The sequence below is a fragment of the Streptomyces gobiensis genome (assembly GCF_021216675.1).
In the GTDB taxonomy this organism is placed as follows: domain Bacteria; phylum Actinomycetota; class Actinomycetes; order Streptomycetales; family Streptomycetaceae; genus Streptomyces; species Streptomyces gobiensis.
On sequence record NZ_CP086120.1, the window covers coordinates 56,229 to 113,662 of the forward strand.

At 70.6% G+C, this 57,434-nt stretch carries 51 protein-coding genes, 2 pseudogenes and 1 riboswitch (2 of these 54 cut by a window edge); of the genes and pseudogenes, 17 read left to right on the forward strand and 36 right to left on the reverse strand.

Going from position 1 to position 57,434, the window contains the following annotated elements:
- On the reverse strand, positions 1-1,031 hold the 5' portion of the coding sequence (locus test1122_RS00290) for an SCO1417 family PLP biosynthesis transcription factor (RefSeq protein ID WP_232267122.1). It extends 472 nt beyond the left edge of the window; the window shows 1,031 of its 1,503 coding nt (coding positions 1-1,031); it begins with the start codon at positions 1,029-1,031; its stop codon lies off the left edge, out of view.
- A 114-nt stretch (positions 1,032-1,145) separates the two neighbouring features.
- On the opposite strand from test1122_RS00290, the pseudogene test1122_RS00295 reads away from it, so the two are divergent.
- The 3 genes and pseudogenes from test1122_RS00295 to test1122_RS00305 form a co-directional block, all read left to right on the forward strand.
- A pseudogene (locus test1122_RS00295) lies at positions 1,146-1,250 on the forward strand (glycerophosphodiester phosphodiesterase); the annotation flags it as partial.
- Between the two features lie 34 nt (positions 1,251-1,284).
- A pseudogene (locus tag test1122_RS00300) lies at positions 1,285-2,636 on the forward strand (MFS transporter).
- Between the two features lie 255 nt (positions 2,637-2,891).
- Positions 2,892-3,266 carry an RNA polymerase-binding protein RbpA gene (locus test1122_RS00305; protein ID WP_232267123.1) on the forward strand — a complete coding sequence of 125 codons (375 nt, stop codon included), beginning with the start codon at positions 2,892-2,894 and terminating at the stop codon, positions 3,264-3,266.
- A 118-nt stretch (positions 3,267-3,384) separates the two neighbouring features.
- Here the strand turns inward: test1122_RS00305 and fxsA are convergent, their stop codons facing one another.
- The 5 genes from fxsA to test1122_RS00330 form a co-directional block, all read right to left on the reverse strand.
- Positions 3,385-3,957 carry an FxsA family membrane protein gene (gene fxsA, locus test1122_RS00310; protein ID WP_232267124.1) on the reverse strand — a complete coding sequence of 191 codons (573 nt, stop codon included), beginning with the start codon at positions 3,955-3,957 and terminating at the stop codon, positions 3,385-3,387.
- A 3-nt stretch (positions 3,958-3,960) separates the two neighbouring features.
- Positions 3,961-4,728, reverse strand: a complete 768-nt coding sequence (locus tag test1122_RS00315; protein ID WP_232267125.1) for a polyprenol monophosphomannose synthase — start codon at positions 4,726-4,728, stop codon at positions 3,961-3,963.
- Positions 4,725-6,464: an apolipoprotein N-acyltransferase gene (lnt, locus tag test1122_RS00320; RefSeq protein ID WP_232267126.1), complete on the reverse strand. Its 1,740-nt coding sequence runs from the start codon at positions 6,462-6,464 to the stop codon at positions 4,725-4,727. The genes test1122_RS00315 and lnt overlap by 4 nt, the downstream gene beginning before the upstream one ends.
- Positions 6,465-7,009: 545 nt before the next feature.
- A complete protein-coding gene (locus test1122_RS00325; RefSeq protein ID WP_232267127.1) occupies positions 7,010-8,638 on the reverse strand; it encodes an amidohydrolase in 1,629 nt (542 codons plus the stop codon).
- Positions 8,639-8,682: 44 nt separating this feature from the next.
- Positions 8,683-9,123: an Lrp/AsnC family transcriptional regulator gene (locus test1122_RS00330; protein ID WP_232267128.1), complete on the reverse strand. Its 441-nt coding sequence runs from the start codon at positions 9,121-9,123 to the stop codon at positions 8,683-8,685.
- Positions 9,124-9,323: 200 nt separating this feature from the next.
- On the opposite strand from test1122_RS00330, the gene test1122_RS00335 reads away from it, so the two are divergent.
- The gene (locus tag test1122_RS00335) at positions 9,324-9,737 is read left to right on the forward strand and encodes a hypothetical protein (RefSeq protein ID WP_232267129.1); all 414 of its coding nucleotides are present in this window, start codon (positions 9,324-9,326) and stop codon (positions 9,735-9,737) included.
- 56 nt (positions 9,738-9,793) lie between these two features.
- Here test1122_RS00335 and test1122_RS00340 read toward each other — a convergent pair whose 3' ends face one another.
- Positions 9,794-10,885 (reverse strand): phosphotransferase family protein, encoded by a 1,092-nt coding sequence (locus test1122_RS00340; RefSeq protein ID WP_232267130.1) that lies wholly within the window; start codon positions 10,883-10,885, stop codon positions 9,794-9,796.
- Positions 10,882-12,048 (reverse strand): Rv3169 family protein, encoded by a 1,167-nt coding sequence (locus test1122_RS00345; protein WP_232267131.1) that lies wholly within the window; start codon positions 12,046-12,048, stop codon positions 10,882-10,884. The genes test1122_RS00340 and test1122_RS00345 overlap by 4 nt, the downstream gene beginning before the upstream one ends.
- 267 nt (positions 12,049-12,315) lie before the next feature.
- Here test1122_RS00345 and test1122_RS00350 point away from each other — a divergent pair, with 267 nt between their 5' ends.
- Both test1122_RS00350 and test1122_RS00355 read left to right on the forward strand, forming a co-directional pair.
- The gene (locus test1122_RS00350; RefSeq protein WP_232267132.1) at positions 12,316-13,020 is read left to right on the forward strand and encodes a DUF4142 domain-containing protein; all 705 of its coding nucleotides are present in this window, start codon (positions 12,316-12,318) and stop codon (positions 13,018-13,020) included.
- Positions 13,021-13,230: 210 nt separating this feature from the next.
- Positions 13,231-14,433 (forward strand): DUF1996 domain-containing protein, encoded by a 1,203-nt coding sequence (locus test1122_RS00355; RefSeq protein WP_338423496.1) that lies wholly within the window; start codon positions 13,231-13,233, stop codon positions 14,431-14,433.
- Positions 14,434-14,526: 93 nt separating this feature from the next.
- Here test1122_RS00355 and test1122_RS00360 read toward each other — a convergent pair whose 3' ends face one another.
- On the reverse strand, positions 14,527-15,396 hold the full coding sequence (locus test1122_RS00360; RefSeq protein WP_338423497.1) for a PucR family transcriptional regulator: 870 nt from the start codon (positions 15,394-15,396) through the stop codon (positions 14,527-14,529).
- Positions 15,397-16,093: 697 nt separating this feature from the next.
- Here test1122_RS00360 and test1122_RS00365 point away from each other — a divergent pair.
- From test1122_RS00365 to test1122_RS00375, 3 genes are all read left to right on the forward strand, one after another.
- Positions 16,094-16,765 carry a hypothetical protein gene (locus test1122_RS00365; protein WP_232267135.1) on the forward strand — a complete coding sequence of 224 codons (672 nt, stop codon included), beginning with the start codon at positions 16,094-16,096 and terminating at the stop codon, positions 16,763-16,765.
- Positions 16,762-18,288, forward strand: coding sequence for an NADH-quinone oxidoreductase subunit NuoF family protein (locus test1122_RS00370; RefSeq protein WP_232267136.1), 1,527 nt, complete (start codon positions 16,762-16,764; stop codon positions 18,286-18,288). Before test1122_RS00365 ends, test1122_RS00370 begins: the two co-directional genes overlap by 4 nt.
- A 176-nt stretch (positions 18,289-18,464) precedes the next feature.
- Positions 18,465-19,475 (forward strand): SCO0930 family lipoprotein, encoded by a 1,011-nt coding sequence (locus test1122_RS00375; RefSeq protein ID WP_232267137.1) that lies wholly within the window; start codon positions 18,465-18,467, stop codon positions 19,473-19,475.
- A gap of 96 nt (positions 19,476-19,571) precedes the next feature.
- Here test1122_RS00375 and test1122_RS00380 read toward each other — a convergent pair whose 3' ends face one another.
- Both test1122_RS00380 and test1122_RS00385 read right to left on the reverse strand, forming a co-directional pair.
- The gene (locus test1122_RS00380) at positions 19,572-20,744 is read right to left on the reverse strand and encodes an acyl-CoA dehydrogenase family protein (RefSeq protein WP_232267138.1); all 1,173 of its coding nucleotides are present in this window, start codon (positions 20,742-20,744) and stop codon (positions 19,572-19,574) included.
- Positions 20,745-21,028: 284 nt separating this feature from the next.
- A complete protein-coding gene (locus tag test1122_RS00385) occupies positions 21,029-21,685 on the reverse strand; it encodes a TetR/AcrR family transcriptional regulator (protein ID WP_232267139.1) in 657 nt (218 codons plus the stop codon).
- 144 nt (positions 21,686-21,829) lie between these two features.
- Here test1122_RS00385 and test1122_RS00390 point away from each other — a divergent pair, with 144 nt between their 5' ends.
- From test1122_RS00390 to test1122_RS00400, 3 genes are all read left to right on the forward strand, one after another.
- Positions 21,830-22,450, forward strand: a complete 621-nt coding sequence (locus tag test1122_RS00390) for a DUF6230 family protein (RefSeq protein ID WP_232267140.1) — start codon at positions 21,830-21,832, stop codon at positions 22,448-22,450.
- Positions 22,441-23,508, forward strand: a complete 1,068-nt coding sequence (locus test1122_RS00395; RefSeq protein WP_232267141.1) for a DUF6114 domain-containing protein — start codon at positions 22,441-22,443, stop codon at positions 23,506-23,508. The genes test1122_RS00390 and test1122_RS00395 overlap by 10 nt, the downstream gene beginning before the upstream one ends.
- A gap of 248 nt (positions 23,509-23,756) precedes the next feature.
- Positions 23,757-24,167, forward strand: a complete 411-nt coding sequence (locus test1122_RS00400; RefSeq protein ID WP_338423498.1) for a YciI family protein — start codon at positions 23,757-23,759, stop codon at positions 24,165-24,167.
- 27 nt (positions 24,168-24,194) lie between these two features.
- Here test1122_RS00400 and test1122_RS00405 read toward each other — a convergent pair whose 3' ends face one another.
- Positions 24,195-25,586: a peptidase C39 family protein gene (locus test1122_RS00405; protein ID WP_232267143.1), complete on the reverse strand. Its 1,392-nt coding sequence runs from the start codon at positions 25,584-25,586 to the stop codon at positions 24,195-24,197.
- Between the two features lie 181 nt (positions 25,587-25,767).
- Between test1122_RS00405 and test1122_RS00410 the strand changes: the two genes are divergently transcribed.
- Together test1122_RS00410 and test1122_RS00415 are read left to right on the forward strand one after the other, a co-directional pair.
- Complete coding sequence (locus tag test1122_RS00410) at positions 25,768-26,400, forward strand: uridine kinase family protein (protein ID WP_232267144.1); 633 nt, start codon at positions 25,768-25,770, stop codon at positions 26,398-26,400.
- 434 nt (positions 26,401-26,834) lie between these two features.
- Positions 26,835-28,763, forward strand: coding sequence for an AAA family ATPase (locus tag test1122_RS00415; RefSeq protein WP_232267145.1), 1,929 nt, complete (start codon positions 26,835-26,837; stop codon positions 28,761-28,763).
- Between the two features lie 6 nt (positions 28,764-28,769).
- Here test1122_RS00415 and test1122_RS00420 read toward each other — a convergent pair whose 3' ends face one another.
- The 10 genes from test1122_RS00420 to ribD all read right to left on the reverse strand — a co-directional run bounded on the left by test1122_RS00420 (position 28,770) and on the right by ribD (position 37,322).
- Positions 28,770-29,825: a hemolysin family protein gene (locus tag test1122_RS00420; protein WP_232267146.1), complete on the reverse strand. Its 1,056-nt coding sequence runs from the start codon at positions 29,823-29,825 to the stop codon at positions 28,770-28,772.
- Positions 29,822-31,144, reverse strand: a complete 1,323-nt coding sequence (locus test1122_RS00425) for a hemolysin family protein (RefSeq protein ID WP_232267147.1) — start codon at positions 31,142-31,144, stop codon at positions 29,822-29,824. Before test1122_RS00425 ends, test1122_RS00420 begins: the two co-directional genes overlap by 4 nt.
- A gap of 174 nt (positions 31,145-31,318) precedes the next feature.
- Positions 31,319-31,777, reverse strand: a complete 459-nt coding sequence (locus test1122_RS00430; protein WP_232271685.1) for a PH domain-containing protein — start codon at positions 31,775-31,777, stop codon at positions 31,319-31,321.
- A gap of 41 nt (positions 31,778-31,818) precedes the next feature.
- A complete protein-coding gene (hisG, locus tag test1122_RS00435) occupies positions 31,819-32,667 on the reverse strand; it encodes an ATP phosphoribosyltransferase (RefSeq protein WP_232267148.1) in 849 nt (282 codons plus the stop codon).
- 51 nt (positions 32,668-32,718) lie between these two features.
- A complete protein-coding gene (locus tag test1122_RS00440) occupies positions 32,719-32,991 on the reverse strand; it encodes a phosphoribosyl-ATP diphosphatase (protein ID WP_232267149.1) in 273 nt (90 codons plus the stop codon).
- Positions 32,992-33,025: 34 nt separating this feature from the next.
- Entirely contained in the window at positions 33,026-33,511 is a 486-nt protein-coding gene (gene ribH / locus test1122_RS00445) for a 6,7-dimethyl-8-ribityllumazine synthase (protein ID WP_232267150.1), read from the reverse strand.
- Positions 33,512-33,586: 75 nt separating this feature from the next.
- A complete protein-coding gene (locus tag test1122_RS00450) occupies positions 33,587-34,882 on the reverse strand; it encodes a bifunctional 3,4-dihydroxy-2-butanone-4-phosphate synthase/GTP cyclohydrolase II (protein ID WP_232267151.1) in 1,296 nt (431 codons plus the stop codon).
- Positions 34,879-35,574 (reverse strand): nicotinamide mononucleotide transporter family protein, encoded by a 696-nt coding sequence (locus test1122_RS00455; RefSeq protein ID WP_232267152.1) that lies wholly within the window; start codon positions 35,572-35,574, stop codon positions 34,879-34,881. Before test1122_RS00455 ends, test1122_RS00450 begins: the two co-directional genes overlap by 4 nt.
- On the reverse strand, positions 35,571-36,197 hold the full coding sequence (locus test1122_RS00460; protein WP_232267153.1) for a riboflavin synthase: 627 nt from the start codon (positions 36,195-36,197) through the stop codon (positions 35,571-35,573). The genes test1122_RS00455 and test1122_RS00460 overlap by 4 nt, the downstream gene beginning before the upstream one ends.
- Positions 36,198-37,322, reverse strand: coding sequence for a bifunctional diaminohydroxyphosphoribosylaminopyrimidine deaminase/5-amino-6-(5-phosphoribosylamino)uracil reductase RibD (ribD, locus tag test1122_RS00465; protein WP_422396893.1), 1,125 nt, complete (start codon positions 37,320-37,322; stop codon positions 36,198-36,200). It lies immediately after the preceding gene.
- Positions 37,323-37,462: 140 nt separating this feature from the next.
- Positions 37,463-37,593, reverse strand: a riboswitch (FMN riboswitch).
- A gap of 141 nt (positions 37,594-37,734) precedes the next feature.
- Between ribD and test1122_RS00470 the strand changes: the two genes are divergently transcribed.
- Positions 37,735-38,946, forward strand: a complete 1,212-nt coding sequence (locus test1122_RS00470; protein ID WP_232267154.1) for an MFS transporter — start codon at positions 37,735-37,737, stop codon at positions 38,944-38,946.
- Positions 38,933-39,631 (forward strand): DUF5995 family protein, encoded by a 699-nt coding sequence (locus tag test1122_RS00475; RefSeq protein WP_232267155.1) that lies wholly within the window; start codon positions 38,933-38,935, stop codon positions 39,629-39,631. The genes test1122_RS00470 and test1122_RS00475 overlap by 14 nt, the downstream gene beginning before the upstream one ends.
- Before the next feature lie 78 nt (positions 39,632-39,709).
- Here the strand turns inward: test1122_RS00475 and test1122_RS00480 are convergent, their stop codons facing one another.
- The 11 genes from test1122_RS00480 to fmt form a co-directional block, all read right to left on the reverse strand.
- Complete coding sequence (locus test1122_RS00480; protein ID WP_232267156.1) at positions 39,710-41,416, reverse strand: flavin monoamine oxidase family protein; 1,707 nt, start codon at positions 41,414-41,416, stop codon at positions 39,710-39,712.
- On the reverse strand, positions 41,413-42,234 hold the full coding sequence (locus test1122_RS00485) for a carbon-nitrogen hydrolase family protein (RefSeq protein ID WP_232267157.1): 822 nt from the start codon (positions 42,232-42,234) through the stop codon (positions 41,413-41,415). Before test1122_RS00485 ends, test1122_RS00480 begins: the two co-directional genes overlap by 4 nt.
- A gap of 430 nt (positions 42,235-42,664) precedes the next feature.
- Entirely contained in the window at positions 42,665-43,120 is a 456-nt protein-coding gene (locus tag test1122_RS00490; protein ID WP_232267158.1) for an Lrp/AsnC family transcriptional regulator, read from the reverse strand.
- A 10-nt stretch (positions 43,121-43,130) separates the two neighbouring features.
- Complete coding sequence (locus tag test1122_RS00495) at positions 43,131-44,603, reverse strand: amino acid permease (RefSeq protein WP_422396894.1); 1,473 nt, start codon at positions 44,601-44,603, stop codon at positions 43,131-43,133.
- Between the two features lie 394 nt (positions 44,604-44,997).
- Positions 44,998-46,437, reverse strand: coding sequence for a GuaB1 family IMP dehydrogenase-related protein (locus tag test1122_RS00500; protein WP_232267159.1), 1,440 nt, complete (start codon positions 46,435-46,437; stop codon positions 44,998-45,000).
- Between the two features lie 140 nt (positions 46,438-46,577).
- Positions 46,578-47,813, reverse strand: coding sequence for a cation:proton antiporter (locus test1122_RS00505; RefSeq protein ID WP_232267160.1), 1,236 nt, complete (start codon positions 47,811-47,813; stop codon positions 46,578-46,580).
- 11 nt (positions 47,814-47,824) lie between these two features.
- Positions 47,825-48,304: a cation:proton antiporter regulatory subunit gene (locus test1122_RS00510; RefSeq protein WP_232267161.1), complete on the reverse strand. Its 480-nt coding sequence runs from the start codon at positions 48,302-48,304 to the stop codon at positions 47,825-47,827.
- 108 nt (positions 48,305-48,412) lie between these two features.
- A complete protein-coding gene (locus tag test1122_RS00515; RefSeq protein ID WP_232271688.1) occupies positions 48,413-49,420 on the reverse strand; it encodes a sugar-binding transcriptional regulator in 1,008 nt (335 codons plus the stop codon).
- A gap of 181 nt (positions 49,421-49,601) precedes the next feature.
- Positions 49,602-50,285, reverse strand: coding sequence for a ribulose-phosphate 3-epimerase (gene rpe / locus test1122_RS00520; RefSeq protein WP_232267162.1), 684 nt, complete (start codon positions 50,283-50,285; stop codon positions 49,602-49,604).
- A gap of 33 nt (positions 50,286-50,318) precedes the next feature.
- Complete coding sequence (locus test1122_RS00525) at positions 50,319-51,755, reverse strand: RsmB/NOP family class I SAM-dependent RNA methyltransferase (protein ID WP_232267163.1); 1,437 nt, start codon at positions 51,753-51,755, stop codon at positions 50,319-50,321.
- A 60-nt stretch (positions 51,756-51,815) separates the two neighbouring features.
- The gene (fmt, locus tag test1122_RS00530) at positions 51,816-52,748 is read right to left on the reverse strand and encodes a methionyl-tRNA formyltransferase (RefSeq protein ID WP_232267164.1); all 933 of its coding nucleotides are present in this window, start codon (positions 52,746-52,748) and stop codon (positions 51,816-51,818) included.
- 225 nt (positions 52,749-52,973) lie between these two features.
- Between fmt and test1122_RS00535 the strand changes: the two genes are divergently transcribed.
- On the forward strand, positions 52,974-53,513 hold the full coding sequence (locus tag test1122_RS00535) for a hypothetical protein (protein WP_232267165.1): 540 nt from the start codon (positions 52,974-52,976) through the stop codon (positions 53,511-53,513).
- Positions 53,514-53,531: 18 nt separating this feature from the next.
- Here test1122_RS00535 and test1122_RS00540 read toward each other — a convergent pair whose 3' ends face one another.
- From test1122_RS00540 to coaBC, 3 genes are all read right to left on the reverse strand, one after another.
- Positions 53,532-55,673 (reverse strand): primosomal protein N', encoded by a 2,142-nt coding sequence (locus test1122_RS00540; RefSeq protein WP_232267166.1) that lies wholly within the window; start codon positions 55,671-55,673, stop codon positions 53,532-53,534.
- A gap of 155 nt (positions 55,674-55,828) precedes the next feature.
- On the reverse strand, positions 55,829-57,052 hold the full coding sequence (gene metK, locus test1122_RS00545; RefSeq protein ID WP_232267167.1) for a methionine adenosyltransferase: 1,224 nt from the start codon (positions 57,050-57,052) through the stop codon (positions 55,829-55,831).
- Positions 57,053-57,305: 253 nt separating this feature from the next.
- Positions 57,306-57,434, reverse strand: partial view of a bifunctional phosphopantothenoylcysteine decarboxylase/phosphopantothenate--cysteine ligase CoaBC gene (gene coaBC / locus test1122_RS00550; protein ID WP_232267168.1) — the final stretch only. The gene runs 1,110 nt beyond the window's last position; 129 of the gene's 1,239 nt are visible here — the last part of the coding sequence; its start codon lies off the right edge, out of view; its stop codon occupies positions 57,306-57,308.

Here is a 57,434-nt window from a genome sequence, read left to right on the forward strand (position 1 = left end):
GCGCGTACCCAGCCAATGCGCAGGCCTGCCCAGAGTGCCTTGCTGGCGGAACCGACGGTGATAACGGTGGAGCCGCCGGGGTCGAAGGCCGCTACGGGGCGGGGCGGTTCGGCGGCGAGTGCGGGGTCGAGGGCGAGGTCGGCCATGGACTCATCGACGACCAGGGCGGCACCGGCGGCCCGGGCGGCGGCCACCAGGTCGCGGCGCTGGTCCTCGGTGGCCAGGGCCCCGGTGGGGTTGTGGAAGTCGGCGACGACATAGGCCATACGGGGGGCGGCGGCACGGAGTGTCTGGCGCCAGGCGGGCAGGTCCCACCCGGCCAGGCCATCGGCCATGGCGACAGGGACGAGGCGGGCGCCGGCATCGCGCATGAGCTGAAGGATGTTGGCGTATGAGGGGTGATCGACCGCGATGCGTTCGCCGCGCGGGGCCATGAGACGGCAGATGGCGGCGGCAGCGCCCATGGCACCGGTGGTGACCATGATCTGTTCGGGCATGGTGGGGACGCCGCGGGCGGTGTAGCGGTCGGCGAGGGCCTGACGGAGGGCGGGAAGGCCGGCCGGGTAGTCGCCGTGGGTGTGGGCGTATGGGGGGAGGTCGGCCAGCGCTCCCTGAAAGGCCCGGGTGAGCCAGGGTTCGGGGGCGGGCAGGGCGGCGCAGCCGAGGTCGATCATGGTGCCGGTGGCCTCCGGCGGGAGGGGTTCAAGGCCACGGGTGGGCAGCGGATTTCCGGCTGGGACGGAGGTCCAGCTGCCCGCGCCACGGCGGGATTCCAGAAAGCCGTCGGTGCGCAGGGCCTCGTAGGCGGCGGCGACCGTGGTGCGGCTCACGGCGAGGGCGGCGGCGAGTTCACGCTCGGCGGGGAGGCGGGCGGCGACGGGGATACGGCCTTCGAGTACGAGGAGGCGGACACCGTCGGCGAGGGCACGGTAGGCCGGGACCCGGCGGCCACCGTTGCCGTCAGCGGTGCGCTGCGAGCCAATGAGCCGGGCGAGCTGCGGGGCACCTACCGCTGAGGTCCACTGGGTCATTTCCGGTCCACCTTCCGGGATTGGCCATGAAATTGGCCTGTGTAGCTCCAGGATGTCATGGGTCGGGCCGCTTCTGCCAGGCAGGTCACTGCCGCCCGGAGGCGACCGGCCACGGACCAGATGCGTGCGCTGCTGGATCTCGGAGTGGATGGCATCATGACCGATCACATCGAGACACTGCGTGAGGTGCTGGTCGAGCGCGGGGCCTGGCTGGCCTGACCGCCGCATCTGAACGGGGACACAGGGGGCGTGTGTGGGTGCGGAGGTCCTGAGCGAGGCCGCCGATGGAGCGGCCGGGCGCAGATATGAGCAGCGCGGATGGTACTGCTACGAGTGGGCCATCTCGGTCTTCTCCACGAGCGTCATCACCGTGTTTCTGGGCCCGTATCTGACGGAAGTCGCCAAGGCCGCCGCGGATGCGGACGGCTATGTGCACCCGCTGGGGATTCCGGTACGGGACGGGGCGTACTTCGCGTATGTGGTCTCGGCCTCGGTGCTGCTGTCCGTGCTGGTGATGCCCCTGGCCGGAGCGATCGCGGACCGTACGGGGCGCAAGAAACCGATTCTGGGCGGCTTCGCCTATCTGGGGGCGGGCGCGACGGCGGGTCTGTTCTTCCTGGACGGGGAGCGTTATCTGCTCGGTGGCGTGCTGCTGATCGTGGCCAATGTCGCCTACGCGGCGTCGGTGGTCGTCTATAACGCCTTTCTGTCGCAGATCGCGGTGTCCGAGGAGCGGGACGCGGTGTCGTCGACAGGACAGGCCTTCGGCTATGCGGCGGGGGCTTTGGTACTGGTCGCCAACCTGGCGCTGTTCTTGGGACACGAGGGGCTGGGGGTCTCGGAGGGGACGGCGGTACGGATCTGTCTGGCGTCGGCCGGGCTGTGGTGGGGGATCTTCACGATCACGCCGCTGCGGCGGCTGCGGGAGCGGCCCGGTGAGTTGCACGGCGCCCGGGTCTCGCTGGGCGGGGGCTGGCGGCAGCTGATGGGCACCCTGCGCGAGCTGCGGCGGTATCCGCTGACGCTGCTGTTCCTGCTGGCGTATCTGCTCTACAACGACGGTGTGCAGACGGTGATCGCGATGGCGTCGGTCTTCGGCTCGCAGGAGCTGGGAATGGACCAGACGTCGCTGATCAGCGCGATCTTGCTGGTGCAGGTGGTAGCCGTGGGCGGTGCGATGCTGCTGGGTCGGCTGGCGGACACTATGGCGCCAAGCAGACCATCCTGGGGTCCCTGGTGGCCTGGACCGTGACGGTGGGGGCGGCGTATTTCCTGCCCGCCGGGGAGCCGCTGTGGTTCTTCGCGTTGGCGGCCGCGATCGGCATGGTGCTGGGCGGTACCCAGGCGCTGTCGCGGTCGCTGTTCTCGCAGCTGGTGCCGAGCGGGAAGGAGGCGGAGTACTTCTCGCTGTATGAGGTGAGCGATCGCGGGACGAGTTGGCTGGGAGCGCTGCTGTTCGGTGTGACGTACCAGCTGACGGGTAGCTATCGGGACGCGATCATCTCGCTGGTGGTGTTCTTCGGGCTGGGTTTCGCGGTGCTGCTGAGGGTGCCTGTGCGGCAGGCCGCGGAGGCGGTGGGCAACACTGTGCGGGGGCGGATTTAGGGCCTGGGCCGTGAGCCCGGTAGTGTACGCCTTCGGCCCGCCGGATGGACCGTTACTGCACGCCAAAGATACGCGAACGCTGGGTGACATCTCCTAATAGATGTGACAAAGCGGGCACCGGGGGGTACAACAAGGGGCGGCACGACGGGCGACGCATGTCCCATTACGGGAATCTTCACCGCCGACCGGACGTTGACCGGATGACGACGACAGCGACACCTGTCCTGTGGGCGACAAGCCCGGGAGGCACGATTCATGAGTGAGCGAGCTCTACGCGGCACGCGACTCGTGGTGACCAGCTACGAGACCGACCGCGGCATCGACCTGGCCCCGCGCCAGGCGGTGGAGTACGCATGCCAGAACGGACATCGGTTTGAGATGCCGTTCTCGGTGGAGGCAGAGATTCCGCCGGAGTGGGAGTGCAAGGTATGCGGCTCCCAGGCCCTGCTGGTGGATGGCGAGGGCCCCGAAGAGAAGAAGGGCAAGCCCGCGCGTACGCACTGGGACATGCTCATGGAGCGGCGCACCCGCGAAGAGCTTGAGGAAGTGCTGGCCGAACGGCTGGCGGTCCTTCGCTCGGGTGCCATGAACATCGCCGTGCATCCGCGGGACAACCGCAAGTCCGCATAAGCGGCATTGCTGGCGTGAGGGCTTGGAACGCATCTGGCGTTCCAAGCCCTCACGCTATTTCTCTTTTTCTCTTTATTTCTTCCTGTTTCTCTGTCTTTTTGTCTCTCTTCTCGTCCGTCTAATCCTTTTCGCCCTTTTTATCCTTATCGCGGATGACCTCGCCCGGCACGACCTTGCCATCGGGCCGGTGGATACGGATCTGCTCCGTCATCCCCTGGCCGAAATAACGGTCGGTGACACGGCGCAGCAGCGCCGCGCTGGGCGGGAAGAGACACAGCAGCCCCACCGCGTCGGAGACCAGTCCGGGAAGCATGAGCAGCAGCCCGCCGAGCATCGCCAGGGCATTGCCGCCGCCGCTGTCACGGGATCTCCGGGAGCTGCGGGCGGCCTCGTGCGGCGTGCCGTGCTGAAGGCTCTCAGCGAGATTGCGCCAGGCTCGGCGGCCGGCCCGCTTGATGGCGATGGCGCCGAGCACAAAGCCGGCGATGATCAGGGCGAAGACGGCCAGTCCGCCCGCCGTGTCGGCCACCACGGTGAGGAGCCAGATCTCCAGCACCGCCCAGGCGGCCACGCCCAGCGGCACCAGGGTGCGGGTGAGGGAGCGGCGTGGAGGCGGCGGCGTGGCGTCGGGGCCGCCGGAGCCGGACTGCCGCGGCGGGGGCTCGTAGGGGTACGGTTCGCCGGTCGTCATGGCTCAAGTGTGCCTGCGTCCCAGCGCTCTGCTGAAGCGGGACCCCACTCCCCAGGCGGTGACCCGCCACAGTGCCTCGGCGACGATGTCGCGGCTCATCTTGCTGTCGCCGCGCTCACGCTCGACGAAGGTGATGGGCACCTCGACGACGTGGTGGCCGGCGCGGACGGCGCGATTGGCGAGGTCGACTTGGAAGCAGTACCCCTGGGAGGCCACCTGGTCCATGCCCAGGCTCTCCAGGGTCTCCTTGCGGAAGGCGCGGAAGCCGCCGGTCACATCGCGGATCGGGATGCCGAGCAGCAGGCGGGAGTAGGTGCTGCCGCCGCGGGAGAGGAGCTCGCGGGACTTGGGCCAGTTCACGACCCGGCCGCCGGGCACCCAGCGGGAACCGAGGACGAGGTCGGCGCCCTTGAGCGCGGTGAGCAGCCTGGGAAGCTCCTCGGGCTGGTGGGAGCCGTCGGCGTCCATCTCGACCAGGACGCCGTAGCCGTGCTCGATGCCCCAGCGGAAGCCGGCGAGGTAGGCGGCGCCGAGCCCCTCTTTGCCCTGACGGTGCAGGACCCGGACATGATCGTCGATGGCGGCCAGTTCATCGGCGATCTTGCCGGTGCCGTCCGGGCTGTTGTCGTCGGCGACGAGGATGTACGCGTCCGGTACGGCGGAGCGCACCCGGGAGACGATCGGCTGGATGTTGTCGGCCTCGTTATAGGTCGGAATGATCACGAGGACCTTGCCGAGCGGGCCGTAGCGTCGCTGTCCGGCGTCTTTCACTGCTGCTGCCTCTTCTCGTCCGAACGTCCTCGTCGGCCGACGATGCGGACCGCGGCACAGGACAGAACGCCCACCATAGCGAGCGCCCACTCCGGGGCCGGGCCGACGCGGTCGGCGAGGGTGATGTCATCGCGCAGTGGAAGACGCGCGGTGAGTACGTCCTGGGTGAATTCCTCGGTGCGCTGCTGGATGGTGCCGTCGGGTGCGACGATCGCGCTGATGCCGCTGGGGGCGGCGGTGACGATGGCGCGGCCGTGTTCCATGGCCCGCAGCCGGGACATGGCGAGCTGCTGTTCGGGCTGTCCGGTACGGCCGTAGGTGGCGTTGTTGGTCTGGATGACCAGGGCGCGGGCGCCCGACTTCACGGTGTCGCGGACGATCTCGTCGTAGGCGACCTCAAAACAGATGACGTCACCGAGGCGGGCGGGGCCGACCTGGAGGACGCCGGTGGTCTCGCCGGGCCAGAAATCGCGGGGGACGCGGTCCAGGCGGGTGATGACCTTGCTGAGCTGTTCCCGGAAGGGGACGTACTCACCGAAGGGCACCGGGTGCTGCTTGGTGTAGGCGGCGCCGGGGCCGGTCCTGGGGTCCCAGACGATGCCCTGGTTCTCGACGTAGCCCTCCTGGGTGGGGTGGTCGACGAGGGCGCCGACGAGGACGGGGACGCCGATGGCCTGGACGGCCTTCTCGATGGCTGCGTTCGCCTCGGGCCAGCGGTGCGGGTCGAGGTCGGAGGAGTTCTCCGGCCAGATGACGAGGTCGGGCTGTCTGGCCTGGCCCGCCTTGATGTCCTCGGCGAGCTTCAGGGTCGGCTCGACATGGTTGTTGAGGATCATCATGGGGCGGCCGAGGAAGTCCATGCCGGGCTGCTGGACGTTGCCCTGGACGACGGCGATCTCGACGGTGTCGTCAGCCGTGGTGGGGATGGGGACGGCGTATCCGGCGCCGGTGACGGCCGCGGCGAGGGCGGCGGTACCGATGGCCGGGAGCGCGGCCCGCAGGCCCGTACGGGGGGCGTGGCGGAGCCGCCGGACGGTGAGGAAGAGGGCGGCCAGCAGGGTGCCGGTGAGGGCGACCGCGAAGGTGACCAGCGGGGCACCGCCCAGGGCGGCCAGCGGGGTGAAGGGCGAGCCGGTGTTGGCGAAGGCGAGGCGGCCCCAGGGGAAGCCGCCGAACGGGACCCGGTCCCGGGCCCATTCCTCGGCGACCCACAGGCAGGCTCCCCACAGTGGCCACAGCGGCAGCCGGGAGACGGCGGCCAGGCCCGCGCCGAGGGGCACCAGGAAGAGGGCCTGGAGAAAGGAGAGGCCGATGACCGCGTCCCAGCCGATGACATGGAGCCACTTGAGCAGTCCGGTGAAGAAGGCCAGCCCGAGGACGAAGCCGGTCCAGGCGCCCTGACGGGCGGACCGGCCACGGGTGAGAAGGCTGAGCGCCGCGACAGCCAGCAGGGACAGCGGCCACAGGTCATAGGGCGGGAAGGCGGCGGCGAGAGCCAGTCCCCCGGCGGCCGCCAGCGCGGTACGCGGGGCTTCCCGGCGGATGAGCCGCAGCGCGCGGGAGGCCCGGCCGGGGCGTGCCGCCGGGGAGCCGGAGTCCGGGGCGCCGCCCGCCGGTGGCGGGGCATCAGCAGCGCCCGTGTCCCGGCTCGGAGCGTGTGTGGCCCCGCTTTCCGGTGCTTCGGCGGCCGGTCCGCCGGAGTCGGCTTCGGCGGCGGTGTGGGGGACCGATGGCACGGTCGCGGCCTTCCTGCAGGTCGTGAGGTCGTAATGCGACCGTACAACGCGAATGGCCGATCGCGGGCCATGGGTGGCTGAAGCAGTGGGCCGGATCTCACTGTGGGCGCGGCCGCTTGGCGGGTGCGCGAGCGGGGAGGGCCGCTGCGGATCGGGGCCCGGCGCCCTTCGGGCCGACCTGGGACCCGCTGGCTGCGGGTCGACCGAGAGCCGTTGTCTACTGAGCATCCGGACCCCTACCCGGGTCACACCTGCCGACCAGCCGAAACCTTCCGCCCCCGTGCCGCGAGCGCTGGACCTGGCTCCCAGTGGTGGTGTGCCGGTGCGACGCACCACCCATGGCCCAGCGGCGTTCGACGATTGCGCGGAGATTCCCCGGTCGGCGTCCTGTGGTGGACCCGGCCGAACCTACCCGTCTCCGCGGGCTTTCTGTCAACACCCGTTCGACCTGGGGTTTTTCGCCAAATCACCAGGTCAGTGCGGAGTGCGCGCAGGCAGGGCGACAGGCCGAGCTCTCATTTTTCGGCGGTATGGCGGCATGGAGATCACTCGTTCGGCCGTGCGTAGACCGTGTGTCCGGACACCACCGTCCGCAGACAGACGGGGAGTTGGCCGCCCGGGGTGAGATCAGGCAGGCCAGGCGTGCCGGAACGCGGGTCGGTGGACCAGTTCGCGACGCGGGTGTCCGGGGCCTGGACGAGCAGCTCTCCGGTGCGCCACAGCGCGTAGTCGGCCGGGGCTCCGGGCACCAGCACTCCCGCGTCGTCCCGGCCGATGGCCCGCCAGCCGCCCCGGGTGTGGGCGGTGAAGGCGGCCCGGGCGGAGATCCGGTGCTCGGAAGTGCGGTGGAAGGCGGCGGCCCGGATGGTGCCCCAGGGGTCGAGGGGGGTGACGGGGCTGTCGGAGCCGAAGGCCAGGGGGACGCCGGCGCGCAGGAGCGCCGCGTACGGGTTGAGGGTGCGGGCGCGCTCAACGCCCAGGCGCTGGGCGTACATGCCGCTCTCACCGCCCCAGGCGGCGTCGAAGGCGGGCTGGACGGAGGCGGTGAGGGCCAGTTCGGCGAAGGCGGCGATGGTGGTGTCCGTGAGCATCTCGGCGTGCTCGACCCGGTGCCGCAGGGCGCGGACGCGGTCGGGGCCGACCCGGTCGGCGGCGGCTCGTACGCCGTCGGCGACGGCGGTGAGGGCGGCGTCGCCGATGGCGTGGAAACCGGCCTGGAGGCCGGCCTCGGTGCAGGCGGCGGCATGGGCGGCGACGGCTTCGGTGTCCATATGTGCGGTGCCGGTGTGGTCGGCGTCGGCGTAGGGGGTGTGCAGATGGGCCGTATGGGAGCCGAGGGAGCCGTCGGCGAAGAGGTCACCCGCGGCTCCGATGGCGCCGAGCTCACGGATACGGTCCGCGCCCTTTGCAGACGTGATCGCTTCGGCCCAGTAGCCGAAGACCCGCGGGCCGCGCTCCGCCGCGGCGAGCCGGAGCAGTCCGGTGAAGTCGTCCTCGCTGGAGATACCGGGGCCGGCGCACTCGTGCAGGGAGCCGATGCCGAGTTCGGCGGCGCGGCGCAGCGCGGCACGCTGGGCCTCGGTGCGCTGGGCGGGGGTGACGGTGGCGTGGGCGGCGGCGCGCACGGCGTGGTGGGCGTCGCCGGTCAGCGGCCCGTCGGGGGCGTAGCCGGGGCGGGAACGGATACCGGGGACGAGGTCGAGCAGGGCGGTGGTGGCCAGTGCCGAATGCACATCGACGCGGGTGAGATAGAGCGGGCGGCCGCCGGCGGCCGCATCGAGCTCCGTACGGGAGGGAGGGCGCTGTTCGGGCCAGGCGGTGGCGTCCCAGCCGTGGCCGAGCAGGACACGGTCGGCCGGGCGGGTGCTGGCGTGGGCGCGGATACGGGCGAGCGCGTCCGGAAGCGTGGCGGCGCCGGTGAGGTCAAGGCCGGTCAGCGCGAGGCCGGTCGCGGTGGTGTGCACGTGTGCGTCTGTGAAGGCTGGGGTGACCAGGGCGCCGTTGAGGTCGATGGTCTCGTCCACGCCGTCGGCGAAGGAGTCGGCCGCGCCCTCGGAGCCGATCCAGGCGATGCTGCCGCCCTCGACGACCATGGCGGTGGCGAAGGGGTCGGCGGGGCTGTGAACCTCGCCGCCGCGGAGCAGGACGGTGCGGGGGGCGGTGCTGTCGCTCATGGGTGACAGTCTCCCGCCTGTGCGCGGGAGAGCGCCGCGCGGGGTCAGACGCGGGGCGGGCGGGCCTCGTAGGGGGTGGAGAGGACCACGGTGGTGCGGGTGGAGACGCCGGAGAGGGAGCGGATACGGGCGAGCAGGTGCTCAAGCTCGATGGGGGTGGCGACGCGCACCTTGAGGATGTAGTTCTCGTCTCCGGCGACGCTGTGGCAGGCCTCGATCTCGGGAACCTCGGCGAGCCGGTCGGCGATGTCGTCGGGGGCGCTGGGGTCAAAGGGCTTCACCGAGATGAAAGCGGTGAGCGGCAGGCCGACGGATTCGGGGTCGACGATGGCCGCATAGCCCTTGATGACGCCACGCTGCTCCAGACGGCGAACGCGCTGGTGCACCGCCGAGGTGGACAGGCCGGTGGCCTTGCCCAGGTCGGTGTAGCTCATCCGCCCGTCCTTGACGAGCAATTCCACGATCTGTCTGTCCAGCTCCTCCACAGCAGATCAACTTACTGTGCCCAGCGCACTCCGGCACAGTGAGCGGCGTCGTGGTGACCGATCCTGGACAGTTGTGTGACGAAAGCCACACCGATGCCCCCGTGTCCTCGGGGATGCGGTGATTATGCGCGTGGCACGCCGGGAAGTGCTTGCTGTGGCCGAGGCCTCCGCGCCCGGCCGCTCCACCCGAGGGGGATGACATGCGCACTGTGAAGTCGCTTCGTACCGGTGTCCCGGAACATGCCGAAGATGCCGTGGAAGCCATCGAGGCGTACGAGACCTTGGAGATTTTCCGGGTGAACTGCCCGGACTGCGCCCAGCCGATCGCGCTGCTGGCGGATGAGAAAGTGCTGCCGGAGCACGCGCTGTGCCCGACACCGTGGGACCCGTTCGGGCTGCGGGTGTGCCAGGGCTCGGGGCGTGCGGTGGATGACGCCGAGCCCGAGGGGGCCTCACGGGAACCGCAGGAGCACGGTGCGGCAGCGCTGTTGACGCTGCCCGAGGGGCTGGACTGGCGGACGCAGCCGTTCTCCCACGCGGGCGGCCCCGGGACCCGGCCGATGCGGGCGCCGCGGCAGGCCCAGCGCTTAAGGCGGGCCCGGGCAGGGCGGTAGCCGCCCGGAGAGCGGGGTGTGCTGCTCCGGACCGGCGGGCGGTGCGCCGCTCACCCTCACCAGTAGCGGCCGTCCAGCATGGCCTCCAGGGCGGGCCGGTTCATGATCAGGTCATCCGGGTCTGCCGGCGGTTCGGCTTCGCCGAAGCGGATCTGCCGGTAGGCGATGCGGAGCATGACGATGGCATGCCGCAGGGCCGCGTAGAGCGTATAGAAGTCCATGTCGCGCGGGATGTGGCCGGTGAGTCCGGCATAGCGGCGCTCGACGGTCCCGCGGCGCAGGAAGTCCGGGAGCCCCCGCTGGCCGGTGGACTCGGTCAGGTCCTGGAAGAAGCGGTGCAGATAGATGGTCCAGGCCAGGTCGAGCTCGCGTGGGCCGAGTGCGGCCATCTCCCAGTCGAGTACGGCGGCGGGTTCGAAGCCGTTGTAGACGATGTTGCCGATACGGGCGTCGCCCCAGCTGAGGACGGCCGGGCCCGCGTCGGTGGGCCAGTGGTCCGCCAGCCAGCCGAAGGCGCGCTCGATGAGCGGTGAGCGGGGGCGGTCGGCAACGACCCAGGCGTAGTAGGCGCGCTGCGCCGCCATATGACGGCGCAGCGGGGTGCCGGGACCGGGCAAGGCGAGGAAGTCCGCTTGAGCGGCGGGAGCCTGGTCGTGGAGGCGGGCGAGGACGGAGACGGTGGCGGCCTCCAGCCGGTCACGCTCGGCGTCGGTGGCTGAGTGGAGCCAGTTGCCCTCGTAGGTGTAGGGCATGACATCGGGCGGGACACGCCCTTCGGCGCGGGACATGACGAAGAAGGGGGCACCGAGCGGGGCTTCGTTCTCCTCAAGCCACAGCGTCCGGGGCACGGGGATGTCGGTGTGGTCGGCGACCAGGCGCAGGGTGCGGTACTGGCGGGCCATGTCGTAGCGGGGGAAGACGGTGTACGCGGCCGGGTCGGCGGCCAGCCGCAGGGCGCAGGCGGCTGCGGGGGCGTCAGGGTGGTCCAGGCCGAAGAGCACCGTCTCACTGGACATGCCGTTGCTTTCGGGAACGCGGGGGTCGGTGGCACGGGCGCCGGGGAGCCTGCTGTCCAGCCATCGGTTGAGGCGCTGGGTGAGCTCCTCGGGGTCGCGGGTGGTGGTGCGGGGCCGGGGCGCGGTGCTCATGGCCGGTCCTCGCCCTCGGCCGGTGGCGCCGCCGGGCCCGTATCGGCGTATCCGGTGAAGCCGCTGGGGTCGTGGCGGCCGAAGCTGCCGTGCTCGAAGATGCCGTGGCCCACTTGGCCGTCGAGGGTGAAGCGGGCGGCGTGGTCGGTGACACCGAAGGCGGCTCGCGCCAGCTGGGGCCGGGCGGCGGGACCGGTGAGGTGGTAGCTGCGGCGGTCGGTCCAGCCGCGGCCCCGCCAGGTGCCGTGCTGCCAGTCTTCGGCGGGCGGGTATCCGGCGCCGATGGCCAGTGGCGAGGAGGTGAGAAGTTCGGCGGTGAGCTCAAGGGGTTTACGGCTGGGATCAGTCAGATGGATGACGGCGTGCTCGGCGTGCCGGGTGCCGGGGCGGTAGCGGACATCCGCCTGGGGCCAGCCGAGCTGGGTGTCGGGGTGGCCGTCGCGGATGAGCACGGCATCGTTCAGGGTGCGATAGCCGTCCGCGTCCTCCTGGATGATGACCATGATGAACCGGTCGTCAAAGCGGGCAGGGCACCAGATCCAGTGGAATCCCTCAGGGCGCGTCTCCTCGGCGGCGCGACCGCCGTCCTCACCGGGGATGGGACGTACGCCCCAGCTGCGGTCACGGGTGCCGGTCCACTCCCCCGGCGTCACGGGGAGGTCGGCGCCATCGGCCCGTATCACCCCCGTACAGGTGCCCGCCTGGACAAAGCGGCGGCCCTCCACGATGAGCCGGTCGCCGCGGCGCTGGGTGTGATGGGGCTCCCAGACGGCGGGGAATTCCGCCTGCCAGGTGAGATCGCAGGAGAAGGAGCCGGGGTCGTCCGGATCGGGGTCGCACTGGATCCGCAGCCGGCGCAGTGGCTGGTCGACGGTGATGCGCAGGGGGCCTACGGCGAGGTTCATCCGGTCCTCACCGAGGGCGTCGGAGGCGCGCACGGCGAGCAGGCGGTCGCCCAGGCGCAAGGTGGCGTAGGCGTCGATGACACCGGTGTTGGGGTAGACGCCGAGTCCGGTGATCAGGAGGGCCCGTCCGGTGTGGTCGAGGACGTGGAAGATGCACCGGTCGTAGACGTTGCGGTCGCTGGTGACGGTGTGACGCATGGACAGCGGCGCTTGGTGTATGGGGTATTCGTCCAGTGGAACGGGGCGGTCGACGGCCACGGTGCGCCTCCTGGGCAGCGGGTGGAGCGTACGGCGCCGCCCGGGGGCGCGGTCCCGGTGGCGGTGCTGACCGTACGTCAGGAGGGCTGCGGTAGCCAGAGCCGGGCGCTCGTCATTGACCCCGCAGTGGCCGCACAGTGACCGGCCCCGCACCGTAGCAGTGGTGCCGGGTGGTGAACCGGTCTTTGTCCATGGGTGATGAACCTTCAGCAAAGCGTCCACCGGGGGCGTTAGCGTCCCGAGGCACATCACACCGAGGAGAACGACATGCGGTCCGTCATCAGCAGGGCCATGGCCTCCGGGCGCGGGCTCGGCACCGTACTCGTCGTCAGCGCCCTCGCGGCCACCCTGACGGCGCTGCTCTTGCCTGTACATATGTTTGACGGCGGCAACTCCGTGGCGAATTCCCAGGGCTGGGATGACGACGGCAAGGGGACGGTGAATACGCCGCACGGGCCGCTCACCCCGCTCGACCGGGACTTCGTCCGCAAGGTACGGCTCGCCGGGACATGGGAGCTGCCCGCCGGGCGTCAGGCCCAGGAGCGCAGCAGCCGGGAGGAGGTCCGGCGCGCGGGGGACCACCTCATCGAGGGGCACACCGAGCTCGATGAGCGGGCCATCGAGGTGGGTCGGACCCTCGGTATCGCGCTGCCCAACCAGCCCACCGAAGAACAGCAGGGATGGCTCTCCCAGATGAACGCCGCCCAAGGGGATGAGTACGACCGGCTGTTCGCCAATCTGCTGCGGCGCGCACACGGGAAGGTGTTCAGCCTGGTGGCGCTGGTGCGGGCACAGACCCGTAACTCGATGGTGCGGTCTTTGGCCAGCCGGGCCAATGCCGTCGTCCTGGACCACATCACCGTGCTTGAGGACACCGGGCTCGTCGACTTCCAGTCGATGGCTGGGGACGCTCCGCCCTCCCCGCCGGGCACCGCCACCCCGCGGCCGCTGTCCTCCGCGCGGAACGAATGAAGGGCGGAACGCATGAAGGGGCGTCAGCTCATGAGACGACAGGGTCGCACACACAAACGTTCCCGCACCGCACGTACGGTAATGGCGCTCAGCGCGGCGCTGATACTGGGCGGCGGAGCCGCGTTCGTCTCCGCGAACGTCTCTTCCGGAAGTGTGCCTTGGCACCGCGGAGGTGACGAGCCAGCGGCAGGAACGATCGCGTGCCCGGATGTGGGCAACTGGCTGAAGGAGGTCCCGGAGGGTTCCAGGACTGAGGTCGCCAGGGAGCTGACGCGGCTGGACAGCCAGGTGGCCACGGCGTACGAGGTGCTCAGCGCACGCACGGCCGACCGGCGTACCGTACTCGGCTGGCTGAAGCAGCGACGCGGCGAGACCATCGGCCGGATCGCGGACAGCATCGGCCGGTGGTCCGAGCGCCCGGCCGGTCTGGCGTCGATGAGTGCCTGCGATGTGAGGGAGGTCCAGGACGGTGTCGCCGCGCCGGCTGAGGACGATGGGCAGGCTGGGGGTGATGGGCGGCAGCAGGTGGGTGGTCCGGCTGCCGAGGACTTCGTCGATATCACTCAGGTGCGGCCCAATGTCTCCCGGCCTCAGAACCGGCGGGGTGCCTCAACCGGCACGTTCATCACCGAGTGCGGCAAGAACGAGAACGGCGTCTTCAACTCCGACAACCTCATCGCCGCCCCCGGCGTCAGCAACGGCGCCCACCACGTCCACGACTACGTCGGCAACCAGGACAGCAACGCCTTCGCCAGCGACCGCGACCTCGCCCGCGCCAACACCTCCTGCGCCAACCAAGAAGACCAGTCCTCCTACTACTGGCCCGTCCTGCGCCTGCAAAACGGCCAGAACGAACGCGACGCCAACCAGGCCGGCGGCGGCAAGGACGGCAACATCGGCCCCATCCAGACCCCCGCCACCGTCGACCTCACCTTCGAAGGCAACCCCCGCTCCAAAGTCGTCGCCATGCCCCGCTTCCTGCGCATCATCACCGGCGACGCCAAAGCCTTCACAGGCGGAACCGACAACGCCAACGCCTCCTGGAGCTGCACCGGATTCGAAGACCGCCAACTCACCGACAAATACCCCATCTGCCCCCAAGGCAGCCAGCTCGTACGCACCTTCCGCTTCCAAAGCTGCTGGGACGGCCAGAACACCGACAGCGCCAACCACCGCACCCACGTCGACTTCGCCAACGACGACGGCTCCTGCGACAACGGCTTCCAGCCCATCCCCCAGATGATCCAGCGCATCACCTACGACCTGCCCCCCGGACCCGGATTCGCCGTCGACTCCTTCCCCGAGCAGCTCCACAAACCCATCACCGACCACAGCGACTTCATCAACGTCATGTCCGAACGCCTCATGCAAAAGGCAGTCAACTGCATCAACCAAGGCCGCACCTGCCGTTGAGCGAGCAGGAGACGGCAGCGGGACGGCCCGGACCGAAGCCCGGTCCGGGCCATCCCGCCGTGCCGACGCCGTGCCGACACTGGCGCTCTGAGGTCAGAGACCGTTCACGCGGGCTTCCCTGGCGACGCCCAGCGGGCTGACAGCCGCTGTGACGGTCCGGGTCCTGCGGCACGCCCTGGTCTGGCGACGCCGCGCCTGGGCCAGCAACCGCCTGCCGCGCAGGGTCATCTCCAGCTCAAACCGGGTGCGTGGATCCCTTAACGCGGAGCCGAAGAGCTTCTCGATCTGCCGCAGCCGGTACCGGACGGTCTGCGGATGCACCTGCAGGGTCCGGGCCGCCTCCGGGGCTCCCCCGCCCTCCAGCCAGGCCAGCAAGGTCACTTCGAGCCGTTCGCTCTGTCGCGGTGTCAGCTCATCCAGCGGCTTCAGCCAACGGGAGGACAGCGCCCGGGTGAGGGACTCATCCTGCAGCAGCAGAAGCATCGTGAGGTGGTCGTCAACGAAGACCACCTGGGTGTCGAGGCCGCTGATCGCGGGGGTGAGAGCGAGCAGGCGGCGCGCCCAACGCAGTGAGGAGACGGTGTCACTGAGCGGTACGGGGTGGCCTATCGCGGCGGTCCGGCCGCGCAGAACACCTTCCAGGGTGCCACGGGTGTCGTCACCCTGTTCCGGGACGATCAGGCAGGTCTCGCCATCGGCCAGGCTGACCAGGGTGTCTCCGAGCGCGGCCGCCAGCTGGGCGGCCTCGCCCGGTGAGCCGAGAACGACGGCCCGCACCGTCTCGGGCAGCGGCCACCGGGCGGCGCGGGCGAGTTCGGCCAGGGAGAGCTCGGGGGCACCGGGGTCACCGGTGAGGGCCGCGAAGAGGTGCCGGCGTGCGCGGTCAATGGGGACCGCGGCGGCAACGGGCGATTTCGGGTTCTCCTCGCGCTCCGTTGCCCGCTGGTAGCCGAGTGCTTTCAACAGGGCTTGTTCTACGGCACACTTCGCATCTTCGCGCTTGATTTCTACCGGAGCATGAGAAAACTCCGGAATGCCACGCTGCAGGGACTCAACCACTTGGTCGACGATCGTGGGGAGTTCCTTTCTGAGAACGCGCGTCCACTCACCTCGGGGGCGCGGCCAGATGCGGTTCAGCAGTTCAGACATCTTTACCTCGTTCCTGCCGGGGGTGGGCCTGCCCGACATGCGGAGGACAGGCCCGTGGAGGTTTGCGTCCCTCGCCAGCCCCTGAGTAGCACGGGAGTTGAGGGTCCTCCAGCGCCCTCCCGGATGGAGGGCGCCTCTGCCCGAGTCGCATGAGGGGCGCGACTCGGACCGCCTGGAGGGGCATCATCCGCAGCTGTGGAGCGCGTCGGCGATGCCAGTACAGGAATTTGTCACAGCACGATAAATCTTATGAAGATCTTGCGAAGTTCAGCGATGCTTCTGCACCCCGACCACCGCTCTTTGGTCGCGCAAAGTGGAGACGGCGACACCGGTCGTTACCGGTCACACCGATACCAGAGCTTTGCGAATTTCGACCGATGCCGAGCGCTTGACCGGTGTTCGGCAACTGCCCGATCGGGAGGCTTTGTTGTCTCTGTCATCTCCACCCTCGCCACCAGCACCATCACCTTCGCCGCCCCCGGTGATCAACCACTCGCGCAGAACGCGGCGGGTGCGGATCTCCAGGCGGCGCGCCGGAATCCACCTCTTCGGCGGCCGCCCCATCGGGGTACGTCACGGCCTGGGTCTGACGGTCTTGCTGGCCCTGCTGGTCGCGGGTGGTGCGGGGGTCTTCCAGCGGACATGGGAGTTCCTTGACTTCGGCGCCGGTGTGCTGGCGCTCGTTTCGCTCACCGCCACCGTGCTGTGGGGACTGGCCGCGACCGACCGGCTGCTGCTGGACTCCAGTCACCGGCTGCTCGCCCAGGGCGTGCACCGTGGGCTGGCCGTCGCGGGCCTCGGGTTCCTCGCACTGCATATCTGCGTGAAGGTCGCCGAGAGCCAGGCGAGCGCGGCGGCGATCGTCATGCCGTTCGCTGACCCGGCGCGACCGGTCCTGATCGGTCTGGGCACCGTGGGTGCGTATCTTTTTCTGGCGGTGGCGCTGACCGGTGCGGTCCGCAGCGTCTTCGCTACCTCCGGGCGGTCCCGCTGGTGGCGCGCCCTGCATATGTGCGCGTATCCCGCCTGGGCGGTCTCGCTGGTGCACGGTCTGAAGGCGGGCCGGGCGGCGAGTGGTTGGGTGACCGCCGCGTACATCCTGTGCCTGCTCGGGGTCGCCGCCGCGCTCATGACGCGGGTCGCCGTCCGGCGCCGCAGCTCCTCCGGGGGCATGCGCGGGTGAACGCCAAGCAGGCCAGGAACGACGCGGTCCCCACCCTCGCTTCCGTCGGCCCCCCGCGGCTGCTGGCGGGGCTGGACAAGGCGGTGCGGCTGGACCGGGTCACGCATCTGACCGTCCACGGTTCGCTGCCGATGCCGCGCGCCGAGGAGCTGGTGGAGCTCGCCCAGAACATCGACCTGCGCGGACGCGGCGGGGCGGGCTTCCCGTTCGCCCGGAAGCTGCAGTCCGTGATCGATTCCGCCCGCCGCCGGGACGGGCGTACAGCTGTGGTCGTCAACGGCAGTGAGGGCGAGCCAAGCTGTCTCAAGGACACCGCGCTGCTGCTGAACGTCCCGCATCTGGTGCTGGACGGAGCCGTGCTGTCCGCCGTTGCACTGGGCGCCGAAGAGGTACGCGTGGGGGTGACCCGCGTCGATGTCGAGCGCTCGGTACGGGCCGCCATTGAGGAACGCGGCCCCGGCCTGCCGCGTATCCAGGTGACACGGCTGCCCGAACGCTTTGTCACCGGCGAGAGCACGGCGATGACCAACGGATTGAACCAGGGCAACGCGCTGCCCTCGGGCCGCAAGATCCGCACCAGCGACAGCGGGCTGGGCGGCCTGCCCACGCTGTTCTCCAACACCGAGACCTACGCTCAGCTCGCCGTCGCCGCCCGGCTGGGGGCCCTGGACTACCGTGCGACCGGTCTGCCCAGTGAGCCCGGCACGGTCCTGCTGACCGTCTCCGGAGCCCGGGTGATCGAGACACCGACCGGGGTGCCGCTGCCGTACATCCTCCAGCTGTGCGGCTCCGACGCCGGGCAGGGTGTGCTGACCGGCGGCTACCACGGTGGCTGGCTGACGCCGCAGGCCGCCTCGTCGGCTCTCGTCTCCCGGGAGTCCCTGGCCGCCGCCGGTTCCGGGCTGGGGGCGGGCGCGGTACTTCCGCTGCCCGGCACCACCTGCCCGGTCGGCGAGACGGTACGGGTCGCCCGCTGGATGGCCCGGGAGTCAGCCGGCCAGTGCGGACCCTGCGTGCTGGGGCTGCCCGCGCTCGCCGACGCTCTGGAACGGGCCGCCCGTGGCGGCGGCCGGTCGGCGCTCGACACCATCCGGATGCGCATCAACACCGTGACCGGGCGCGGCGCCTGCAGCCACCCCGACGGCACCTCCCGCTTTGTGGAAGGGGCGCTGAACGCGTTCCCCGAGCACTTCATGGAGCACGCCCTCGGCCAGGACTGCGGGCTGCCGGTCACCGGGGCACTCCCCGTGCCCGTGGAGCCAGCCGCCCAGCTCGCGCTGCCCCCGGGCCCGGGCTCGGGCGGCGACAAGGACTCCGAGCGGCTGGTCGTGGACTGGACGCTGTGCCAGGGGCACGGGCTGTGCGCCGACATCGTCCCCCATGTGATCCAGCTCGGCCCGGACGGCTACCCCGAGCGGGCCGTGGCACATGTGCCCGGACGGCTGCGGCAGCAGGCGCTCCGCGCGGTGCGCCGCTGCCCGGCCTTGGCCCTGCGGATCCAGGAGTCCGCTTCTCGCTCCTGAACGACCGGTGCACGACCCGGGCCTGACCGGGCCTGACCGCTCGGTCGTGCACACCTCGTCGTGCTCCGTCGTTACCGTGTAACAACTCCCGATGGGTTGAACGCCACTGCTCCGACCTCCGTATTTCAGCGACAACGGCGGAAGAACCGCCGTAGATGGCGAATGAAGGAGCGGTCATGAAAAATCGGCGTCATACGGCGGCGGCCAGTGCGGTTGTTGTCGCGGCGGCCATGGTGCTGACAGCGGCCTGCGGCGGTAGCGACTCGTCCGAGCAGAAGAGCGACGTGCAGCCCGCGGGCGACAGTTCATCGCTGGCCCCCGGTTACGGCTCGGATGGCGCCGACAACGCACAGCCCAGCGAGGATCAGCAGGGCGAGGCGGCCGGGACACTGGCGCTGCGCGATGTACCGGAGCTGGGTCAAGTGGTCACCGACAGCTCGGGGCTGACGCTCTACCGCTTCGACAAGGACAGCGCTGAGCCGCCCAAGTCCAACTGCGAAGGCGACTGCGCCACAGCATGGCCCGCCGTACCGGCGGACGACGCCAAGGCCGCCGCTGGAGTTGACTCGGAGCTGCTGGGCGAGGTGGAGCGGTCGGACGGCACCTCACAGCTCACGCTCGGCGGCTGGCCGGTGTACCGCTACGCCAAGGACAACGCGGCCGGGGACACCAACGGGCATGGGGTGGGCGGCACCTGGCACGCGCTGGCCGCCGATGGGGGCAAGGCCGAGAAGGGGAAGGCGGAAGGCGGCAAGGGACAGGACAAGGGCAACGGCAAGGGTGAGGGCGGGAGCGCGCCCGCCGGGAACGGCGCTGAGCTCTCGGCCGTCGAGGATCCGGAGCTCGGCTCGATCGTGACCGACGCACAGGGCAGGACGCTCTACCGTTTCGACAAGGACTCCGCCTGGCCGATGAAGTCCAACTGCACCGGCGCGTGCCTGGAGACCTGGAAGCCCGCCAAGATGGTCGACAAGAACTCGGTCAGCGGAGTGGCTGCGAAGGATGTCATCGAGTTCAACCGGCCCGACGGCACCAAGCAGCTGACCATCGACTGCTGGCCGCTCTACTGGTACACCGGCGACGAGGAGCCCGGCGACACCAACGGGCATGGTGTGGGCGGCACCTGGCACGCCGTCACGCCCGAGGGCAAGAAGGCCAGGAAGGCCGCCAGCGCTGCCGGATCCTGATGGCACGCGATCTCGCGCGCGGAGGCGCGGGCGGTGGAGAGTCTCAGACAGTGCCGCGACGGGCGGTGGCGTGCGGGCCACCGCCCGTCCGGGCTGTCAGCGTGATTCCGGGCCCGCGAGCTGGCGGGCGATGACGACCCGCTGAATCTGGTTGGTGCCTTCGACGATCTGGAGCATTTTGGCCTCGCGCATATAGCGCTCGGTGGGGAAGTCGGCGGTGTAGCCGTATCCACCCAGCAGCTGGACCGCGTCGGTGGTGACGCGCATGGCGGCGTCGGTACAGAAGAGCTTGGCCATGGCCGCCTGCTGCCCGAACGGCTGTCCGGCGTCCCGTCGCCGGGCGGCGGCGAGGTAGAGGGCCCGGCCGGCCTCGATCTGGGTGGCCATATCGGCGAGCATGAAGCGCAGCCCCTGGAAGTCGGCGATGGGGCGGCCGAACTGCTCGCGGCCCGCGGTGTAGGCGAGTGCCTCGTCTAGGGCGGCCTGGGCGATACCGATACCGCAGGCGGCGATGCCCAGGCGCCCGGAGTCGAGGGCCGCGAGTGCGACGGCGAAGCCCTGGCCCTCGTCCCCGATACGGCGGGAGTCGGGGACCCGTACACCGTCAAAGTGGAGTTGGGCGGTGGGCGAGCCCTTCATGCCCATCTTGCGTTCGGGCGGGGCGGCGGTCAGCCCATCGGCGTCGCCGGGGACGAGAAAGGCGGTGATACCGCGGGCGCCCTGGCCTCCGGTGCGGGCGAGGACGGTATAGAAGTCGGCGATGCCGCCATGGGTGATCCAGGCCTTGGTGCCCTCGATGACCCAGTGATCGCCGTCCCGGGTGGCCCGGGTGCGCATGGAGGCGGCATCGGAGCCGGAGGCCGGTTCGGAGAGACAGTACGCGCCGAGGAGGCCACCGCCGAGCATGCCGGGAAGGTGCTCGGCCTGCTGCTCCTTGGAGCCGAACGCGGCCAGGGCATGACAGGCCAGGGTGTGGACGCTGACGCCGAGGCCCACGGTGAGGCGGGCGGCGGCGAGTTCTTCGAGTACCTGGAGATAGACCTCGTAGGGCTGGTCACCGCCGCCGTACTCCTCGGGGTAGGGCAGGGCGAGCAGTCCGGATTCAGACAGCAGGGAGAAGATCTCACGCGGGAAGCGTCCGGCTTCCTCCTCCTCGGCCGCGGTCGGCTTGATCTCGCCCTGGACCACTTCACGTACGAGAGCCAGGAGATCTCTGGCTTCCTCCGTGGGCAGCTGGCGGTCCACCGGCTGGGGGCCGTAGTCGGGCATCGCGGCGCTCTCCTCCCTTGTCGGGCGCTGCGGCGACGAGCGCTCGGGGTGTGGCGGCGCCGCCGGGATGTACTGACCCAGCCGATGCTGCCTCCTCGGGTCTCGAGGGCGGCTGACCAGCGGCTGTGGCGGATTGAGTATGCCTGATCGGCCGCTCCCCGTCACGGGCCAATGGCTGTGACGTGGACTGGAGAGAAATCGGTTCGACCCCTTGAGGCACTGGTCTAGTCCTCCTGGTGTTTCCCCGTGCGCTGGGACGGCTTCCGCAGAGACCGCAGCACGCCTCAGCTGTCTTCGGGGACGGGCGCGGGGCAGCTCGGCTCGAAGTCCCCGATGGCCCGCAGGGTGTCGCGGAGCATACGCACCAACAGCTCACGGACCGTGTCGCGGTCCAGCTCCTGGTGCTCGAGCCAGTCGAGGGTGACGCCCTCGACGCAGGACAGCCAGCCGACCAGGGCCAGCCGGGCGATCAACGGGATATCAGAGCGCCCCCACGCCCCTTCGGCGATCGCGGTCAGCAGCTGCTCGCGCACATGGTCGCGGATGGCGAGCACCTCTGCGTCAAAGCCGACGCCGCCGGTGACGATCGTGCGGTAGGCGGCCTGATGGTGCTGGGCGTAACGCAGATATCCGTCGATGGTGCGGTGCACCCGCTCACGGCGGGGCAGATCGCTGCCCCCAGCGGCGCGGATGACCAGTTCGGCGACGGAGGCCTCGACGATGGCGAGGTAGTAGCCGCGTTTGCTCTTGAAGTAGTAGTAAATCAGCCCCTTCGCGACACCCGCGTGCCGGGCGATGTCATCCATGGACAGTGCGTCATAGGACGTATCGGCGAACAGCCTCCGGCCGATCGCGATGAGTTCGGCGCGGCGCGCCTGGGAGCGCTCGGTATCCCGCGCGGCATGGACAGGACGTGCGCCGCGCTGTTGACTATTATTCAAAATCGGCCCTAGTCTCCAACTGCCGTGGGATTTCCGCAGTATGGCAGACACCCGCCAGCCGCGAATCCGCTCATTCCGCACCTCCTGCACAGCCACGCCGCCGTACCCGCGGCTGCCTGCACCGCTGCTACCGGGGAGGAACCAGTGAGCAAGAGCAAGCGACGACACCGACTGCCCGAGGGCAGAACTGCCTGGAAGAAGTCCGCGGCCGTGGCCGTGCCCGCGATCCTGGCCGTGGGAGTGATGGCCTCCGCGATGGCCGAGGGGGCGCTCGCCGCCTCCTTCGCGGTGTCCGGCACCAGCTTCCAGGTGTCCTCCGGTGAGCTGAGCAGCAAGGGCCTGGCCTCCTTTGTCGAGGTCGACCGCTCCGTCGACGGCAAGGAGCATCCGGTCGCGCTGCTCGGTATCGGCGATGCCAAGCTGTCCGACATCTGCCAGGCCGCACCGGTCAAGACCCCGCTCGGCACCGTGGTGATCAAGCTGACAGCCGGTGGGGACGCGGGCAAGGTCACCGCGAGCAATCTCATCATCGATGGTGAGGACCTGGTCGGTGACGCGACCTTCGGCACCGCCCAGATCGGCCGCGACGCGTCCACACTGAACCAGGTACCCGGAGTCAAGGGCCCGCCCGGGAAGTTCGGCCTCCAGGCCGGTGACATCACAGTGACGGAGGTGAGGTCGAACGCCTGGTCGGCCACGGGTGGGAACTTCCGGCTCCGGGGTCTGAAGCTCGATGTCAGCCTGGACGGCGACAAGTGCTTCTGACCGGCCGTGGTCCGGCCCGGCGCGGCCCTGGCGGGTGGCTGGATGAGCGGCTGCCGCAACCTGAGCTGCGCCGGGAGCTGCGCCACTGGCGGCGGACCCGGCCGTTCTGGGGCGGACTCCTGCTGATTCTCGCCGGGGCCGAACTCATCGTCATCCCGCTGGCGCCGATGAAGGTGATGCTCAGTCTGGGGCTGGGCGGAATCGCGGCGATCGGCATCGGGCTCGCGCTCATCCTCGCCGGGGTCTTTCTGTGGATGGCGCCACAAACCCGACACTATGTCAGCCTCCACGCGCTGATCCTGTCGGTGCTGGCGTTCGGCGCGACGAATCTGGGCGGCTTCCTCATCGGGATGCTGCTGGGCATCGCGGGCAGCGCGCTGGGCTTCGGCTGGACTCCACTGAGTGAGGAGGACAGCGAGGAGGGCGGTGAGGAGGACGACGAGGAGGACAAGCCAGCGGCGGTGGAGGAGGTAGCGGAGAAGGTGGCGGAGGAGCCGCCGTCCACGCCCGGCGGGCGAACCGGCCACCGGACGCTCGCCGCCGCGCTGCCCGTTGTGCTGCTGGCGGCCGCCACGCTGCCCAGCGGCCCCGGGGGACGTACCGCACGGCCTCCGGCCACGGACATCCCCGCTGCCAGCACACCGCCGGTGGTGAGCACCACGCTCTTCGCACCAGAGGGCTTCACCCTGGCCGGGGTGCGGAAGATCCCCACCGCCGACGGGCCGCTCAAGGTGATGGTCCTCCGGATGCGGGCTGCCTCGCTGACCGACTACCGGCTCACCACCCGCAGCGGCGGACCGGAGCTGAAGCTCGGGGCCGACAGCCTGGCTCTGAGCGGCCGGGTGACGCTCTATCTGACCCGGATCCGTGGGTGTCTGGAAGGCATCCTGTGTCTCACCTTCACCCCCGATGAACTGCCTGTCCCACCGGTCATACCGCCCTTCGTCTTTATGACGGATGTACGGGCCGAGCAGGCACTGGTCACCTCGGACCGTATCGTCGCCGACGGCCTGCGTCTGCGCGCCACCGACCGGCGCACCCAGCGGGAGCCGTCGTGATCCAGCTCCAGGCCGCCCTCTGGGCATCCCGTCCCGGCACTGGGCACGCGTGACGGCACATGCTGCCCGCTGTCAGACCTGGCTGGGAAACTCCCCGTATGTGCTGGGCGTGTACGGAGGGAGGCCGACTGGATGCCCCGGGAAACTCTCCTCACCGGATGCCGTGGGCCGAGCCGTCCGCTGCTGTCCCGGTGAGAGGCGCCCGAGCGGGCCGCCGGACAACGTGAGGAGTGAGAACAGTGAAGTACATGATCATGCTTCATGGCACACAGGCCGCTTACGACGCCATGAAGGGCATCGCGTCGAGGGAGAACCCCGCCTGGACTGAGGCGGATCTGAAGGCGATGTTCGACCACATGGGCGCGCTGAACAACGAGCTCACCGAAGCGGGGGAGCTCGTGGACGGACAGGGCCTTTCCGAGCCCCGACAGGCCAGGCTGGTCACCGCGGACACGGACGGCACACCGGTGGTCTCGGACACCCCGTACGGGGAGACCGGGGAGGTGCTGGCCGGCTACTGGGTGGTGGACGTCGAGAGTATCGACCGGGCGACCGAGATCGCCGCTCGCGCTTACCGGTGCCCGGTCCCGGAGGGTACCTATAACCCCCCGGTCGTCGTACAGCCGATCCCCGAGAGCGGCGCCGGTTTCGAGATGTGAGCTGGCGACGGATCCGTCGGCCCGTGCTCAGCAGATGCCGAGCGATCGCAGCGCGCGGTACTGACGGGGTGATGGCCTGGCGGGCCAGAAGATGTAGCAGACCCCGCCCGTACCGCTTCTGACCTTGCCCTCGGCGTCGTAGCGCTTGGTCCGCAGCCAGATATTTTCCCACTGCCTGCGCTGATAGACGCGGCGGACGGCGTCGTTGTCGTCAGCGGCTGGGTCGTTGGCGATGATGTCGCCGTCCTCGGTGAAGCCGATGACGGTCATCAGATGGCCCGCGGTGCCGTAACCCGCGCCGTCGAGTTCGGAGGCGAGGAAGGACTGGGAGGTGATGAGGGGGATACCGGCACGGATGAGGCGTTCGGCGTCGTGGAGGGAGTTCAGGCGGGTGACGATGCCCTGCATATCGGTGTAGGTGGCGCAGTAGGCGGTGTTGAAAGGCCAGTTGCCGCAGCCCTCGTACTGGTAGTCGTAGGTGTAGCGGGCGGCATGGCAGACCTGGGGGTCGTCATAGCCGGGGTTGACCCAGGCGAGGTCTTCGGGAGTCGGCCTGCGACCCCAGTACTCGATAATCATCTGGGATGAGGTGGGACTGCACCAGGCCTCGCCACCGTTGTCGTACTCCGGGTAGCGGCCGATGTGGACGTCCTGGGAGTAGCGCGGTACGTCCAGTTCGACGCCGGTGGCCTCGCCGGGCTCGCTGGCCGGGACCTCGAAGCGGTCGGGGACATCGGAGCTCATGGCGCCCAGTCGCCATACCTTGGGGGTGGCACCGCTGCCGGGGGCACGCAGCAGGGTGACACGCAGCCGGTAGCGGGTGAGCCGCAGGCCGCTGTCGGTGTCCTTGATGGAGAAGGTGTCGGTCCAGATGGTGCTCTTGCCGTCGCTCTGGTCATCGACGGAGGTACGGCGGGGTACGTCGTCGCCGTCACCGGCGGTCCAGATGCCAAGGGTGTACCAGGGCGTGTCCGTACGGTCGGTGTAGGTGCCGTGGAGTTCGACGCGCAGCCAGGTGCCGGGCGGGGTGTGGGCGTTCCAGGAGGCGACCAGTTCGCTTGCCGGAGCGGCCAGTCGGCACACCGGCGAGGTCCAGGTGGCGTACTCCCAGGTGACCCTCTTGGTGCCGCCGTGCGGGTCCCGGTAGTCGACGGTGCCCTGCGGGGCGGCGATGACGACGCCGGGGCGTTCACCGCCCTCGGCCCGGGTGCCCCGGGCGGCTCCGGACTGCCAGTCGTCCAGGGTGGTCCAGGCGTGGTAGGCCACGGTTGTCCCTCTCGGGGGTGCGCCCCTGCCCTGGCCCGGGCGCGGGGCTGCTGTGGAGCGGTCGGCGGCTGCCGCTGGGAGGGCGGTGGCGCCCGCCGCTGCGGCGAGGGTGGCGGCCAGGACGGCGCGCCGCGTGGTCGGTGAGCTGGTCATGGCAGTAGTCCCCAGTCGAGTCCGTCGGTCAGGCGGCAGGTGCACGACAGCTCTTCAACTATCGCCGCAGTGGGCGTCCCAGGCCAGTGACCCGGCCCATGACGCGTCGGCCAATATGGGCAGGGAGCGTTGGCATGGCCTGCGCGGCGGCGTGTGGCCGCTGCGCCGTAGGCTGGGGCCGATGAACGGCCACTCCCCCACCGCGTCGTGCGCACTGACCGGGCTCGCCGCCCGGCTGCGTACCATGCCTCCGTCCTGCGGGCCGGTGCGGCTGATCGCGGTCGATGGGCACGCGGGCTCCGGCAAGAGCACCCTCGCCGGCCGGTTGGCGCGGGCGTTGGGCGGTGCCCCGGTGCTGAGTCTGGACGATCTGGCCAGCCATGACGCACTGTTCGGCTGGACAGGGCGGCTCACCGGGCAGGTACTGGAGCCGCTGTCGCGCGGGGCAGCGGCCCGCTACGCCGTCTACGACTGGACGCGCCGGGCCTTCACGGGGGAGCGTGAGGTGCCGGCCGCGCCGATAGTGATCGTCGAGGGGGTAGGGGCGGGGCGCCGCGCGGTACGGCCGTATCTGACCGCGGTGCTGTGGATGGAGCTGCCGCCGGAGGTCTCCTGGGCGCGGGGGCGCCACCGGGACGGTCCGGGGCTGGCGGAGTTCTGGGACGGCTGGACGCGGGCCGAGCGCGAGCACTTCGCCGGGGATCCTACGCGTCCGTACGCGGATCTTCTGGTACGGCAGTCACCGGAGGGGTATGAGCTGCTGGCGGGGCCAGTGAGGCACCGACCAGGCAGCCCGTCGCCTGACTCTCGGTGATGTACCGAGCAGCCCGCTCAATGGCGTACCGGGGCGGCTTGACCCGGGTGCCAAGGAGCGATTACGTTCTCAATGAGCGGTCTGTACTGGCTGCCCCATAAGCGCGAAGCCCCCGGTTGTTCCCCCGTGATCGGGGGCTTCGTTCTGCGCTGACAGTCCTCTGCGAACGTTCGGCCCCCAGTCCATCACGTTACGTTACCCTCCCCTCCCCTCGGCCTGTCCTGGTCCGGCCCGCGTACCACCTCGGTCCCATACGGTCCGTACGGCACCCTTCGACGGAGCGTGCAGGGCAGGTACCATGCGAGACGTCGCGGGCGGTCCGGACGATTCCGGGCCACGGGCTCCAACCCCCGCCCACAGCATGGCTGTTGCCTCACCGCGACCGGGCGGGCGTCCGGTGGCACACAACGGGGGGTCATCTCGTGGGGGACGTCATGGACTTCGGTACGCAGGACTCCCATGAACCACATGCGCCAGCCGATCTCGCCTGGCTGCGTGGCGTGGACGCCTGCACAGTGGGCAGCTACGCGCAGGCGGAGGAAGAGTTCCGCACCGCGGTGCGGCTCGACGCGGGCATGGCCGACGCCTGGCTGGGGCTGCACGCGCTGCGGGCTGACACCACGACCGCGCTGCTGCGGATGTATGAGCACCGGCACCGGTTCGGTGAGCAGCGCTCCCGGCACCGGCGCACGCTCAATTCCTGGTACTGGCTCGGCTGGTGGGTACAGCCGGTGCTGGAGTCGGGGCGCGATCTGCTGCTGGCGCACGCCTCGCACTGGCTGGACGGCCGCCATGTCGCCGAGCTGGACCGGGCGCTGGCGGGCTGTCCCCCGGTCGAGGCCGATCCCCAGGTCCGGTTTCTGCACGCCTGCCGTGCGTATCTCACCAAGGACTGGGAGGGCTTGGTGGCGCATACGGAGCCGCTGACCGACGACCCGCTGCTGGGCATCGAGGCGGGGCTGTTCGCGGGGATGGCGCGGGTGCGTCTGGAGATGTACGGACAGGCGGAGCCGTTGCTGTCGGCCGCGCTGATGCGCTGCCGCAGCGAGCAGCCGCAGCGCAAGGAGCTGCGCTACTGGCTGGCCCGCGCCCGGGAGGGCACCGGACGTACCGCGGCGGCGCTGCCGCTGTACCGGGCGGTGCACCGGGTGGACCCGGCGTTCATGGATACGGCGGCCCGGCTCACCGCGATCGCCGAGGGCGACGGAATGGAAGACGCGGCCGGTCTGGCCCAGGCGGTGACCCTGGCCGGTGCGGGCCTGGACGAGGCCGAGGGGCGGGATATGTCCCTGGACACCGATCCGCTCACCGCGGACGGCTGCGATGTGCCCGATCCAGCGGCCGACGGCCTGCCGTTCGGGAACGGAAGCGGATCCGCGGAGCCGGCACCGGTGGACGCCGACGCGGTGCGTGAGCGATCCTCACTGCTGCCCGGCCAGGGCGGCACGCACCGGCTGCCCGCGGGGCCTTCCGACCCGGTGCTGCTGGCGCAGGCGCTCGATGAGCTGGAGCGGATGGTCGGTCTGGAACCGGTCAAGCGGCAGGTGCGGGCGCTCTCCGCACAGCTGCATATGGCGCGGCTGCGTGCCGGTCAGGGGCTGCCGGTGCAGCCGCCCAAACGGCACTTCGTCTTCTCCGGGCCCTCTGGCACCGGGAAGACAACCGTGGCGCGGATTCTGGGCCGGGTCTTCTTCGCGCTCGGGCTGCTGGGCGGCGACCATCTTGTGGAGGCGCAGCGCTCCGATCTGGTCGGGGAGTTTCTGGGCCAGACGGCCGTGAAGGCCAACGAGCTGATCGACTCGGCGCTGGGCGGGGTGCTCTTTGTCGACGAGGCGTACAGCCTGTCCAACACCGGCTATACGAAGGGCGACGCGTATGGCGATGAGGCCTTGCAGGTGCTGCTGAAGCGGGCCGAGGACAACCGTGACCGCCTCGTGGTCATCCTGGCCGGATATCCCGAGGGCATGGACCGGCTGCTGGCCGCCAACCCCGGACTGAGTTCGCGCTTTACGACACGGGTCGACTTCCCCAGTTACCGGCCGTTGGAGCTCACGGCGATCGGTGAGGTGCTGGCTGCCGAGAACGGGGATGTGTGGGACGAGGAAGCACGGGATGAGCTGCGCAGCATCAGCGGTCATGTGGTGGACCAGGGGTGGATTGATGAGCTGGGCAATGGACGGTTTCTGCGCACCCTGTACGAGAAGAGCTGTGCCTACCGGGATCTGCGGCTGTCCGGCTATCCGGCTACGCCGAACCGCGACGATCTGGCGACGCTGCGGTTGCCGGATCTGATGCAGGCGTACGGCGAGGTGCTGTCCGGGCGGGGGCCGGGCGGGCCGCGGGCCGAGCCGCCGTTTCTGTAGGGGGTGTCAGGCTGGGGTTGTTGCCATCGTTGGGGTGGCGGGGGTGGGGGCCGGGGCTTCGCCTACGAGTCTTTCCAGGACGTCTTCCAGGGTGGCCACCCCCAGTACCCGGCCGGTGGAGTCCGCGACGGCGGCCAGGTGGGAGGCGGTACGGCGCATGGCGCTGAGTGCGTCATCCAGCGGCAGCTCGGCGCGCAGCGTGGTCATGGGCCGCCACAGCCGCTGGGGTACGGCCCGGTCCGGCTCCTCCAGGTCGAGCACATCCTTGACGTGTACGTACCCCATAAAGGTGCCGCCGGGGGCGCAGACCGGGAAGCGGGAGAAGCCGGTGCGTACGGTCAGCTCCTCGATCCGGCGCGGTGTGACGGCGGGGCCGACGGTGACCAGGCCGGAGCGGTCCAGGAGAACTTCGGCGAGCGGCCGGGAGCCCAGCTCAAGGACATCGGCGAGATGTTCGTGCTCCTCGTGGTCAAGCAGCCCGGCCTGCCGGGAGTCGGCGAGGAGGAGGGTGAGCTGCTCGCTGGTGTAGACGGCCTCGACCTCGTCCTTGGGGTCGACGCGGAAGAGCCGTAGCACCCGTCTGGAGCAGGCGCCCAGGGCGGTGGTGACCGGGCGGCACAGGCGGGCGAAGGCGACCAGGCCTGGGCTGAGCCACAGCGCGGTGCGCTCAGGTGCCGCCATGGCGAGGTTCTTGGGCACCATCTCGCCGACGACCAGATGGAGCACGACCACCACGGCCAGGGCGATGGCGTAGCCCGCCGGATGGATGAGGGTGTCCGGGACGTGGGCGGCGTGGAAGACCGGTTCGAGGAGCCGGGCCACGGTGGGTTCGGCGACCGCTCCCAGGGTGAGGGAGCAGATGGTGATACCGAACTGGGCGGCGGCCATCATCTGCGGGAGCCGTTCCAGGCCGTGCAGGACGGTGCGGGCGCGGGCGGAGCCCGCTGCCGCGAGCGGTTCGATCTGGCTGCGGCGGACGGAGACCAGGGCGAATTCCGCACCGACGAAGAAACCGTTGCCGACCACCAGCAGGGCGGCGAAGAGGAGTTGCAGAAGGCTCATCGTGCTGCTCCGCTGACAATCCGGATCCGTTCGGCCCGGTGGTGGGCGACCAGCCGGACGCGCAACTGCCAGCCGGGGGCGCCGGGCAGGGACGCGCAGTCGCCGGGGGCCGGGATACGGCCGAGCAGGTCCGCGACGAGTCCGGCGACCGTCTCGTAGGGGCCGTCCGGCACGTTCAGCCCGATACGGCGCAAGGTGTCCACCCGGCAGCCGCCGTCGGCCTCCCAGGCTGGCCGTCCGTCTTCTGCCGGTGCGGCCGGGGCGAGTTCGGGCAGGTCATCGCCGTCATGTTCGTCACGGACCTCACCGACGAGCTCCTCGACGATGTCCTCCAGGGTGACGACGCCCGCCGTGCCGCCGTATTCGTCGACGACGACGGCGATGGGCTGCTCGCCGCGCAGCCGCTGCAGCAGGGGCCGTACCGGCAGACTGGCGGGCACCAGCAGCGGGGGCACGGCGATCTGTGCCACACAGGTGCGCAGCCGTTCGGCGGCGGGGACGGCTAGGGCGTCCTTGAGGTGGACTATGCCCACGATGTCGTCAAGCCGCTCCCGGTAGACGGGAAAGCGGGAGAGCCCGGTGGCGCGGGTGAGGTTGACGACGTCGGCGGCGGTCGCAGACGGCTGCAGGGCGCTGACCCGTACGCGGGGCGTCATGACGTTCTCCGCGGTCAGTTCGCCCAGTGACAGGGTGCGGACGAAAAGGTCCGCGGTCTCCTGTTCGATGGCCCCGGCGCGTGCGGAGTGCCGGGCGAGGGAGACGAGTTCGCCGGGTGTACGGGCGGAGGCCAGCTCTTCGGCGGGCTGCACACCGAAGAGCCGCACGAGCCGGTTGGCGGCGGCGTTGAGTCCGGCGATGACGGGCCGGAAGAAACGGGCGAAACCGTACTGCGGCCCGGCGACGAAGCGGGCGACCTGGAGCGGCCGGGACACCGCCCAGCTCTTGGGGACCTGTTCGCCGATGACCATCTGTATCGCGGAGGCGAGAAGCATTCCGACGGCTACGGAGACTCCGGGCACGATGGCCGGGGGCACTCCGGCGGCGGTGAGGGGCGGGCCCAGGAGCCGTCCGAGGGCGGGCTCGGCGAGCATGCCGACAGCCAGGGAGGTGAGGGTGATGCCGAGCTGGGTGCCGGAAAGCTGGAAGGAGAGTTCGCGCAGTGAGGTGAGAACGGCGCGGGAGCGGCGGTCGCCGGTGGCGGCGGCCCGCTGAGCGTCCGGCTTGTCGACGGTGACCAGGCCGAACTCAGCGGCGACAAAGAAGCCGTTGGCGAGGATGAGGGCAAAGGCCGCGGTCAGCAGAAGTAGCGGGGTGCTCATGCCGTTCCTCCCCGGGGAGAAACGGCGCGGGTACTACAGGACGATCCGTCCATCGCTGGAAGGTGTCACTCCTCAGTTCGCTGTGATCCCCGTGCGCAGCCCGGGGTGCGGCGATTGCCGCGGGGAACAGAGTAAACAGAGGTGGGCCGGAGTGTGCAGAGCCCGGGAGTGTGTTCAGTCTGACGGCGTGCCAGTTCCGTAGCGTTCGGCGAGTGCCCGCAGGGCGCTGGCGTCCCGGATGGCCTGCTGCTTGGCGATGCCGGGCTGGATGCCCATGGCGGGCAGGCTGGTGCCGTCGGCGAGGTCAAGCGAGACCCAGGGGTCGCCGACGCGGAGATTGACTGCCAGGATCTCCGCCCATTCCAGTCGCCGGGTACGGGTGAGGTTGACGACGGTGACGCCCTTTTCGTCGGCGCTCACATGGGGGCGGCTGAGCAGCGCCAGCACCGCGAAGAAGAGCCCGCCGGTGAAGATGAAGCTGGTCCGCTCCCCCGCGTTCAGCCGCTCCAGCAGCAGTGCAATCACCGTGAGGACCGCGAAGACCGCGACGCCGACAGTGAGCAGGACGACCCGGGTGCGGGTCGGCCGGAAGGTGACCGGCAGGCTGGGTGGGGTCGCGGGGGCGGCGGGCACGGTGCGCTCTTCCTCGTCGGTACGGGTTGGTCGCGGTCGGGTCACAGCCGGCAGGCGTGGATTCCTGTGGTCAGGATGGCGCGGGCACCGAGTTCATAGAGGTCGTCCATGATCCGCTGAGCTTCCCGGGCGGGCACCATGGAGCGTACGGCGACCCAGCCCTTGTCGTGCAGCGGGGAGACGGTGGGTGACTCCAGGCCGGGGGTGAGCTCGACGGCCTTCTCGACCTGCTCGGCGCGGATGTCGTAGTCCATCATCACGTACCGCCGGGCGACGAGCACGCCCTGCATACGACGGAGGAACTGCTGGACCTTCGGGTCGTCGGCAGGTGCCCCGGTGCGCCGGATGACGACCGCCTCGGACTCCAGGATCGGCTCGCTGATGATCTCCAGACCGGCGTTGCGGAGGGTGGTGCCGGTCTCGACGACATCGGCGATGACCTCGGCGACGCCCAGCTGGATGGCGGTCTCCACGGCACCGTCGAGGTGGACGACGGAGGCATCGACGCCGTGGTCGGCGAGGTGCCTGGCGACCAGCCCGGAGAAGGAGGTGGCGATGGTCATACCGCCGAACTCGCTGACGTCCTTGGCCGTGCCGGGGCGGGTGGCATAGCGGAAGGTGGAACCGGCGAAGCCTAGCTTGAGGATCTCCTCGGCGTCGGCGCCGGAGTCGAGCAGCAGGTCACGCCCGGTGATGCCGATGTCGAGCTTTCCGGAGCCCACATAGACGGCGATGTCACGGGGGCGGAGGAAGAAGAACTCGACGTCGTTGTCGGCGTCGACCAGGACCAGCTCGCGGCGGTCCTTGCGCTGCCGGTAGCCCGCCTCATGGAGCATCTCCGACGCAGGCTCGGACAGTGAACCCTTGTTGGGGACGGCGATGCGCAGCATGGGACGGGCTTCCTTTGCGTTGTGGTGGTGCGTAACGGTTGTGGTGCGGGCTCAGAGGTGAGCGTATACGTCATCGAGGGAGATACCGCGGGCGACCATCATCACCTGAAGGTGGTAGAGGAGCTGGGAGATCTCCTCAGCGGTGCGGTCGGCGCCCTCGTACTCGGCGGCCATCCACACCTCGGCGGCCTCTTCGACGACCTTCTTGCCGATGGAATGGACGCCGGAGGCGACCAGCTCGGCGGTGCGGGAGGTGATGGGGTCGCCGGTGGCGGCCTTCTGCTGGAGCTCGGTGAAGAGCTCCTCGAATGTCTTGTTGGCCATGGTGTTCTTACCCTACGGGTTCGCTCGGCTGCGTTCAGCGCCAGGGCTCCGCTACGGTCCGCAGGGTGGCCGCGGTGGCGACGGCGGCGGTGACCGCTTCATGGCCCTTGTCCTCGGTGGAGTCCGCAAGCCCGGCACGGTCCAGGGCCTGCTCCTCGGTGTCGCAGGTGAGCACGCCGAAGCCAATGGGGACGCCGGTGTCCACACTGACCTGGGTGAGGCCCTGGGTGACGCCCTGGCATACGTAGTCGAAGTGCGGGGTGCCGCCACGGATGACGACGCCGAGGGCGACAATGGCATCGTAGCCGCGCGCGGCCAGCACCTTCGCCACGACCGGCAGCTCAAAGCTGCCGGGGACCCGCAGCAGGGTGGGCTCATCGATGCCCAGCTCGCCCAGGGCGCGCAGGGCTCCGTCGACGAGACCGTCCATCACCTTGTCGTGCCACAGCGCGGCCACCACGGCCACCCGCAGGTCCTCGCAGTTCTTGACGGTCAGTTCGGGTGCGCCCTTGCCGCTCAACGTTGCTCCTCGTGATCGGGTTGTTCGGGTTGTTCTGGGTGTTCTGGGTGTGCTTCAGCTGTGCTTCGTACGCGTTTACTGGTTGCCGCAGGCGGAGATGTGGGCGTCTTCCAGCCAGGGCAGGTCGTGCCCCATCCGGTCCCGTTTGGTGCGCAGATAGCGGAGGTTGTGTTCGCCGGCCTGGACGGGCATCGGCTCCCGGCCGGTGACCCGCAGTCCGTGCTTGACCAGGGCGGCGGTCTTCTCGGGGTTGTTGGTCATCAGCCGCACGGTGCGGACGCCGAGGTCGGTGAGCATCTGGGCGCCCGCCGCGTAGTCCCGGGCGTCCGCGGGCAGGCCCAGTTCAAGGTTGGCGTCCAGGGTGTCGCGGCCGCGCTCCTGGAGTTCGTAGGCACGCAGCTTGGACAGCAGGCCGATGCCACGCCCCTCGTGGCCCCGCAGATAGATGACGACACCACGGCCCTCGTCCTGGACACGCTGCAGGGACGCGTTGAGCTGCGGCCCGCAGTCGCAGCGCAGGGAGTGGAAGATGTCCCCGGTCAGGCACTCGGAGTGCACTCGGACCAGGACGTCCTCGCCATCGCCGAGCTCTCCGGCGACCAGGGCGATGTGCTCGACGCCGTCGACGGTGGAGCGGTAGCCATAGGCGCGGAAGTCGCCGTGGACGGTGGGCAACCGGGTCTCGGCCTCGCGGCGCACCGTGGGTTCAGCGGACTTGCGGTAGGCGATGAGGTCCTCGATGGAGATGATCGCCAGTCCGTGCTTACGTGCGAACGGGACCAGCTCGGGCAGCCGGAGCATGGTGCCGTCCTCGGCGGCGATCTCGACGATGGCGGCGGCCGGGCGCAGTCCGGCGAGCCGGGCCAGGTCGACGCCCGCCTCCGTGTGGCCGTCGCGCGTCAGTACGCCGCCGGGGCGGGCGCGCAGCGGGAAGACATGTCCGGGGCGGACGAAGTCCGAGGGGGAGAAGGCCGGGTCGGCGAGCATCCGGATGGTGGTGGCCCGGTCGGCGGCGGAGATGCCGGTGCTGACGCCATGCGCGGCGGAGGCATCCACGGAGACGGTGAACGCGGTGCTCATGGACTCGGTGTTGTGCTGCACCATTTGGGGGAGTTCGAGCCGGTCGAGCTCAGGCCCCTCCATGGGTACGCAGATCAGGCCGCGGCACTCGGTCATCATGAACGCCACGATCTCGGGGGTGGCCATCTCGGCGGCGATGATGAGGTCACCCTCGTTCTCCCGGTCGGCGTCGTCGACCACGACCACGGGCCGTCCGGCCGCGATATCGCTGAGGGCCCGCTCGACAGGGTCGAGGGTGAGGTCCTCCTCGATGCCCGGTGCCGTCTCGTACCAGCTGCTCAGTGCGGTCATGCCGCCGCTCCTTCCATTTCCCGGGCCGGCCGCTGGGCCGGTACGGCGCTCACGCGGGAGCGCAGCCACCAGGCGCGCATGCCCCACAACACCAAGACGAGATAGACGAGGTAGACCAGGCCGGAGAAGGCGAGGCCACTGCTGAAGGCGAGCGGGACGCCCACCAGGTCGACGAGCAGCCAGGCGAACCAGAACTCCACCAGCCCGCGGGCCTGGGCGAACATGGCGGCGAGGGTGCCGGTGAAGATGTACGCGTCCGGCCAGGGGTTCCAGGAGAGCCCGTCGAACGCGGTGAACAGCGCGCCGACCGCGGCGGTACCCAGCGCGGTACCGGCTATGAGGAGCCCACGCTCACGCCAGGTGGCGAAACGGACGGCTATGGAGCCGTCCTTCGCCCGCTGTGTACCGCTGCGCCACTGCCGCCAGCCCCAGAGCGCGACGGTGATGACGAGCAGCTGCTTGCCGACGCTGCCGCCGAGCTGTACGGAAGCGTAGGCGGCGACGAGAACGAGGCCGGACAGCAGCTGGGTGGGCCAGGTGAGGATGGAGCGGCGCCAGCCGAGGGCGAGTGCGGTCAGCCCCATCAGGTTGCCGATCATGTCGGACCAGATGACGCGCTGTCCGAAGGCCTCGAAAGCGGTGCCATTCAGGGTGCCGTTCAGGGTGTCGTTCAGCCAGTCGAGTGTGCTCACTTGACGGCCTCCGACGGGCCCGTGTCAACGGTGTCTTTGGCGGCGAGCAGCCGCTCGACGTACTTGGCGAGGACATCGACCTCGAGGTTGACAGGGTCACCGACCTGTTTGATGCCCAGGGTGGTGAGAGCGAGGGTGGTGGGGATGAGGCTGATGGTGAAGTGGTCACCGTCGGCGTCGACAACGGTGAGGCTGACGCCGTCGACGGTGATGGAGCCCTTCTCCACGACATAGCGGGCGAGTTCCGGCGGCAGCGAGATCCTGACGAGCTCCCAGTGCTCGCCGGGAGTGCGCTCGGCGATGGTGCCGGTGCCGTCGACATGACCCTGTACGAGGTGGCCGCCGAGCCGTCCGCCCAGCGCCATGGGGCGTTCCAGGTTGACCCGGGATCCGGGGGCGAGCGCCCCCAGGCTGGAGCGCTTCAGGGTCTCGGCCATCACATCGGCGGTGAACTCGCCGTCCGCGGTATCGACGACGGTCAGGCAGACGCCGTTGACGGCGATCGAGTCGCCGTGCCGGGCGTCCTCGGTGACGACGGGGCCGCGCAGGCGGAAGCGTGAGGAGTCGCCCAGCTGCTCGATGGCGGTGACCTCGCCCAGTTCTTCGACGATTCCGGTGAACACTCAGGACTCCCTGTGGGCGGTAGGCGCGACGGTGGGAACAGCGGTGATACGCAGGTCGGGGCCGAGACGGGCGGTGTCGGTGAAGGTCAGCCGCAGCGCGCGGGTGATGGTGGTGATCCCGGCTCCGGCCAGGGCGTGCGGGCCGTCACCGAGCAGGGCGGGTGCGAGATAGCCGGTGACCTTGTCGATGGCGTGCGCGGCGACGAAGGCTCCGGCGAGGGTGGGGCCGCCTTCCAGCAGTACGGAGCGGATATCGCGCTTGTGCAGGGCGGCGAGCAGCGCGTGGATGTCCAGGCCGGTGCGGTCGGCGGCGCGTGGTAGCCGTACGAGCTCGGTGCGGCCGTCCAGCGCGGTGGTGTCGGCGTCCCCGGCGACGGCGATCAGGGTGGGGGCGGCGTCGTCGAGGACACGGGCGCCGGGAGTGACGGCGGTGGCGTTCGTATCGACGACCACCCGCAGCGGCTGCACCACGCCGGAGATGCCGCGCACCGCCAGATGCGGGTTGTCGGCGCGGGCGGTGCCGGAGCCGACGATGACGGCATCGGACTCGGCGCGCAGCCGGTGGACATCGGCACGGGACTCGGCCGAGGTGATCCAGCGGCTGGTGCCATCGGCCGCGGCGATCCGGCCATCGAGGGTGGCGGCGTACTTCCAGTGCACATGGGGGCGGCCGCACCGGACAGAGGTCAGCCAGGCGGCGTTGCCCGCCGCGGCCTCTTCGGCGAGCAGCCCGCTGACGACGTCGATTCCGGCGGCGGTGAGGGTGGCGGCCCCGCCCTGTGCGCTGGGGTGGGGATCGGCGACGGCGTAGACGACGCGGGCGATCCCGGCGTCAATGAGGGCCTGGGCACAGGGCCCGGTGCGACCGGTGTGGTTGCAGGGCTCCAGGGTGATGACGGCGGTGCCACCGCGGGCGTCGTCACCGGCTTCGGCGAGGGCGTGGATCTCGGCGTGCGGACCTCCGGCCCGCTTGTGCCAGCCCTCGCCCACGGTGCGGCCATGCGCGTCCAGGATGACGCAGCCGACGATCGGGTTGGGGCTGGTGAAGCCGAGGCCGCGGGAGGCCAGGGTGATCGCGCGGCGCATCGCGTCGCGCTCATTCGGCGCTGCGGCTGCGGTGGCCACCGGGTCCTCCTGCCTCTTCGGGCACGGACTCCGGGGCGGTACGGACAGGACGGACGTCGATGCTTCAGACACCGGGCCGGTGGATACAGTCCGTCCCCTGGGGGACGGACCGCGGACGGCGGTGCACCGCATCGAGCCCGCCGCGCACTGCCTCCCATCCGGACTTTAACCGTCGGTCCAGGAATTTCACCTGGTCAACCGGCCGCTGGCAGCGGCCGGGTCGCGGACTTTAACCGCCGGTTCGGACTTTCACCGACCCCGGAGTGCGCTGACGTCACTAATACAGGGTCCAGTCTGCCATGCGCGGCGGCGGCGCACCCCGGCGAGGTGCTGTGGGCTGACTCACAGCACTGGTGCGCACGCGTTGGGTCATCCGGCGCTGGGGCGATGCGCGCCCTGCTAGTTTGCGCCCATGGAGGCAGCCTCCCTGGGCACCGCCCGGCGTTCCGTCGCCGTGGTCTTCGCGGTGCATGGGGCGGCCAGCGGCAGCTACGCGACCCGGATCCCCTGGATCCAGGAGCGGCTGGGGCTGGGCCCGGGGCAGTTGGGGATCGCGCTGGCCTGCGCCACGGCGGGGGCCGCCGTGGCGATGCCGCTGTCCGCGCGGCTGGCACATCGGTACGGGCCCCGGGGCGCGGTGCGCTGGCTCGCCGTGCTCTGCTGCGTCACCGTGACGCTGCCGCCGCTGGCGCCGGGTCTGCTGTGGCTGTGCGGGGCGCTGCTGCTGTTCGGTGCCGGGCTGGGCCTGCTGGATGTGGCGATGAACGCACAGGGGGTGCAGATCGAGGAGCGGTTGGGGCGCTCTGTGATGTCCGGGCTGCACGGGCTGTGGAGCGTGGGCACGCTGATCGGCGGTGCGGGCGGCGCGATGGCCGCGCATACGGGGCTGGACGCCCGGGTCCATCTGGGCTGTACCGCGCCGCTGCTGGCAGGCGTGGCGCTGCTCGTATCGCGGTGGACGCCGGATATCCGGGCCGGGCCCTCGGTGGCGCGGCCACCGCGTTTCGCGCTGCCGTCGCGGGCCGTGCTGGCGGTCGGGCTCGTCGGCTTCTGCGCGGTCTTCGCCGAGGGTGCGTCGATGGACTGGTCGGGTGTCTATCTGCGCGAGGTGACCGGTGCTTCGCCGGGGCTGGCGGCGGGCGCGTACACCGCCTTCGCCGGCACCATGGCCGTGGCCCGGCTGGCCGGTGACGCCACGGTGCGGCGTTTTGGGCCGGTAGGGACCGTACGGGCCGGCGGGGTGCTGGCGACGCTGGGTGGAGCGCTGGTGGTCACCGCACGGACACCGGGCCCGGCGGTCGCGGGCTTCGCGCTGACCGGGGTAGGTATCGCGGTCGTGGTGCCGCTGTGCTTCGCGGCGGCGGGGCGGACCACGGCGCTGCCGGGGCAGGCGATCGCGGGGGTGGCGACGCTGGCGTACGCCTCGGGCCTGGCGGCTCCGGCGCTGGTCGGCTGGATCGCCGAGGCGACGACTCTGCCGGTGTCCTTCGCGCTGGTGACGGTCCTGACGGCGGGCCTGGTGGTGGGCGCGGGGCTGCTGCGTCCCCCGTCCGGGGAGTCCTCAGGCGCGTACCGCACATCGGGGAGGTATCGCTGCGACGCTGATGTGCATGACGTCAGCTGAACAGATGTCGCCGCAGCGCACGGCGACGGTGGAGTGGGCCGTAAAGCGGATGCGCGCGATCGGTGCCGGGCTGCCGCCCGAGGACGGGGTCGCGGTATTCAACCAGGTGTATCTGTCGGTCACCGAGGATTTCGGACAGCGCTTGGCGGAGGGGCACTTCGAGGACCGGGAGGCCGCCGGTGAGCTGGGGGCACGGTTCGCCGGGCGGTATCTGACGGCGGTCGACGCCACGGCGGCGGGGCAGCGGGCACCCGCCTGCTGGCGGCCGCTGTTCCAGCTGCGCGGCCATCCCTCGGTGCACCCGCTGCAGTTCGCACTGGCCGGGATCAACGCGCACATCGGGCACGATCTGCCGCTGTCGCTGGTGGATACCTGCGTCACCCGGGGAGCCGGACCGGATGAGCTGGAAGCGGACTTCAACCGGGTCGGGGAGCTGCTCATCGGGATGGAGGAGCGGCTCCGGGAAGAGCTGATGCCCGGGCCCGATCTGCTTGATGTGGCGGATCCGCTGACCCATCTGGTGGGGTCGTGGAACCTGAGCAAGGCACGTGAGGGGGCGTGGTCGGCGTTCCGCGTGCTGTGGCGGCTGCGGGAGTTTCCCGAGCTGGCCGGGGAGTTCACCGGTCGGCTGGACGCCAGCGTCGGGATGGCCGGGCGCATCCTGCTGACACCGGTGCGGCGGTGAGCTCTCCCCGGTCCCTTCACTTCCTTTCCCGTAACGGGGGCCAGCCCCCGGCCCCCGGAGACTCCCGGCCGTGCCCGGTCAGTCCTCGGGGAGCTCCACCGGGGCGATCTCCTCGTAAACATCGCCCGGACCTGGGTTGGTGGTGTCGGTGGAGCCGCCGAGCTGGTGCATCACGCCCCAGACGGCGTTGAGGGCGGTCTGCACGGCGCCCTCGGCCCAGCCCGCCGTCCAGGAGATGTCGTCGCCCGCGAGGAAGAGGCCGCGCTTGTCGGCGGGGAGCTCATCCTGCATGAAGTGGGTGAACAGACGCCGCTGGTAGCGGTAGTGCCCGGGGAGGTTGGCCTTGAACGCGCCCATGAAGTAGGGCTCGTTCTCCCAGGAGACCGTGACCGGGTTGCCGATGATGTGGCTGCGGATATCGACCTTGGGGTAGATCTCGCCGAGCGACTTGAGCATGACCTCCATGCGCTCATTCGCGTCCAGTGGCAGCCACTTGAGGCTGTCGTCGCACCAGGTGTACGAGAGGCAGATGACGGCGGGCTGGTCCGGCCCGTTATCCAGCAGATAAGTACCGCGGGTCATCCGGTCGGTGAGCGTCATGCTCATCACATCGCGGCCCGTCTCCTCATCGGTGTCCAGCCAGAACGGCCGGTCGACGGGGACGAAGAGCTTGGACGACTCCATGTAGTGGGTGCGCTCGACGGCCGTCCAGTGGTCGATGGGGAGCAGCGAGTCATCGCAGTCGATCTTGGACAGCAGCATCCAGGACTGGGCGGTGAAGACCGCCGCCTGGTAGGTGCGGATGTCCCCCGTGGCGTCGGTGACCGTGATCCGGTTGCCCGCGGTGCGGTGCAGCCGGGTGACGGCAGGGCGGTGTGCGCCCTGGTGCAGGGACTTGAGCGAGGTGCCCCGCGGCCAGTGGACCAGCTTGTCGGGCTCGCGCTCCCACAGCCGCTGCGGAAGCTGCTGACTGCCGCCGACGATGCCACGGTGGTCATCGTCCGCGCCGGTGTAGACGACGCGGAGGATCTCCAGGATGGAGTTGGGGAAGTCGGTGTCCCAGCCGCCGGTGCCAAAGCCGACCTGGCCGAAGATCTCGCGGTGGCGGAAGGACTTGAAGGCCGGTGAGTCGCAGAGGAAGCCGTAGAACGTCTGGTTGTCCAGCTTTTCGACCAGGTGGGACCAGATCTCCCGGATACGCGGGATATCGCGCTCACGGATGGCGCGCTGCATGTCGGAGAAGTCGGCGCCGTCCTCCAGACAGGCGTTCCAGGCGTCCATGACCTGGTGGTAGACGTCAGGCAGATCGTCGAGGGTGCGGGCGTAGTGGGACTCGCCCTTCAGGTCGACGACGGTGGAGGGGGTGTCGGGCGCCAGCGGGTTGGGGAAGGGCTCCGTCTCCAGACCGACCAGGTCGATGTAGTGCTGGAAGGCGGTGGAGGACGGCGGGAAGCGCATCGCGCCCATCTCCGCGGTGAGCGAGGGGTCGCAGCCCTCGAAGGTTGAGGTGCGCAGCCGTCCGCCGATCTCGTCGGCCTCGTAGACGACGGGCCTGAGACCCATCTTCATCAGTTCATAGGCAGCGATGATGCCGGAGAGGCCACCGCCGATGACCGCGACCTCGGTGCCGTGCACGGTGGCGGGAACCGACCCGAGCCCAGCGGGGTGGGCGAGAAAGCCGTCGTATGCGAAGGGGAAGTCCGGGCCGAACATGGTGATGGGCGGCTGGGACTGGGCCTCTGCGTGCTGCTCGTCGTGGACGGCGGCGGGCACGGTGGAGGTCATCGGCGCGGTTCTCCTTGCGGGGGCAGGGGCGAGTAGAGCTCGGGGCGGCGGTCGGTGAGGTAGGTGTTCCCGGCGCGGGAGGCGGCGAGGAAGGCCGGGTCGGCGTCGGCGATGACGAGGTCCTCGCCGGTTCCCGCGCGGGTACGGACGGTCCCGTCGGGGGCGGCCAGGCAGCTCAGCCCGGCGAAGGTGAACTCTCCTTCGGGGCCGTAGCGGTTGGCGTACGCGATATAGAGCTGGCTCTCCCAGGCCCGGGTCGGCAGCAGGGTCTGGGGGACGAACTCGTAGGGGCGCATCAGCGCGGTGGGGACGAGCAGCAGCTCCGTACCGGCCAGCGCATGGGCCCGGACGGTCTCCGGGAACTCGACGTCGTAGCAGATCAGCAGGCCGAGGCGGACGCCATCCAGCTCGGTCTGGACGATGGGGTCCTGGCCGGCCCGGAAGTGGGCGGCCTCGAACTCGCCGAAGAGATGTGTCTTGCGGTAGTTGGCGAGGCGGGTGCCGTGGGGGCCGATGAGCTGGGCGGAGTTGTATACGGCGGCGCCGTCCCGCTCCGGGTAGCCATAGGCGATGGCGAGGGAGTGTTCGGCGGCGATCTGGGCCACGGCTTGTGCGCCGGGCCCGTCGGCGGGCTCGGCGAGCTCCGGAACGGCGCTGCCGAGCGCGTATCCGGTGAGGGAAAGCTCGGGGGTTACCAGCAGCCGCGCTCCGGCGTCGGCGGCGCGGCGGGCGGCCCGCCCGAGCGCGGCGAGGCTGTCCGCGGTGCTGGCGGGGACGCCGCCGGGGCCTTGGTACAGCGCGGTGCGCAGCGGCGTCATGGAACCTCGTGACCTGGGCTTACGGGGGTGGCGTGGATGTTTTCGACGGTACGGTCCGGGTGCTGTGCCGGACAAGACGCGTCCATTGCGCATTGAGGGGCATTCCGTTGCGCGGGTGGCGGGCCAACCGGTGATTCGTTGCACGGGGGCTTGACTGAGCGGGGTGTGCGGCTCCGCCGCGCGGCGGGGCTCCGCCCGGCTACGGGCGTGCCGTGGGTGGCGTTCCCCGTATCCCGCCCCTTCCCGGAACCGGGGCTCGCGCCCCGGGCCCCGGGTGCGGCACGGGTGGCCGGGTGTTGTGCCCACCCGTGCCGCCCCTCGGGCGGCCCGAGTGCCCACAACACCTTGGGGGTCTGGGGGCGGCAGCCATTGGTTTCGGGAAGGGGCTGGGTCAGGGGAAACCCACCGCCGGCGGGCGGGCGTCGCGCCGTTAAAAGGGCGTGCCCGCTGAGTAGCGGCGCAGCAGGGGGGAGAGGACGAGTACCGACTTGGTGCGCTCCACGAAGGGCTCCCCGGCGATACGTTCCAGGACCCGTTCGAAGTGGCGCATATCGGCGGCGAAGATCTGGACGATGGCGTCCGCGTCGCCGGTGACGGTCGACGCGGACGCCACCTCCGGGTAGCGCGACAGGCCGCGACGGATGTCCTCCGGGGAGGTGTTGTGGCGGCAGTACATCTCGATGAACCCCTCGGTCGCCCAGCCGAGCGCCGCCGGGTCCACCCGGACGGTGAAGCCGGTGATGGCGCCTTCGGCGCGCAGCCGGTCGACCCGGCGCTTGACGGCAGGGGCGGAGAGCCCGACCACCGCGCCGATGTCGGCGTAGGAGCGGCGGGCGTCCTCGGCGAGGGCGTGGACGATGCGTTCGTCGAGATCGTTCAGTCGCACTGCGGGTGGATCACTTTTCTGTGGTCGTGGTGGGCTCGGTGGCCAGCCGGGAGCGGCGCTGCCCGTACACGAAGTAGAACATGAGACCCGCGACCATCCAGCCGACGAAGACCATCCAGGTGATCATGGGCAGCCTCGTCATCATCCAGACGCAGAGACCCAGGCCGATCAGGGGCAGCACCGGCGACAGCGGCACCCGGAAGGTGCGCGGCATCTCGGGCCGGTTCCGGCGCAGCACGATCACCGCGATATTGACGAGGGCGAAGGCGAACAGCGTGCCGATGCTGGTGGCGTCGGCGAGCTGACCCAGCGGGACCGCGGCGGCGAGTACACCGCAGAAGGCCCCGACGAGCACGGTGTTGGCGCGCGGCGTACCGGTGCGCGGGTTGACCTTGGAGAAGACCTTCGGGACGAGGCCATCACGGGACATCGCGAACAGGATGCGGGTCTGGCCGTACAGGACGGCCAGGACGACGCTGGCGATGGCGATCACGGCTCCGGCCGCGAGGATCACCGCCCAGAAGCTGTGTCCGGTGACGTCCTTCATGACGCCGGCGAGGGCGGCCTCGGAGCCCTCGAAGTGCTGCCAGGGCGTGGCACCAACAGCGGCCGCGGCGACCAGGACGTACAGCACGGTGACGATAAGCAGGGAGAGCATGATCGCGCGAGGCAGGTCACGCTGCGGGTTCTTGGCCTCCTCGCCGGCGGTGGAGGCGGCGTCGAAGCCGATGTACGAGAAGAACAGGGATGCTCCGGCGGCGCTGACGCCCGCCATGCCCAGCGGCATAAACGGGTCGTAGTTGCCAGCCCTGATACCGGTGAACGCGACCGCGCAGAAGAGCAGCAGCGCGCCGACCTTCACCACGACCATGATGGTGTTGACGCGGGCGCTCTCCCTGGCGCCACCGAGCAGAAAGCCCATGGCGAGCACCACGACCAGCATGGCGGGCAGGTTGAACAGTCCGCCTTCACCAGGCGGGGCGGACAGCGCGGCTGGGATCGTGACACCAATGGTGCCGTCGAGCAGTTCGTTGAGATATTCGCCCCAGCCGACGGCCACCGCCGCGACCGATACCCCGTATTCGAGGATCAGGCACAGCCCGCACACCCAGGCCACCAGCTCACCGAGGGTGGCGTAGGAGTAGGAGTACGAGGAGCCGGAGGCGGGGATGGTGCCGGCCAGCTCGGCGTAGGAGAGGGCGGAGAAGAGGGCGGTGAGACCGGCGATCACAAAGGCGATCGTGACCGCGGGCCCTGCCTTGGGAACGGCCTCGCCGAGGACGACGAAGATGCCGGTGCCCAGTGTGGCTCCGATGCTGATCATGGTCAGCTGCCACATGGTGAGCGAGCGCCGCAGCTGGCCACCGCTGCCCTGACCGGTCTCGGCGACCAGGCGCTCGACAGGCTTGCGCCGCATAAACCGGGACATGGGTCTGGCGGATGGGGAGGGTGGTGCGGGCGGCGCTACGTTCTGGTCCAGCACGGGGGTGGCTCCTTGCCATCGCTGCGGGTCTGTGGCGGCGACCGGCAACGGCCCGGGTGCGCGCCCATCCGACTGAAACTCGCAGCTGAAGACCGTTGAGCAGGCGGTCTCCGCCACTCCTCGTACAGCGCCCGACTCTATGACTGGTACATGTCGGCACGGAATGCCGCTTCTTTGCGCATCAGCAGCGATCTGTTGCGCGCTTTTGCCCTCCTGCGCACAGTCGTTTACTTCCGCTGTACAGATTTTTGTGGTAAGGCGCGTACCCAGGTGTGATCCTCGCCGAGCTCCAGCGATGTGACGGGTCAGGTCGCCCACGCCGCAGCGGAGTTCCGGGAGTCCGGGTTCAGAGGAAACAGGCGTGGGCGCCCACAACGCGGGGCGCCCGGCCCGGTCAGCTCCAGCTGGCGTGCAGTGGCTTGCCCTCGGCGTAGCCAGCGGCGCTCTGGATGCCGATGACGGCCTTCTCCGCGAACTCCTCCAGGGAACCCGCTCCGGCGTAGGTGCAGGAGGAGCGTACGCCGGCGATGATCGAGTCGATCAGGTCCTCGACGCCCGGGCGGGCCGGGTCGAGGAACATCCGGGAAGTGGAGATGCCCTCCTCGAACAGTCCCTTACGGGCCCGGTCATAGGCCGACTCCTCGCTGGTGCGGTTCCGCACAGCGCGGGCGGAGGCCATGCCGAAGGACTCCTTGTACGGCCGCCCGTCGGCGGTGTGCTGGAGGTCGCCCGGGGACTCGAAGGTGCCGGAGAACCAGGAGCCGATCATGACGTTGGAGGCTCCGGCGGCGAGCGCCATGGCGACATCGCGGGGGTGCCGGACGCCACCGTCGGCCCAGACGTGCTTGCCGTACTTCCTGGCTTCGGCGGCGCACTCCAGAACAGCGGAGAACTGCGGGCGGCCGACGCCGGTCATCATCCGGGTGGTGCACATGGCGCCCGGTCCGACGCCGACCTTGACGATGTCAGCCCCGGCCTGGAGGAGATCGCGCACGCCCTCGGCGGCGACGACATTGCCCGCCACGACCGGGACCTGCGGGTCCAGGGCGCGGACCGCCTTAAGGGTCTCGATCATGCCCTCCTGGTGACCGTGCGCGGTGTCCACGACCAGGGTGTCGACACCCGCGTCGAGGAGCGCCTTGGTGCGGCCCGCGACATCGCCGTTGATACCGACGGCCGCGGCGATACGGAGCCTGCCCTGGGCGTCGGTGGCGGGGGTGTAGAGGGTCGCGCGCAGGGCGCCCTTGCGGGTCAGCATGCCGACCAGCTTGCCGTCCCGGTCAACCGCGGGGGCCAGCTTGCGGTGGGCCGCGTCGAGGCGGTTGAAGGCCTCGCGCGGATCGATGTCCGCGTCCAGGAGCAGCAGCTCCTTGGACATCACCTCGGTCAACTGGGTGAAACGGTCGACCCCGGTGAGGTCGCTCTCGGTGACAACGCCCACGGGGCGGCCGTCGTCAACGACGACGCCCGCGCCATGTGCCCGCTTGGGCAGCAGGGACAGCGCGTCGGCGACGGTGGCGTGGGGCGCCAGCACGATCGGGGTGTCCAGGACGAGATGGCGCTGCTTGACCCAGGAGATGACGTCGGTGACAACATCGATCGGGATGTCCTGGGGGATGACGACGAGGCCGCCGCGGCGGGCGACCGTCTCGGCCATCCGCCGTCCGGCGATGGCGGTCATATTGGCGACGACGAGCGGGATGGTGGTGCCGGTCCCGTCGGGAGACGACAGGTCCACGCCCTGCCGGGAGCCGACCGCGGAACGGCTCGGCACCATGAACACATCGTCGTACGTGAGGTCGTACGGGGGCCGCTGATCGTTGAGGAATCGCACGTGCTGAACATCCCAGTCGTTCGGAGGAGACCCTCGGCCTTCAACCGAGGAAAAACGCACGTACTTCAGTGTCCCATGACCCTGCGGCTGTGTGCCCACGGACGATCTGCCATACCGGCAGACCCGCCTCTCGTAGGATCCTACGAGTGCGACACGGGGAACCCCGGCGTACCCATCCCGGGCGGCGAGGGCGGTGCGGCGGGGCCCGCCGGGGGCTTACGGCCGTAGAGGGCGCCCAGTCGCCGTACGACAGGCTCGGTCCAGCGGGCTGTCAGCGGGCCGACGATGACGAGCAGCAGCACATAGGCGGTGGCGAGAGGGGCGATCCTGGGCTCGGAACCGGCGGCGAGCCCGGCGATGACGATGGAGAACTCTCCCCGGGCGACCAGGGCCCCACCAGCGCGCAGCCGCCCCCTGGCGCTGATCCCGGCCCGCCGGGCGGCATACCAGCCGGTGACGATCTTGGTCACCATGGTGACGGCGGCCAGGAGCAGGGCGGGGATGAGTACCGGAGGGATGTTGGCGGGAACGGTGGACAGCCCGAAGAAGACGAAGAAGACGGCGGCGAACAGATCGCGCAGCGGGGTCAGCAGCGCCCTGGCGCTGTGGGCGACCTCCCCGGAGATCGCGATACCGACGAGGAAGGCACCGACGGCGGCGGATACCTGAAGCCTCTCGGCAACCCCGGCGACCAGCAGGGTCAGGCCCAGGATGACCAGCAGCAGCGTCTCCGGATTGTCGGAGGAGACGGCACGGCTGACCAGCCGGCCATGCCGGAGTGCGAGATAGAGGACGATGCCGACGGTCCCCAGGGCAATCGCCAGGGTGACGCTGCCCGCTGCCAGCCCGAGCCCGGCGAGCGTGGCCGTCAGCAACGGCAGATACACGGCCATGGCCAGGTCCTCCATGACCAGGATGCCGAGCACCACCGGGGTCTCCCGGTTACCCAGCCGCTGGAGATCAGTGAGGACCTTGGCAATGACCCCGGACGACGAGATCCAGGTGACACCGGCGAGCGCGAGAGCGCCCACCGGCCCCCAGCCCAGCAGCAGGGCGGCGACAGCGCCCGGCGTCGCGTTGAGGAGGAAGTCGACGACGCCGGAGGGGTACTGGATCTTGAGGTTGGTGACGAGTTCGGAGGCGCTGTACTCCAGGCCCAGCATCAGGAGCAGCAGAATGACACCGATCTCGGCGCCGATCTCGATAAAACCCTCACTGGCACCGAGTGGGAGGAGCCCACCGTGGCCGAAGGCGAGCCCGCCCAGCAGATAGAGCGGAATCGGCGACATGCCGAGGCGTCCGGCGAAGCGCCCGGCGAGCCCGAGGCCGAGGATGATCGCGCCGAGTTCGATCAGCATCACGGTGTTGTCGTGCACGTACTGGCCTCTCAGGCGCCGGAGATGATCTGGACGAGGTCATCGACGCCTTCACGGGTGCCGACCACGACAAGCGTGTCGCCCGCCTCCAGCCGGAAGTCGGGTCCCGGGGCGGGGATGGCCCCCGTGCGCCGGAGCACGGCGACGATGGAAGCACCGGTGCGGGTACGGGCGCGGGTGGCTCCCAGGGGGCGGCTGCGGTAGGGCGAGTGGGTGGAGACCGGGATGCGCTCGGTGACCAGATCCAGATCGAGATCACCGGTGCCCAGATCGGGGGTGGCGTCCTCGGGCGAGACAAGCCGGGCGAACGCGGCCGCTTCATCGGGGTCCATGGGGACGGTGGCCCGGCAGACGTCGGGGTCCTCCGGATCGTAGAAACCGATGAAACGGCGGCCGTCCAGATGGACGACAACGGAGATATGGCGGCCCGCACGGGTGGAGATGTCGTACTGGGTGCCGACACCCGGCAGCGAGGTGCGACGTGTGGTCAAGGCTGCCTCCGCGGGAAGAGAGCTAGCGGACAGTGCGAGCTGCGGTGTGGCTGGTCAACACCGTGGGATGGACTGTCAATCCTGCACATGGACCGTGCTGGTGCCGCTCTAGCGGCGTGCGGGCGACCGCGTGTCGTCCGGGTCTGCCCGGTCCAGCGCGGGGCGCGGCCCGGGGCTGGATTCCCGCAGCAGGTGGTCGGCGGCGGCGGTGTCCGTGACCAGACTGGTGACCAGGCCGGAGCGGAGCACCGCACCGATCGCCTCTGCCTTGCGGCGGCCACCCGCGATCGCGACGACCTCGGGGACACGGCGCAGCCGGTCGGCCTCGACGGTGATGCAGCGCTCCCCCAAGTCCCGGCCGACCAGGCGTCCTTCGGTGTCGAAGAGATGGGCGGACATCTCGGCCGCGACACCGAGTGAGGCATAGTGGGCGCGCTCCTGTTCGGAGACCATGTCGTGGACGGTGGAGATACCCGGCTCCCAGGAGCCGATGGAGACGGCCGCGATGGTGACCTTGTCGAAGTACTCGAAGGCCGCGGCGATGCCGGTCTGGCTGCGCAGCGCGGCCGCGGTGGCGGGGTCCGGCAGCAGCATGGGGGCGTAGATCGGGTGGGCCTCTCCCCCGGCGACCTCAGCCGCGCGCCGTACCGCCTCGACAGAGCCGCGGTCGGCGGTGCCCGCGTCGTACACCCCGGTGAGCTGGACGACGGTGCACGGCGGCAGCCGGCGCAGTGCGGTGGCCATATGGATGGTGGAGCGGCCCCAGGCGAGGCCGAGCACATCGCCCTCGGTGACAAGCTCGCCGAGGAGGTCGGCGGCCACCTCGCCCAGGTTCTCCGGATCGGCGGCGTCCTCGGTGGCGTCCGCCGGGGATTCGACGACGACGACGTGCCGTAGCCCGTAGCGGGCACGCAGGGCGTCGGAGCGTTCGGCGTCCAGCTCGGCGGGGACCCGGATCTCGATCCGTACGAGGTCCCGTTCCAGGGCGGTCTCCAGGACCCGGGCCACCTTGAAGCGGCTGACCCCGAACTCATCGGCGATCTGGATCTTGGATTTGCCCTCCAGGTAGAAGCGGCGCGCCATCGCCGCCGCCTGCATCAGCTCGGCGGGCCCCATCCTCGTCGTTGCCCGACCCGTCGACACCGCAACTCACCTCACCGTTCAGCCGCACTCGCGCATTCGCGCCGCGCGTTCATCCTCGCAGATCCACCGTGTTCCGGGGACAGCTGACAGCCGCCGAGCCGCGGGACCGGCCCGTGCATGGCGCAACCATCCAGGATCGGCGCACCCAGCGCGCTCAGTGGGCGCACGACCGTACGGCTGCCTTCTGGGCCTGGTGACGCAGGGCGCTCACGGCCGCCGCCGGGTCATCGCTGCCGTACACCGCCGAACCCGCCACAAAGACATCGGCGCCCGCCTCGGCGCACCGCTCGATCGTCGCCGCCGAGACCCCGCCGTCGACCTGCAGCCACATCTGCAGTCCGTGCTTGTCGATGAGCTGCCGGGTACGGCGGATCTTCGGCAGCATGATGTCCAGGAAGGCCTGTCCGCCAAAGCCCGGTTCTACCGTCATCACCAGGAGCATGTCGAGCTCGGGCAGCAGATCCTCGTACGGCTCGACCGGGGTGGCGGGCTTGAGGGCCATGGCGGCGCGGGCGCCCTTGGCGCGGATCTCGCGGGCGAGCCGCACCGGGGCTGCGGCGGCCTCGACGTGGAAGGTGACGGACCCGGCCCCGGCCTCGATGTACTGAGGAGCCCAGCGGTCGGGGTCCTCAATCATCAGATGGCAGTCCAGTGGGGTGTCGGTCGCCTTGCGCAGCGATTCGACGACGGGGACGCCGAGCGTGAGGTTGGGGACGAAGTGGTTGTCCATGACGTCCACATGGAGCCAGTCGGCGCCCTCCGCGCCACCGACACGTTCCGCCTCCTCGGCGAGGCGGGCGAAGTCGGCGGAGAGAATGCTGGGATTGATCTGAGCCATGGCCCCAGTATGTCGCCCGCCTGATCCGCCTGATCAGGCGGTCCGGCGCAGCAGCGCGAGATACATCGCGTCGGTGCCGTGCAGATGGGGCCACAGCTGGATATCGGGGCCATCGCCGAGCGCGGGCACGCCGGGCAGCAGCGGGCGGGCATCGATCCGCTCGGCGCCCGCCTCAGGCGCCCGCTTGAGTACATCGTCGACGACCGCCCGGGTCTCAGCCAGATGCGGTGAGCAGGTGGCGTATCCGACGACACCGCCGATCCGCACCGCCCGCAGGGCCTCTTCGAGCAGACCGCGCTGGAGCGGGGCGAAGCCTGCCAGGTCCTCGGGGCGGCGGCGCCAGCGGGCCTCGGGGCGGCGGCGCAGGGCGCCCAGCCCGGTGCAGGGGACATCGACGAGGACCCGGTCGAAACTGCCGGGCCGCCAGGCGGGGCGGGTGCCATCGGCGGCGATGACCTGGTACGGGCCGGGGTTGCCCGCCAGCGCGCGGGCGACCAGGCGGGCGCGGTGCGGCTGTTTCTCGGCGGCGAGGAGGGTGGCGCCGCGCTCGGCGGCGAGCGCGGCGAGAAGAGCGGCCTTGCCACCCGGTCCGGCGCAGCCGTCGAGCCAGCGGGTGTCACTGCCCCGCAGGGGTGCGTTCGCGAGTGCGATGGCGACCAGCTGGCTGCCCTCGTCCTGTACCCCGGCGCGGCCCTCCTGTACGGCGTCGATGGCGCCCGGCTCGCCGCCCTCGGTGAGCCGCACCGCGTACGGCGACCAGCGGCCGGGCAGGGCGGCGCCGGTGTCCTCGCTCAGCAGTTCTTCGACGGTAGCCCGGCCGGGGCGGGCCACCAGGGTGACCTCGGGGCGCTCGTTGTCGGCCGCCAGCAGATCCTCCAGCCCGGCACGCCCTCCGCCGAGGGCGTCCCACAGGGCGGAGACGATCCAGCGCGGATGGGCGTGCACGACCCCGAGGTGGTCTTCGGGGTCCTCGTCGTAGGGCGGCGCCACCCGGTCCAGCCAGCCGTCCAGGTCATGGGCGGAGATCCGGCGGAGCACCGCGTTGACGAACTTCGCCCGCCCGTCGCCCAGGACGCAGCGGGCCAGCTCCACGCTGGCGCTGACCGCCGCGTGGGTGGGGATCCGGGTGCCGAGCAGCTGGTGCGCGCCGAGTGAGAGAACGTCGAGCACGGGCGGGTCGACCTCGCGCAGCGGGCGGTCGACGCATGCGGCGATGATCGCGTCATAGGTGCCCTGGCGGCGCAGGGTGCCGTAGACCAGCTCGGTGGCGAACGCGGCGTCGCGGCTGTCCAGCTCCCCGGCCGCGCGCGCCTTGCGGAGCAGCGGCGGCAGGACGAGGTTCGCATAGGCGTCGCGTTCATCGACGGCTCGCAGCGCCTCAAAGGCGAGGATCCGCACCGGGTCCTTCTTCGGGCGGCGGTACGGCTTGGACGGACGGCGACGGTGCGGGCTGCGGGCCTGGTCGGTCACGGGAAATGTGCTCCGGAGCTGGGATGACTAAAGGTCCAGGCTACGCTCCCGGGCCGGGTGTCACGCGTCCAGCCGCTCCCCCGGGCTGATCCGGACCCCCCGGGCCCAGTCGGCTGCCTTCATGGGCTTCTTGCCCTGCGGCTGCACCCAGATCAGCTCCACGGCGTGCGAACCGGTGCCCACGTACACGGAGTTCTTCCCCGCCCGCAGCTCACCGGGGGCCAGGCCCGTGTGGCCGGGGGCCAGGGCCGCCTGCACCAGCTTGAGCCGCTCGCCACGGAAGCGGGTCCAGGCGCCGGGGGACGGCGCGCAGCCGCGCACCACCCGGTCGACGCGCAGCGCGGGAGCGGTCCAGTCGATACGGGCGTCCGCAACGCTGATCTTGGGGGCGAGGGTGACGCCCTCGGCCGGCTGCGGCACGGCCTTGAGGCTGCCGTCCTCGATGCCGTCCATGGTGGCGGCCAGCAGTCCGGCGCCCGCGAAGGCGAGCCGGGTCAGCAGATCGCCGCTGGTGTCGGTGGGGCGTACCTCCTCGGTGACCACGCCGAAGACCGGCCCGGAGTCGAGCCCTTCCTCGATCAGGAAGGTGGTCGCCCCGGTCAGCTCGTCCCCCGCGAGCACCGCATGCTGCACGGGCGCGGCGCCGCGCCAGGCGGGCAGCAGCGAGAAGTGCAGATTGACCCAGCCATGGACGGGGATGTCCAGGGCGGCCCGGGGCAGCAGGGCGCCATAGGCGACTACCGGGCAGCAGTCGGGCGCGATCTCACGCAGCCGGGCGAGAAAGTCCTCATCCCGCGGCTTGGCGGGCTTGAGCACCTCGATGCCCTCCTCCTCGGCTCGCTGGGCGACCGGGCTGGCGACTAGCCGCCGGCCGCGCCCGGCGGGGGCGTCGGGCCGGGTGAGGACGGCCGCGACCTCGTGACGTTCCGAGGCGATCAGGGCGTCCAGGGCGGGTACGGCGACCTCGGGGGTGCCGGCGAAGACAAGCTTCATCGGTAAGGAACAACCTCTCCAAGCTGCGCGGAACGACGCATCAGTCTACGGTCCGTCACGGTCCCGCGCCTGAGGGGGCGTACAGGACGTATGCGCCCCCTCAGGGGCCTTCGCACGCCCCAGGGCGTGACCACAGCGCCCAGTGCCGCGTTGGTCAATGAGATTTGACCGTAAGGGGCCGCTGAGCGGCCCCGTCCTTTTAACGCCGGTTCGAGAGGCTTGTTCATGGCCGACCACGCCACCCACGACGCCCAGGCACGCGCCAGTCTGCATCTGCTGGTCCGGGACATCGAGCGGGTCCGCCGGCAGGTGGACGCGCTGCGCACCCTCACCGCACAGCTGGGCAACGTCTACCGGCCGCGCCGCACCGGCCCGTCCGCGGGCTTTGTCGTCTACGGCCGGGCACCGGCGCCCACCGTCCGGCTCGCCCAGGAGCTGCGGGACAGCGTCGAGACCCTGGTGACAGCGGCGGTGGAGTTCGACCGATCGCTCGGGTTCTCCTGGGACGCGGTGGGCTCGGCGCTCGGTGTCACCAAGCAGGCGGTGCACCGCCGTTACGGTTCCCGGCGGGCCGCCGAGCGGTCCACCGCGGCTGTCGGCATCCCGGCGGCCGAGCCGGGCCGGGAGACCCCGAGGCAGGGCGAGTCCCCGGCCACCGCCTCGGTCGCGCCCGCTGTGCCCGCGGCCCGCGCGGTGCCGGACCAGCCGTCACCGGCCGGCGCCGAACACCGTCCCGGGGCGTTTCCCGGCCCGCGCAACGGTTGACCTGGCGCCGTACGAGGGTCAGCCGATATCGGGCGGGTCAATACGGATCCGTACCGGCGGCCCCGCACGGCGAGCGAGCCGGGCCGCCTGTGCGGTCTTCAGCGCAGCGGCGAGCGCGGCACCGCTGCCCGGCGGCACCCGCAGCAGCACCCGCTCCCACTGCTCGCCCGGTGGCGGATCGCCGGTACGGCGGGGGCGGGCCGGGTCCGTCACCGGCAGCGGCACCGGGCCCAGGACCTCGGCGTCGGCGGGGAGTTCGGCGGCGGCCAGGAAACCGCTGACCGCCTCCGGCGGGCCGCTGACGGCCGCCATCCGGGAGACCGGCGGAAAGCCCAGCTCTGACCGCTCGGCCAGCTCGCGGGCCGCGTGGCCCTCGGGGTCCCAGCGAACCAGTGCCTGCACCGGGCGCAGCGTTGGCTCGGCGAGGACGACCACGGTGCCGCCCTCGCCCTGCGGCCGTACCAGCGCGGCGGCGGCGAGCCAGCGGCGCAGCGCCTCCTCACCCGCCCGCAGACTGGGGCGGCCCAGCAGCGCCCAGCCGTCCAGCAGCAGTGCCGCCGCATAGCCGGCGCCCTCGGCGACGGGCTCGGCACCGGGCGTACTGATGACCAGCGCGGGGCTGTTCGGGACCGTGTCGAGGATGTGGTCACGCCCTGAGGTGCGGACGGACACGGCCGGAAAGGCGCGGCCCAGCTCCTCGGCCGTGCGCCGGGCGCCGACCACGCTCGCCCGCAGCCGGGTGCCGCCGCACTCGGCGCAGTGCCAGTCCGGCGCGGGCCGCGCGCACCAGCCGCAGCGCAGGGTCTCGCCCTCACCCGCCGACTCCAGCGGCCCATGGCAGTGCGGACACCGGGCGGGCTCACGGCACCGCACACAGGCGAGCCGTGGGACATATCCCCGGCGCGGCACCTGAACCAGCACCGGCCCGTGCTGCAGGGCGTCGCGGGCCGCCTGCCAGGCGAGGCTGGGCAGCCGGGCCGTATGCGCCGCCGCGTCCCGGGCGGCGTCGCGGTCGCCGATGGTACGGATCAGTGGCGCCGCGGTCCGTACCGTCTCCCGGTCGGCGGTCAACGGCCGGGCCCAGCCGGTCTCGACCAGCTGAGCGGCCTCCACGGTGCGGGTGTGCCCACCGAGCAGGAAGCCTGCGCGCTCGTGTGCGGCACGCAGCAGCAGCACCTCACGGGCATGCGGCTGCGGTGCGTGGTCATCACTGTGTGCGTCGTCGCCGTCATCCCAGATGACAGCGAGCCCCAGCTCCCGTACGGGCGCGAACATCGCGGCCCGGGTCCCGATCACCACCCGCACCGACCCACCGCTGACCGCGAGCCAGCGGCGGTAGCGCGCCTGAGGCCCGGCCTCGGCGGTGAGCAGCACATGATGGCCGCTGCCCAGCAGCGCGGTGAGCGCCGCGTCCACCCGGGCGGCGGCGCGCCCGTCCGGCAGCACGGCCACCGCCCCCCGCCCGGAGGCGAGGGCGGCGGCGAGGGCACGGGCCAGTTCCCCGGGCCACTCGGGGCCGGGCAGCGCGGTCCACACGGCACGGGGCGCACCACCCTCGGCGAGCGCCCGCAGATAGCCGGGCCCCTGCGGATACCGCGCCCAGCTGTCGGGGCCGGGTGCCGACGGAGGCGCCTGTGGCTCCGGCGACGGCTGCTTCTCCGCCTTGGCCACCCGGGGCGGAACCGCCAGCTGCACCACATCCGCCAGCGCCCCGGCGTAGCGGTCAGCGACCGCCCGGCACAGCTGAAGCAGCTCGGGACTGAGCACGGGCTCCGGGGAGAGCACCTGGGCGATCGGCGCCAGCACCCCGGGGAAGTCACTCTCGGCACACCGCTCGACGATGAACCCGTTGATCAGGCCACCGCCTTCGCGGCGCCCCTCCTTCTCCCCGGCGCCGAAACGCACCCGCACCCGGACACCCGGCTGCGCCTCGGCATCCATGGCGGCCGGGACCGCGTAGTCGAAGTAGCGGTCGAGATGGACCAGTCCCTTGTCCACGAGCACCCGCGCGACCGGCCGCTCAGCCGCCAGCTCGGCCCCCCGCCAGGTACGGGGCCTGGCCTTGGGCGGCTTGGCCTTGCGGACCGTCTCCCGGATCAGCGCGAGCTGCTCCGACGGCTCCGCCGCAGGGCCCTGGGCCTGCTCGTTCGCGCTGCTCACAGCTTCAGTCTTAGCAGACCGGACAGACAGCCCCACGCTCTCCCAGAAGGGGGGGGAGCCGCGCTGGGGCGGGAAAGACATCGGGCCTGGCCGCCCCTTCAGGGGCGGCCAGGCCTCAGCGGCTGACCGTGATGTCCGCGTGCTGTCCGGCGGGGTTACAGACCCACCGCCGCGCGGAGGGCGTCGACGCGGTCGGTGTGTTCCCAGGTGAAGTCCGGCAGCGAGCGGCCGAAGTGGCCGTAGGCGGCGGTCTGGGCGTAGATCGGGCGCAGCAGGTCGAGGTCGCGGATGATCGCGGCGGGCCGGAGGTCGAAGACCTCGGAGATGGCCTGCTCGATCTTGCTGACATCGACGGTGGCGGTGCCGAAGGTCTCCACGAAGAGACCGACCGGCTCGGCCTTGCCGATGGCGTAGGCGACCTGGACCTCGCAGCGTCCCGCCAGGCCCGCGGCGACGACGTTCTTGGCGACCCAGCGCATCGCGTAGGCGGCGGAGCGGTCGACCTTGGAGGGATCCTTCCCGGAGAAGGCACCGCCACCGTGGCGGGCCATGCCGCCATAGGTATCGATGATGATCTTCCGGCCGGTCAGCCCCGCATCGCCCATCGGGCCGCCGATCTCAAAGCGGCCGGTCGGGTTGACCAGCAGCCGGTAGCCCTCGGTGTCCAGCTTGATGCCGTCCTCGATCAGCTGTCCCAGCACATGCTCCACCACGAACTCCCGGACATCCGGGGCCAGGAGAGAGTCCAGGTCGATATCGGAGGCGTGCTGGGAGGAGACCACGACCGTATCCAGCCGGACCGCCTTGTCCCCGTCGTACTCGATGGTGACCTGGGTCTTGCCGTCCGGGCGAAGGTAGGGGATGGTCCCGTTCTTGCGGACCTCCGACAGCCGATGCGAGAGCCGGTGGGCGAGGGTGATCGGCAGCGGCATCAGCTCCGGCGTCTCATCGCACGCGTAGCCGAACATCAGCCCCTGGTCGCCCGCACCCTGCCGGTCCAGCTCGTCAGCCTCTTCGCCCGCGGCCGCACCCTCCACCCGGGACTCATACGCCGTGTCGACGCCCTGGGCGATGTCCGGCGACTGCGAACCGATGGACACCGATACGCCGCAGGAGGCACCGTCGAAGCCCTTCTTGGACGAGTCGTACCCGATCTCCAGAACCTTGTTGCGCACCAGCGTCGCGATCGGCGCGTACGCCTTCGTCGTGACCTCACCGGCCACATGCACCAGACCGGTCGTGATGAGCGTCTCCACGGCGACCCGGGACGCCGGGTCCTCCTTCAACAGCGCGTCGAGAATGGTGTCGCTGATCTGATCAGCGATCTTGTCAGGATGACCCTCGGTCACAGACTCCGAGGTGAACAGGCGGCGGGACACATCGCTCCCTGGGGTTGCAGCGGCTGCTGGCTGATCATTGGCGGACCGGCCGGGAGCTGCGCCCGGCACGGTCCGTCGACAGTTTATCCGTAGACCCTTGTGGGCTGGTCAAGGTGTCTCACACATCGACACGAAGCGCTCTCAGGTTTTGGGGGCGCAGAGGCGGGACATTCTGGGCGTGTCCGGGCGACCAAGGCGCCTGAGAGGCTAACCAGCACCATAACGCCGCATTCGCCAGGGGATATCGGATTTGTCACATTTGGTCACTCTGCGGTACCGCGGCGTCGCGCCACCGCCCGACGACCAGGTCCCAGACGGTGTCGGCCAGCGCCTCCTTGGGTCCGTACGGCACGGGGATCTCGGTACCGTCCGCGCCCAGCAC

What these genes read in the sequence shown, in the direction of transcription:
- test1122_RS00305 (WP_232267123.1), top strand. Translation starts at nt 2,892, where the DNA reads ATGAGTGAGCGAGCTCTACGCGGCACGCGACTCGTGGTGACCAGCTAC.
- fxsA (WP_232267124.1), bottom strand. Translation starts at nt 3,957, where the DNA reads ATGACGACCGGCGAACCGTACCCCTACGAGCCCCCGCCGCGGCAGTCC.
- test1122_RS00325 (WP_232267127.1), bottom strand. Translation starts at nt 8,638, where the DNA reads ATGAGCGACAGCACCGCCCCCCGCACCGTCCTGCTCCGCGGCGGCGAG.
- test1122_RS00335 (WP_232267129.1), top strand. Translation starts at nt 9,324, where the DNA reads ATGCGCACTGTGAAGTCGCTTCGTACCGGTGTCCCGGAACATGCCGAA.
- test1122_RS00340 (WP_232267130.1), bottom strand. Translation starts at nt 10,885, where the DNA reads ATGAGCACCGCGCCCCGGCCCCGCACCACCACCCGCGACCCCGAGGAG.
- test1122_RS00350 (WP_232267132.1), top strand. Translation starts at nt 12,316, where the DNA reads ATGCGGTCCGTCATCAGCAGGGCCATGGCCTCCGGGCGCGGGCTCGGC.
- test1122_RS00375 (WP_232267137.1), top strand. Translation starts at nt 18,465, where the DNA reads ATGAAAAATCGGCGTCATACGGCGGCGGCCAGTGCGGTTGTTGTCGCG.
- test1122_RS00380 (WP_232267138.1), bottom strand. Translation starts at nt 20,744, where the DNA reads ATGCCCGACTACGGCCCCCAGCCGGTGGACCGCCAGCTGCCCACGGAG.
- test1122_RS00400 (WP_338423498.1), top strand. Translation starts at nt 23,757, where the DNA reads ATGATCATGCTTCATGGCACACAGGCCGCTTACGACGCCATGAAGGGC.
- test1122_RS00405 (WP_232267143.1), bottom strand. Translation starts at nt 25,586, where the DNA reads ATGACCAGCTCACCGACCACGCGGCGCGCCGTCCTGGCCGCCACCCTC.
- test1122_RS00410 (WP_232267144.1), top strand. Translation starts at nt 25,768, where the DNA reads ATGAACGGCCACTCCCCCACCGCGTCGTGCGCACTGACCGGGCTCGCC.
- test1122_RS00415 (WP_232267145.1), top strand. Translation starts at nt 26,835, where the DNA reads ATGGACTTCGGTACGCAGGACTCCCATGAACCACATGCGCCAGCCGAT.
- test1122_RS00420 (WP_232267146.1), bottom strand. Translation starts at nt 29,825, where the DNA reads ATGAGCCTTCTGCAACTCCTCTTCGCCGCCCTGCTGGTGGTCGGCAAC.
- test1122_RS00425 (WP_232267147.1), bottom strand. Translation starts at nt 31,144, where the DNA reads ATGAGCACCCCGCTACTTCTGCTGACCGCGGCCTTTGCCCTCATCCTC.
- hisG (WP_232267148.1), bottom strand. Translation starts at nt 32,667, where the DNA reads ATGCTGCGCATCGCCGTCCCCAACAAGGGTTCACTGTCCGAGCCTGCG.
- test1122_RS00440 (WP_232267149.1), bottom strand. Translation starts at nt 32,991, where the DNA reads ATGGCCAACAAGACATTCGAGGAGCTCTTCACCGAGCTCCAGCAGAAG.
- test1122_RS00450 (WP_232267151.1), bottom strand. Translation starts at nt 34,882, where the DNA reads ATGACCGCACTGAGCAGCTGGTACGAGACGGCACCGGGCATCGAGGAG.
- test1122_RS00470 (WP_232267154.1), top strand. Translation starts at nt 37,735, where the DNA reads ATGGAGGCAGCCTCCCTGGGCACCGCCCGGCGTTCCGTCGCCGTGGTC.
- test1122_RS00475 (WP_232267155.1), top strand. Translation starts at nt 38,933, where the DNA reads ATGACGTCAGCTGAACAGATGTCGCCGCAGCGCACGGCGACGGTGGAG.
- test1122_RS00480 (WP_232267156.1), bottom strand. Translation starts at nt 41,416, where the DNA reads ATGACCTCCACCGTGCCCGCCGCCGTCCACGACGAGCAGCACGCAGAG.
- test1122_RS00485 (WP_232267157.1), bottom strand. Translation starts at nt 42,234, where the DNA reads ATGACGCCGCTGCGCACCGCGCTGTACCAAGGCCCCGGCGGCGTCCCC.
- test1122_RS00515 (WP_232271688.1), bottom strand. Translation starts at nt 49,420, where the DNA reads ATGGGGCCCGCCGAGCTGATGCAGGCGGCGGCGATGGCGCGCCGCTTC.
- rpe (WP_232267162.1), bottom strand. Translation starts at nt 50,285, where the DNA reads ATGGCTCAGATCAATCCCAGCATTCTCTCCGCCGACTTCGCCCGCCTC.
- fmt (WP_232267164.1), bottom strand. Translation starts at nt 52,748, where the DNA reads ATGAAGCTTGTCTTCGCCGGCACCCCCGAGGTCGCCGTACCCGCCCTG.
- test1122_RS00535 (WP_232267165.1), top strand. Translation starts at nt 52,974, where the DNA reads ATGGCCGACCACGCCACCCACGACGCCCAGGCACGCGCCAGTCTGCAT.